Origin of the sequence: Pleurocapsa sp. FMAR1 (assembly GCF_963665995.1) — a bacterium.
GTDB lineage: Bacteria > Cyanobacteriota > Cyanobacteriia > Cyanobacteriales > Xenococcaceae > Waterburya.
In genome coordinates, this window is record NZ_OY762512.1 from 3,112,325 (window position 1) to 3,169,995 (window position 57,671).

At 39.6% G+C, this 57,671-nt stretch carries 54 protein-coding genes and 1 pseudogene (1 of these 55 cut by a window edge); 36 read left to right on the top strand and 19 right to left on the bottom strand.

Features of this window, described 5'->3' with window-relative positions; translation table 11 throughout:
* The first annotated feature begins 229 nt into the window (after window positions 1-229).
* On the top strand, window positions 230-1,597 hold the full coding sequence (locus SLP02_RS15105) for an NAD(P)/FAD-dependent oxidoreductase (protein WP_319421513.1): 1,368 nt from the start codon (window positions 230-232) through the stop codon (window positions 1,595-1,597).
* Between the two features lie 444 nt (window positions 1,598-2,041).
* On the top strand, window positions 2,042-2,497 hold the full coding sequence (locus tag SLP02_RS15110; protein ID WP_319421514.1) for a GatB/YqeY domain-containing protein: 456 nt from the start codon (window positions 2,042-2,044) through the stop codon (window positions 2,495-2,497).
* 65 nt (window positions 2,498-2,562) lie between these two features.
* Here the strand turns inward: SLP02_RS15110 and recG are convergent, their stop codons facing one another.
* On the bottom strand, window positions 2,563-5,028 hold the full coding sequence (recG, locus tag SLP02_RS15115; RefSeq protein ID WP_319421515.1) for an ATP-dependent DNA helicase RecG: 2,466 nt from the start codon (window positions 5,026-5,028) through the stop codon (window positions 2,563-2,565).
* Window positions 5,029-5,185: 157 nt separating this feature from the next.
* On the opposite strand from recG, the gene SLP02_RS15120 reads away from it, so the two are divergent.
* A complete protein-coding gene (locus SLP02_RS15120; protein WP_319421516.1) occupies window positions 5,186-6,055 on the top strand; it encodes a DMT family transporter in 870 nt (289 codons plus the stop codon).
* A gap of 110 nt (window positions 6,056-6,165) precedes the next feature.
* On the opposite strand, the gene SLP02_RS15125 is transcribed toward SLP02_RS15120, so the two are convergent.
* Window positions 6,166-6,735 (bottom strand): TetR/AcrR family transcriptional regulator, encoded by a 570-nt coding sequence (locus tag SLP02_RS15125; protein WP_319421517.1) that lies wholly within the window; start codon window positions 6,733-6,735, stop codon window positions 6,166-6,168.
* A gap of 101 nt (window positions 6,736-6,836) precedes the next feature.
* On the opposite strand from SLP02_RS15125, the gene SLP02_RS15130 reads away from it, so the two are divergent.
* The 18 genes from SLP02_RS15130 to SLP02_RS15215 all read left to right on the top strand — a co-directional run bounded on the left by SLP02_RS15130 (window position 6,837) and on the right by SLP02_RS15215 (window position 20,767).
* Entirely contained in the window at window positions 6,837-7,382 is a 546-nt protein-coding gene (locus SLP02_RS15130; RefSeq protein ID WP_319421518.1) for a carboxymuconolactone decarboxylase family protein, read from the top strand.
* 34 nt (window positions 7,383-7,416) lie between these two features.
* Complete coding sequence (locus SLP02_RS15135; RefSeq protein ID WP_319421519.1) at window positions 7,417-7,644, top strand: hypothetical protein; 228 nt, start codon at window positions 7,417-7,419, stop codon at window positions 7,642-7,644.
* Window positions 7,645-7,689: 45 nt separating this feature from the next.
* On the top strand, window positions 7,690-8,364 hold the full coding sequence (locus SLP02_RS15140; RefSeq protein WP_319421520.1) for a glutathione S-transferase: 675 nt from the start codon (window positions 7,690-7,692) through the stop codon (window positions 8,362-8,364).
* A 250-nt stretch (window positions 8,365-8,614) separates the two neighbouring features.
* Window positions 8,615-9,088, top strand: a complete 474-nt coding sequence (locus tag SLP02_RS15145; RefSeq protein WP_319421521.1) for a DUF2656 family protein — start codon at window positions 8,615-8,617, stop codon at window positions 9,086-9,088.
* Between the two features lie 98 nt (window positions 9,089-9,186).
* Window positions 9,187-9,432, top strand: a complete 246-nt coding sequence (locus SLP02_RS15150; protein WP_319421522.1) for a ribbon-helix-helix domain-containing protein — start codon at window positions 9,187-9,189, stop codon at window positions 9,430-9,432.
* A complete protein-coding gene (locus tag SLP02_RS15155; protein ID WP_319421523.1) occupies window positions 9,399-9,752 on the top strand; it encodes a type II toxin-antitoxin system PemK/MazF family toxin in 354 nt (117 codons plus the stop codon). Before SLP02_RS15150 ends, SLP02_RS15155 begins: the two co-directional genes overlap by 34 nt.
* Before the next feature lie 51 nt (window positions 9,753-9,803).
* On the top strand, window positions 9,804-10,355 hold the full coding sequence (locus tag SLP02_RS15160) for a phycobiliprotein lyase (protein WP_319421524.1): 552 nt from the start codon (window positions 9,804-9,806) through the stop codon (window positions 10,353-10,355).
* Window positions 10,356-11,143: 788 nt separating this feature from the next.
* Entirely contained in the window at window positions 11,144-12,046 is a 903-nt protein-coding gene (locus SLP02_RS15165; RefSeq protein ID WP_319421525.1) for a phycobilisome linker polypeptide, read from the top strand.
* Between the two features lie 112 nt (window positions 12,047-12,158).
* The gene (locus SLP02_RS15170) at window positions 12,159-12,926 is read left to right on the top strand and encodes a phycobilisome rod-core linker polypeptide (protein ID WP_319421526.1); all 768 of its coding nucleotides are present in this window, start codon (window positions 12,159-12,161) and stop codon (window positions 12,924-12,926) included.
* Between the two features lie 31 nt (window positions 12,927-12,957).
* Window positions 12,958-13,722: a phycobilisome rod-core linker polypeptide gene (locus SLP02_RS15175; protein WP_319421527.1), complete on the top strand. Its 765-nt coding sequence runs from the start codon at window positions 12,958-12,960 to the stop codon at window positions 13,720-13,722.
* Between the two features lie 111 nt (window positions 13,723-13,833).
* Complete coding sequence (locus SLP02_RS15180) at window positions 13,834-14,136, top strand: phycobilisome linker polypeptide (protein ID WP_319421528.1); 303 nt, start codon at window positions 13,834-13,836, stop codon at window positions 14,134-14,136.
* A gap of 186 nt (window positions 14,137-14,322) precedes the next feature.
* A complete protein-coding gene (locus tag SLP02_RS15185) occupies window positions 14,323-14,859 on the top strand; it encodes a phycobiliprotein lyase (protein ID WP_319421529.1) in 537 nt (178 codons plus the stop codon).
* Window positions 14,860-14,908: 49 nt separating this feature from the next.
* Window positions 14,909-15,523 carry a chromophore lyase CpcT/CpeT gene (locus tag SLP02_RS15190; RefSeq protein WP_319421530.1) on the top strand — a complete coding sequence of 205 codons (615 nt, stop codon included), beginning with the start codon at window positions 14,909-14,911 and terminating at the stop codon, window positions 15,521-15,523.
* A 106-nt stretch (window positions 15,524-15,629) separates the two neighbouring features.
* Window positions 15,630-15,938 carry a CpeR family transcriptional regulator gene (locus SLP02_RS15195; RefSeq protein ID WP_319421531.1) on the top strand — a complete coding sequence of 103 codons (309 nt, stop codon included), beginning with the start codon at window positions 15,630-15,632 and terminating at the stop codon, window positions 15,936-15,938.
* 527 nt (window positions 15,939-16,465) lie between these two features.
* Entirely contained in the window at window positions 16,466-18,448 is a 1,983-nt protein-coding gene (locus SLP02_RS15200) for a coiled-coil domain-containing protein (RefSeq protein ID WP_319421532.1), read from the top strand.
* Window positions 18,449-18,901, top strand: a complete 453-nt coding sequence (locus SLP02_RS15205; RefSeq protein ID WP_319421533.1) for an SRPBCC family protein — start codon at window positions 18,449-18,451, stop codon at window positions 18,899-18,901.
* 535 nt (window positions 18,902-19,436) lie between these two features.
* The gene (locus tag SLP02_RS15210) at window positions 19,437-20,207 is read left to right on the top strand and encodes a sulfite exporter TauE/SafE family protein (protein WP_319421534.1); all 771 of its coding nucleotides are present in this window, start codon (window positions 19,437-19,439) and stop codon (window positions 20,205-20,207) included.
* A 164-nt stretch (window positions 20,208-20,371) separates the two neighbouring features.
* Entirely contained in the window at window positions 20,372-20,767 is a 396-nt protein-coding gene (locus tag SLP02_RS15215) for a DUF4346 domain-containing protein (RefSeq protein ID WP_319421535.1), read from the top strand.
* A gap of 117 nt (window positions 20,768-20,884) precedes the next feature.
* On the opposite strand, the gene psb32 is transcribed toward SLP02_RS15215, so the two are convergent.
* A complete protein-coding gene (psb32, locus tag SLP02_RS15220; protein ID WP_319421536.1) occupies window positions 20,885-21,610 on the bottom strand; it encodes a photosystem II repair protein Psb32 in 726 nt (241 codons plus the stop codon).
* A 176-nt stretch (window positions 21,611-21,786) separates the two neighbouring features.
* Window positions 21,787-22,272, bottom strand: coding sequence for a photosystem I reaction center subunit XI (locus tag SLP02_RS15225; RefSeq protein WP_319421537.1), 486 nt, complete (start codon window positions 22,270-22,272; stop codon window positions 21,787-21,789).
* Window positions 22,273-22,443: 171 nt separating this feature from the next.
* Here SLP02_RS15225 and SLP02_RS15230 point away from each other — a divergent pair, with 171 nt between their 5' ends.
* Window positions 22,444-22,569, top strand: a complete 126-nt coding sequence (locus tag SLP02_RS15230) for a photosystem I reaction center subunit VIII (RefSeq protein WP_319421538.1) — start codon at window positions 22,444-22,446, stop codon at window positions 22,567-22,569.
* A 94-nt stretch (window positions 22,570-22,663) separates the two neighbouring features.
* On the opposite strand, the pseudogene SLP02_RS15235 reads toward SLP02_RS15230, so the two are convergent.
* Both SLP02_RS15235 and SLP02_RS15245 read right to left on the bottom strand, forming a co-directional pair.
* Window positions 22,664-23,840, bottom strand: a pseudogene (locus tag SLP02_RS15235) (MFS transporter).
* 46 nt (window positions 23,841-23,886) lie between these two features.
* Complete coding sequence (locus tag SLP02_RS15245) at window positions 23,887-24,705, bottom strand: EI24 domain-containing protein (RefSeq protein ID WP_319421541.1); 819 nt, start codon at window positions 24,703-24,705, stop codon at window positions 23,887-23,889.
* A 267-nt stretch (window positions 24,706-24,972) separates the two neighbouring features.
* On the opposite strand from SLP02_RS15245, the gene SLP02_RS15250 reads away from it, so the two are divergent.
* The 5 genes from SLP02_RS15250 to SLP02_RS15270 all read left to right on the top strand — a co-directional run bounded on the left by SLP02_RS15250 (window position 24,973) and on the right by SLP02_RS15270 (window position 32,175).
* A complete protein-coding gene (locus tag SLP02_RS15250; RefSeq protein ID WP_319421542.1) occupies window positions 24,973-26,196 on the top strand; it encodes a glycosyltransferase family 4 protein in 1,224 nt (407 codons plus the stop codon).
* A gap of 29 nt (window positions 26,197-26,225) precedes the next feature.
* A complete protein-coding gene (locus SLP02_RS15255; protein WP_319421543.1) occupies window positions 26,226-27,431 on the top strand; it encodes an FAD-dependent monooxygenase in 1,206 nt (401 codons plus the stop codon).
* A 485-nt stretch (window positions 27,432-27,916) separates the two neighbouring features.
* Window positions 27,917-29,395 (top strand): ammonium transporter, encoded by a 1,479-nt coding sequence (locus SLP02_RS15260; RefSeq protein WP_319421544.1) that lies wholly within the window; start codon window positions 27,917-27,919, stop codon window positions 29,393-29,395.
* Window positions 29,396-29,995: 600 nt separating this feature from the next.
* Entirely contained in the window at window positions 29,996-31,171 is a 1,176-nt protein-coding gene (locus SLP02_RS15265; protein ID WP_319421545.1) for a glycosyltransferase family 4 protein, read from the top strand.
* Between the two features lie 134 nt (window positions 31,172-31,305).
* Window positions 31,306-32,175, top strand: a complete 870-nt coding sequence (locus tag SLP02_RS15270) for a glycosyltransferase (protein WP_319423690.1) — start codon at window positions 31,306-31,308, stop codon at window positions 32,173-32,175.
* Here the strand turns inward: SLP02_RS15270 and SLP02_RS15275 are convergent.
* From SLP02_RS15275 to glp, 3 genes are all read right to left on the bottom strand, one after another.
* Complete coding sequence (locus tag SLP02_RS15275; RefSeq protein ID WP_319421546.1) at window positions 32,172-33,014, bottom strand: glycosyltransferase family 2 protein; 843 nt, start codon at window positions 33,012-33,014, stop codon at window positions 32,172-32,174. The two genes, SLP02_RS15270 and SLP02_RS15275, sit on opposite strands and share 4 nt — an antisense overlap.
* A gap of 65 nt (window positions 33,015-33,079) precedes the next feature.
* Window positions 33,080-33,712 carry a HEAT repeat domain-containing protein gene (locus tag SLP02_RS15280; RefSeq protein ID WP_319421547.1) on the bottom strand — a complete coding sequence of 211 codons (633 nt, stop codon included), beginning with the start codon at window positions 33,710-33,712 and terminating at the stop codon, window positions 33,080-33,082.
* 408 nt (window positions 33,713-34,120) lie between these two features.
* On the bottom strand, window positions 34,121-35,347 hold the full coding sequence (gene glp / locus SLP02_RS15285) for a molybdopterin molybdotransferase MoeA (RefSeq protein ID WP_319421548.1): 1,227 nt from the start codon (window positions 35,345-35,347) through the stop codon (window positions 34,121-34,123).
* A gap of 195 nt (window positions 35,348-35,542) precedes the next feature.
* Here glp and SLP02_RS15290 point away from each other — a divergent pair, with 195 nt between their 5' ends.
* From SLP02_RS15290 to SLP02_RS15315, 6 genes are all read left to right on the top strand, one after another.
* Window positions 35,543-36,088: an RDD family protein gene (locus SLP02_RS15290; protein ID WP_319421549.1), complete on the top strand. Its 546-nt coding sequence runs from the start codon at window positions 35,543-35,545 to the stop codon at window positions 36,086-36,088.
* A 102-nt stretch (window positions 36,089-36,190) separates the two neighbouring features.
* Window positions 36,191-36,385: a 50S ribosomal protein L33 gene (gene rpmG / locus SLP02_RS15295; protein WP_319421550.1), complete on the top strand. Its 195-nt coding sequence runs from the start codon at window positions 36,191-36,193 to the stop codon at window positions 36,383-36,385.
* Window positions 36,386-36,425: 40 nt separating this feature from the next.
* Entirely contained in the window at window positions 36,426-36,641 is a 216-nt protein-coding gene (gene rpsR, locus SLP02_RS15300; protein ID WP_413467209.1) for a 30S ribosomal protein S18, read from the top strand.
* Between the two features lie 100 nt (window positions 36,642-36,741).
* On the top strand, window positions 36,742-38,757 hold the full coding sequence (locus SLP02_RS15305; protein WP_319421551.1) for a ribonuclease R: 2,016 nt from the start codon (window positions 36,742-36,744) through the stop codon (window positions 38,755-38,757).
* A 20-nt stretch (window positions 38,758-38,777) separates the two neighbouring features.
* Window positions 38,778-39,995 carry an ABC transporter permease gene (locus SLP02_RS15310; RefSeq protein WP_319421552.1) on the top strand — a complete coding sequence of 406 codons (1,218 nt, stop codon included), beginning with the start codon at window positions 38,778-38,780 and terminating at the stop codon, window positions 39,993-39,995.
* A 367-nt stretch (window positions 39,996-40,362) separates the two neighbouring features.
* The gene (locus SLP02_RS15315) at window positions 40,363-41,520 is read left to right on the top strand and encodes an ATP-binding protein (protein WP_319421553.1); all 1,158 of its coding nucleotides are present in this window, start codon (window positions 40,363-40,365) and stop codon (window positions 41,518-41,520) included.
* A gap of 241 nt (window positions 41,521-41,761) precedes the next feature.
* Here the strand turns inward: SLP02_RS15315 and shc are convergent, their stop codons facing one another.
* Window positions 41,762-43,678 carry a squalene--hopene cyclase gene (gene shc, locus SLP02_RS15320; RefSeq protein WP_319421554.1) on the bottom strand — a complete coding sequence of 639 codons (1,917 nt, stop codon included), beginning with the start codon at window positions 43,676-43,678 and terminating at the stop codon, window positions 41,762-41,764.
* Between the two features lie 408 nt (window positions 43,679-44,086).
* Between shc and SLP02_RS15325 the strand changes: the two genes are divergently transcribed.
* Window positions 44,087-44,509 (top strand): DUF29 family protein, encoded by a 423-nt coding sequence (locus tag SLP02_RS15325; protein ID WP_319421555.1) that lies wholly within the window; start codon window positions 44,087-44,089, stop codon window positions 44,507-44,509.
* Window positions 44,510-44,632: 123 nt separating this feature from the next.
* On the opposite strand, the gene nblB is transcribed toward SLP02_RS15325, so the two are convergent.
* Window positions 44,633-45,289, bottom strand: coding sequence for a phycobilisome degradation protein NblB (gene nblB / locus SLP02_RS15330; protein ID WP_319421556.1), 657 nt, complete (start codon window positions 45,287-45,289; stop codon window positions 44,633-44,635).
* Window positions 45,290-45,453: 164 nt separating this feature from the next.
* A complete protein-coding gene (locus SLP02_RS15335; protein WP_319421557.1) occupies window positions 45,454-45,912 on the bottom strand; it encodes a CBS domain-containing protein in 459 nt (152 codons plus the stop codon).
* Between the two features lie 258 nt (window positions 45,913-46,170).
* On the opposite strand from SLP02_RS15335, the gene SLP02_RS15340 reads away from it, so the two are divergent.
* Window positions 46,171-46,437: a hypothetical protein gene (locus SLP02_RS15340; RefSeq protein WP_319421558.1), complete on the top strand. Its 267-nt coding sequence runs from the start codon at window positions 46,171-46,173 to the stop codon at window positions 46,435-46,437.
* An 8-nt stretch (window positions 46,438-46,445) separates the two neighbouring features.
* On the opposite strand, the gene blaOXA is transcribed toward SLP02_RS15340, so the two are convergent.
* The 3 genes from blaOXA to SLP02_RS15355 all read right to left on the bottom strand — a co-directional run bounded on the left by blaOXA (window position 46,446) and on the right by SLP02_RS15355 (window position 50,167).
* Complete coding sequence (blaOXA, locus tag SLP02_RS15345; protein ID WP_319421559.1) at window positions 46,446-47,339, bottom strand: class D beta-lactamase; 894 nt, start codon at window positions 47,337-47,339, stop codon at window positions 46,446-46,448.
* Between the two features lie 22 nt (window positions 47,340-47,361).
* The gene (locus SLP02_RS15350; RefSeq protein ID WP_319421560.1) at window positions 47,362-48,273 is read right to left on the bottom strand and encodes a branched-chain amino acid transaminase; all 912 of its coding nucleotides are present in this window, start codon (window positions 48,271-48,273) and stop codon (window positions 47,362-47,364) included.
* 121 nt (window positions 48,274-48,394) lie between these two features.
* A complete protein-coding gene (locus SLP02_RS15355) occupies window positions 48,395-50,167 on the bottom strand; it encodes a M61 family metallopeptidase (protein ID WP_319421561.1) in 1,773 nt (590 codons plus the stop codon).
* Between the two features lie 376 nt (window positions 50,168-50,543).
* Between SLP02_RS15355 and SLP02_RS15360 the strand changes: the two genes are divergently transcribed.
* Window positions 50,544-51,605: a fatty acid desaturase gene (locus SLP02_RS15360; RefSeq protein WP_319421562.1), complete on the top strand. Its 1,062-nt coding sequence runs from the start codon at window positions 50,544-50,546 to the stop codon at window positions 51,603-51,605.
* 138 nt (window positions 51,606-51,743) lie between these two features.
* On the opposite strand, the gene SLP02_RS15365 is transcribed toward SLP02_RS15360, so the two are convergent.
* From SLP02_RS15365 to trpB, 4 genes are all read right to left on the bottom strand, one after another.
* Window positions 51,744-53,183 (bottom strand): GTP-binding protein, encoded by a 1,440-nt coding sequence (locus tag SLP02_RS15365; RefSeq protein WP_319421563.1) that lies wholly within the window; start codon window positions 53,181-53,183, stop codon window positions 51,744-51,746.
* 130 nt (window positions 53,184-53,313) lie between these two features.
* The gene (locus SLP02_RS15370) at window positions 53,314-53,976 is read right to left on the bottom strand and encodes a HEAT repeat domain-containing protein (protein WP_319421564.1); all 663 of its coding nucleotides are present in this window, start codon (window positions 53,974-53,976) and stop codon (window positions 53,314-53,316) included.
* 256 nt (window positions 53,977-54,232) lie between these two features.
* Window positions 54,233-56,845 carry a CHAT domain-containing protein gene (locus SLP02_RS15375; protein WP_319421565.1) on the bottom strand — a complete coding sequence of 871 codons (2,613 nt, stop codon included), beginning with the start codon at window positions 56,843-56,845 and terminating at the stop codon, window positions 54,233-54,235.
* Window positions 56,846-57,142: 297 nt separating this feature from the next.
* On the bottom strand, window positions 57,143-57,671 hold the 3' end of the coding sequence (trpB, locus tag SLP02_RS15380; protein ID WP_319421566.1) for a tryptophan synthase subunit beta. Its footprint extends 704 nt past the window's final position; 529 of the gene's 1,233 nt are visible here — the last part of the coding sequence; its start codon lies off the right edge, out of view; it ends in the stop codon at window positions 57,143-57,145.

Consider the following 57,671-nt stretch of genomic DNA (forward strand, 5'->3'; position numbering starts at 1 on the left):
TATTAAACTCCATATATTATCGGCGTTTGTAGTCTCGCAGCAAAGTGATATTTAATTCAGACAATAAAAATAGATAAATTCTCGATTTTAGCCAAAGTTGTGTTAGATTTGGTTCATAAAAATTAATATTGGTATATAATTGCCGACAAATTAATTTTACGTTTCTCGACACCTTCAATACTCAAAATTTATTAGAAAAAATATATCCCCTATCCTCAAAGTCTTTACTATGAACAATACTCAAACTAAGCAGGCATCAATGCCCCATGTTGTTATCGTTGGCGGTGGTTTTGGCGGGCTTTATGCAGCAAAGTCTCTCAAAGATGCTCCTGTCAAAGTAACTCTAATTGACAAGCGTAATTTTCATCTATTTCAACCACTTCTATATCAAGTAGCTACTGGTACATTGTCTCCTGCTGATATCGCTTCTCCTCTGCGGGTAATTTTGAGTAAGCATAAAAATACTCAAGTATTGCTAGATAAAGTAATAGATATCGACCCAGAAGCAAAGAAAGTATTTTTAGAAGAGAGAGAAGAGTTAGACTATGATGCGCTGATTGTAGCAACGGGTGTCAGCCATCACTATTTTGGCAACGATCAGTGGCAGAATGATGCTCCTGGCTTGAAAACCGTGGAGGATGCTTTGGAAATGCGTCGTCGTATTTTTATGGCGTTTGAAGCAGCAGAAAAAGAACCAAATCCTGAAAGACGAAAAGCTTTGCTTACCTTTGTAGTTGTGGGTGGTGGTCCTACGGGAGTTGAATTAGCTGGTGCGATCGCCGAAATTGCTCATCAGTCAGTTAAAAACGATTTCCGCAATATCGATCCTACCCAAGCCCAGGTATTGTTATTTGAAGGTATGGACAGAATTTTACCTCCCTACCCCGAAAAATGTTCCGCTGACGCGCAAAAGGCTTTGGAAGAACTTGGAATAAATGTTCAAACCAAAACTTTAGTCACTCATATTGCTGATAATTCTGTAACCTTCCGTCAGGGTGAAGAAACAAAAACTATCCAAGCTCATACTATTCTTTGGGCAGCAGGAGTGAGAGCTTCATTTATGGGCAAAGTATTAGCCGATAGCACAGGAGCAGAATTAGATCGCTCAGGCAGAGTTATAGTTGAACCTGACTTGAGCTTGAAAGGCTATGGCGATATTTTTGTTATTGGCGATTTGGCTAACTTTGCTCACCAAGGCGATCGCCCTTTACCAGGAGTTGCTCCAGTAGCTATGAAGCAGGGGGAATACGTGGCAAATTTAATTACTAAGCGCACCGTCGGTAAAACCGTTGGACAATTCAAGTATCAAGACTTCGGCAGCATGGCAGTAATTGGGCAAAATAAAGCTGTGGTAGACCTTAACTTTGCCAAATTCTCTGGTTTTGTCGCCTGGATTATTTGGATCTTTGCTCACATTTATTATCTAATTGAGTTTGATAACAAACTAATTGTGATGATTCAATGGGCTTGGAACTATATTACCTTAGGCAGAGGAGCGCGTTTAATCACCGAAGGATCTTCTCTACAGTTAGAAATTGAACCTCCCAAGAAGCCAGAGAGAGCTACTTCTCAATCTAAAGAGACAGTATCAGTTTAAGAGCTTGATTTTTACTCGATCGCGATACTAAAAGCTTATTTATTTAACTTCACACTCGTTTGCCTGACTAATCATTTAGTCAGGCTTTTTTGGCTCAATTTAGTTTATTTAAAGCCTCTGTTATCCTGCCCTGATAAGACGAATAGATGTACCCTGCGGACGCAACTTTTACTTGACTCAATGATAAATACAGCATTACGCATCAAGATTAGGACATTTTATAAATATTGCTACTTGCTACTTGCTACTTGCTACTTTCGAGCCGATAACCAAATATATCCTAACGTAACTTTGTACGGCTATACTCATGACTTTTGGGCATAAAAAAGATAGCAAATCCCGATAATTCAATAATTAAAGATAATCTAAAAATGTTAGATAATTTCTTTTGTATTACGATACAATTATTTTATAATAAATGACTCAGATGTAATGGATAAAAAAATGAGTCTAAAAGATAAAATTGGAGAAGACATCAAAACGGCAATGAAAGCCAAAGATAAGATTCGCTTACAGACAGTACGCGGGATCAAAAAAGCAATCTTAGATAAAGAAGTTGAAGTTCGCCCTAAAGGTCAAGATAGTCTTACCCCAGAACAAGAAATAGAATTGCTTTCCCAGCAAGCAAAACAACGCCGTGATTCTATTGAGCAGTTTACAGATGCAGGAAGAGACGACTTAGCAGATAAAGAAAGCCAAGAATTGGCTATTATTGAAACCTATCTACCAGAACAAGTAAGCGATAGTGAATTAGAAGCTATTATCGATGCGATCGTTATTGATTCTGGAGCGACATCACTCAAAGATTTGGGCAAAGTAATGGGTCCTGCCATGCAAAAGTTGAAGGGCAAGGCGGATGGCAAAAAAATTCAGGCGTTAGTCAAAAGTAAATTGTCTTGATATTTTCATGTTCGGGGAAGGCTTTGGCTTTCCCTGTTGCTAAATATAACAAAACCGTTAGTTAATCAATTTAAAATATCTCCACCCATCATCCGACGATAGCGAATTTCCAATTCTTGTTTTAAAGATGGAGAATTCTCTAACAACTTATCGGCAGCAATAATTTTTTCTGCTGCTTCTCTGGCTAAATTAAGTACTTCCTGGTCTTCTACCAGACTAGCTAAAGCAAAATCTGGTAAGCCTGACTGACGAGTGCCTAATACTGCCCCAGGACCTCGAAAACGCATATCTGCCTCGGAGATAAAGAAACCATCTTGGGATTCTTCTAGCACTGCTAAACGCTGTCTGGCTTCGACGTTTTTAGTACTGCTCATCAAAAAGCAATAAGATTTACTATTTCCTCTGCCGACTCGTCCCCGTAACTGGTGTAGTTGCGATAAACCGAAGCGTTCGGCATTTTCAATTACCATTACCGTTGCGTTAGGTACGTCTACTCCTACCTCAATTACCGTAGTAGAGACAATAATTTGACACTTATTATCGCGAAAAGAGTTTAAAGCCGCATCCTTATCGGCTGAACTCAGGCGACCATGTAATAAAGCAATTTGGAACTCTGGAAAGATTACCTCAGATAATCTTTGATGTTCTTCGGTGGCAGCTTTGAGGTCGAGTTTTTCTGATTCTTCTACCAAAGGGAAAATAATATAAGCCTGTCTACCTTGGGCAATTTCGCGACGAATTAAATCATAGACTTTTTGGCGATCCCTACCCTTTTTTGCCATTGTGTTAATTGCCTGTCTACCTGGAGGCAATTCATCAATCTGGCTTACGTCTAAATCACCATGGAGAGTTAAAGCCAGAGTGCGAGGAATAGGAGTGGCAGTCATGGTTAAGACGTGGGGAGATTTTCCTTTACTTAATAAACGCGCTCGTTGCTGTACCCCAAAGCGATGCTGTTCGTCAATTACAGCTAAACCTAGCTTGTGAAAGTTAACTGGATCTTGAATTAAGGCATGAGTGCCGACTAAAAGTGGTAGTTCCCCATTTTCTAGCTGAGAATGAATTTCTCGTCGTTTAGCAGTTTTAGTTGAACCCGTAAGCAACTCTACAGGCAGATGCAATAGGTTAAACCAAGTAACTAATTTACGGTAGTGTTGTTCGGCTAATACTTCTGTTGGTGCCATAAGTGCAGCTTGATAACCAGACTGAATAGCTGCAAGGATGGCATACACTGCCACAATGGTTTTTCCTGAACCCACATCCCCCTGTACTAGACGATTCATGGGTGTATCAGAAGTACCTAAGTCTTTAAATATTTCATTAACTACTCTTGCTTGGGCGTTGGTAAGCTTAAAGGGTAATATCTGATTAAACTGCTCAATTAACTCACCTTTGGGGGCAAAGCTAGCACTAGATTGATTTTGTCTTAGCTGTTGACGACGTTGCAAAAAGCCTAACTGAAGATAGAAAAACTCATCAAAGACTAATCTGCGTCTGGCGTGGTCAAGTTCTTCGCGGTTTTCGGGAAAATGAATGCAGGCGATCGCATTTTTTAATTTAACTAAGCCATACTGGTTACGCAATTCGCTTGGCAAAGGATCGGGTAACTGGGCAGCAGCAGGTAAAGCAGCAATAATCGACTTTCTAACCGTATCAGCAGGAACACCTTCAGTCAAAGGATATACGGGTAACAATCGACCAATTTTGATTGATTCAATACTTGCCCCTGCGCCATCTAATACCTCAATTTCTGGCTTATCTAGGGTAACTCCATATTTATTCTGTTTAACTATCCCTGAAGCTGCCACAAGCGAACCTACAGGATAGTTTCGCTTATATCTTTCCTGTGAACCACGATTGCTAAATCTTGCACCCATTAAAAAGCGATTGAGCTTAAGTCTACCCGTGGCATCGATCAAGATTAATTCAAAGATAGTTAATTTTTTATTCTTGGGGCTGCTAAAACACTTACAGCTTTTGACCGTACCAATTACGGTTACGGTTTCTCCTGCCTCAAGATCGGCAATTTGCACCTGACGGGCATAGTCAAGATGATCGCGGGGATAATAAAACAATAAATCTCTGACTGTATAAAGCCCTAGCTTTTCTAAATAATTACTTCTGCGTCCAATGTCAATTACTCTACTCAAAGGCTGATCTAAAGTAACAGTCTGATTAAAATAAGTCTTAGCTTGGGGACTACTTAAGGATGCGGTGCGGGGAACTTTCGGCTTGGGTGGCGTATCTGGAGTTTCGGCGATCGCTTTTTGCTTATAAAGAAAGTTACGAGTACCAATAACTAACTGTTTTCTTTGGGCAGCACTTAAGTTACTGTAGCCAGCAAACTTTTGAGCAATATCATGCCACTGCATTTTTTCTCCAGGGGCAATATTCTGAGGCGGTTTGCCCAAGCTAAGACAGAGAAACTCACTAAAGCGATATTGATTACCAACGATATCTGTATAGCCTCTTTCAGCCTCTACAGACAATGCTTTTTGCAATCTTACCCAATCTAAACTTTGCTTGCTCATCCTCAATCTTTAAATCGCGATCTACACTTTCCCCAGATTGAATCTCAGTTAAATTAAATTAGGGGAGATTATCTAGTTTAGACGACTGACATCATAACTTTTGCTTTAAGTCGAAGTCAAAGTTCTAAACTAGCCTAGAAAAATTGTTATTTCTTTTATGACCAAAAGTCAAAGTATTGTACGTGGGGCATTCTTTATTGTTGCTTCAGAATTGAGTTTTGCCTTTAGTGCAGCCATAATCAAGCTAGCGTCCGCTTCCTTGCCCAATGAATCAATTGTATTTTTCCGCAATCTATTTGGACTAGTTATCCTTACACCTTTACTGATTAAAGCTGGCAGAAAAATTCTGCATACTGACTGCCTGCATCTACATTTAGTTCGTGGTGGTTTTGGCATGGCTGCCATGTATAGTTTTTTCTATGCTTTAGGAAAAATTCCTCTGGGAAATTCGATGCTAATCAAATCAACTATTCCTTTGATTATTCCCTTTGTGTCTTTAATTTGGCTCAAAGAGAGTATTACTAGGCGAATAATCATAGCTGGAGTACTAGGATTTCTCGGTGTATTCCTAATTTTAGACCCCAATGGCGATACAGATTGGGCAAGTTTAGTTGCTTTAGGCAGTAGCTTTATGGCTGCGATCGCTTTTGTAACCGTTCGCAAACTTTCTGCCACCGAACCACCTTTACGCATAGTCGCTTACTTTGCCATTTTTGGGATCTGCATTTCTGCCATTCCTTTGACTTGGGCTTGGCAGACTCCTACGCCAGAGGAATATTTGATGTTATTAGGTGTGGCATTGACTACAACTATCGGTCAACTACTATTAACTCGTGGATATCAAAATGCTCCTGCCTCCAGCGTTGGCATTTTTACCTATAGTTCTGTACCTTTTGGCACGTTTCTTGGTTGGTTATACTTTGAGGAGATATTAGATATAAATTCGTTTTTTGGAGCTATTTTAATTATCTTGGCTGGCTTTATTATCTTAAGAACAAAAGTTATTCAAGAACAACCTAATAATTAATGCTAACAAAAAATATTAACTGATGAATATTTCCTTTTAATTAAGCAAGGATTTTACCAGCTAAGTATTGTTCGGACATTTTTGTCCTGAAATTGAGAGGAAGCGAGTCGTTAGTTGATCGCACTGTTAATCAAAGTTGCCAATGCTTGTTGAGCGTAATTAGCACCTCCAGAAACTCCCTCTATAGTAGCCATTAAACTTGCCCCTCCAATTAAAAGTAAATATTGTTGAGAAAATGATTCCGAATCCTCTACTCCTGCTTGTTCTGCCAACTGCTTAATCTGCATCCGAATTGATTCCCTAACTTTTATTGAAACTTCATGTGCAGGATGGGAAGCATCTGCTATTTCTAGTACAGCATTAATAAAAGGACACCCTCGAAAATCTGGACTAGCATACCACTCTCTCAATACGTCAAATGTAGCTAGCAATCTCTCTTTAGAAGTGTTACCGCGATCTTGTACTGCTGTTTCAAACCAGCGCAACCATTCTGTAGCTCGATGTTTCATTACTGCTTCGATTAGGTCATCTTTGGAAGCAAAATGCCGATACAAAGTTCTTTTAGCCACCCCGCTAGTAGCAATAATCTCGTTAATACCTACATTTTGAATCCCCTTTTGATAAAAGAGTTGAGAAGCTGTTTCTAGAATTTGTTGATGAGAATTGTGAGAGGATTTCATGGTAATTCAAAGTAGACAAAGTTGTCTCATATAGCTATACTATCAATTAAATCTAAGGAGACAGACTTGTCTACTTAATACTCAAGCTAAAGGTTAAATCAATGGAATTTACTATTCATACTTTAGAAACAGCACCAGCCGACTCCAAATCAGCTTTAGTTCACGCCAAAGAAACTTTCGGCTTTATTCCTAATCTAGAAGGGATTGCGGCTGAAGCTCCAGCTTTATTGAAAGGTTCGATGACATTATGGGATTTATTTGAGACTACCAGTTTTACGAAGATAGAGCAGCAGATAATTTATCTAACGGTAAACTATGATAACTCTTGCGATTATTGTATGGCAGCCCATTCAGGATTAGCTAAAGCGATTGGAATGTCTCAAAAAAATATTGAAGCTTTAAGAAATGGAACACTGATGGTAGATGCTAAATTACAAGCATTACGTCACTTTACTCAACAAATGGTAAAGGCTCGCGGTTGGGTAGAAGATAGTGAAATAGAAGCATTTTTGACGGCGGGATATAGTAAGCAACAGGTGCTAGAAGTCATTTTAGGTATTGCGGTTAAAGTCATGCACAATTACACAAATCACATTGCGAAAACTCCTTTGGACAAACAATTTGAACCTAATATCTGGTCAAAATAAATCTCGGTCATATATTCCGAAAGGTATTTGGTCTATGACTAAAATTTACGAATTTTCTACTAATAAAATTGTCATACGAGACTTGGTAGCCGAACAAGATTTATCTAGGTTACGGGGACATGATGCGCCTGTTGCTTATCTTGCTTTGAGCAGCGATCGCGAATTTATTGCTAGCTACAGCATCGATCGCCAAATTAAAATCTGGGGAATACTTAACCATAGTTTAGATAAAGAATGCAATCGTAGTTCACCAGAGTTATAACAGTTACATAAGTACAAACCTGAACAAATAACTCCAAGAAATAATTTGACTATCATCGTTCATCACTTAAATAACTCGCGATCGCAGCGTATACTTTGGCTGTTAGAAGAACTCGGTTTAGAGTACGATGTCAAACGTTATGAGCGCGACCCTAAAACCCTGCTTGCACCTGAGTCATTGCGGAAGGTTCATCCACTTGGTAAATCTCCTGTTATTACCGATGGAGAGTTAACCTTAGCCGAATCTGGGGCGATTATTGAGTATTTAGTCGAACGCTATGGCGACGGACGATTAATACCTGCACCTGGAACTCCAGAACGCTTGCGCTATAATTGTTGGCTGCACTATGCAGAAGGTTCGGCAATGCCACCATTGGTAATGCAGCTTGTCTTTAATCAAATCGATCAAAAAACACCTTTCTTCTTAAGCCCGATTGCCAAAATCATTACAGGAGAAGTCAAAAAGACATTTATTAAACCTCAAATTACCCAAAACCTAGATTATTTAGAAGCAGAACTTAAAAAGAACACTTGGTTTGCTGGTGATGAGTTTACCGCAGCCGATATTCAATTAAGCTTTCCTTTAGAGGCTGCTGCTGCTTATGCTGGTTTAGATGAGAGTCGTCCGCAGCTTATGGATTTTTTAAAGCGCATCCAGGCGCTACCAACTTACCAGAAGGCTTTAGAACGAGGTGGTGCTTATGATTTGGAGGAGTTTTGAGCTAGGCGCAAAAGTAACAAGTAACAATACTAAATCCGATTAGGAAAAGTATCTTAAAGTTTTTAACTTATTAAATAGTTATCTACTACCCACTACCCACTACCTAATCCAACAGTCAAGTAACCTACTTGAACAAAATTTAGTATGATTTATCGGCTTTGATAGATTATTCGATGGTCACTTTATTTATGTCAGGGTCTACTAATATGTTTATAAATAGTCTTTTTAATATAGATATAAATTTAACGTCGTGAGCGATAAATCAACTGGGAGAATGCTACTCTCACACAACTTCAATCTACGTAACAGTGAGCTTCCTGCTTTTAGCCTGGAAGAGTTTGCTCAACTATTTATCGATGGACTAAAAGCAAAAGAGAATATTACCTGTAGCCTAATTGAAAATCCTCACTGGGTTGTAGAAATTCTTTTCCCCACGGGAGAATTTGAACCTAAAGAGATTGGGCAAATGTGCGGTGAGATTTTGACTAGTAAAAGAAAAAGCCAAACAGAATCCAAAATTGCTATCGATACTTTAATTCTCGGTGGCAAAAAAACAACTCCTGCTTTAGGTATGTCACCAACTTCTCTATATCCTGGAGAATGGGGAGTTGATGTAGTAGAAACAATCGAAGCCAAAATATTTCTACAAGAAATTTTTTGGGAAAAAATGACTGCCGATAAACCTAGCGACGGTATTTTTAAACTTGAATTTCTCAAAGATTAGAATTCTCTATCCAGTTGTCATCGAGTAATTTATGCTGCCCGATTATCTTACATTTTATGCTACCATTTTGTCAGTAATATTATCTGCGTTTTTATACTATGGCAAAAGTATCAATTTACATAGATGATGAACTACTAAAAAAGCTAGATAGTTTGGTAGAAAGCAGTGAACACATTACTAAACGTAATCGCAGCGCGTTGTGTAGTTATTTAATAGAGCAAGAAGTCGCTAAACACAAACGGAGACAAATGTTAGAGGCAGCGCAAGCAGTTGATGAATTGGGTTTGGGTTGGAGCGAGGAGGAACTCGATTGCGCGATTATAGACGGGGAAGTATTTGGTTAGCTAATTTTGATCCTGCTGTCGGTACTGAGATTAGAAAAACTAGACCAGCTTTGATTATTTCTCCTACGGACTTCAACCAAGTTAGATCTAAAGTCACCTTGCTGCCGATATCTTCTACTGTTGTAGAAGCAAAAAAGATTGCTCCAGTGGTTGTTAGGGCGATCGCCAGTTCAGAAAACGGATTAAATAATGATAGTACAATTATTGCTATCGAACCCAGTACCTTTGATAAACGTAGATTAATAAAGGTACTGGGTCAATTAGAAAATAACTTTTTTGAGGAAGTTCAATCAATACTAAAGTTTTACCTGGATCTTTAACTTAAAAAATCAAGCCAGTATATTTCTGAGTCTTTACAAAATCTTTAAATAATGAACACTTCTGTATTTGAACAATTTTTCGCCGACTGCGTTGGCAATTGGCAATCCGATCGCACTTATCATTATCTGACTCACAAGGAAATAGAGCGATCGCAAACTACTTTTGAGGTTCAGCCTCTAAATAACGAGCAAAAATCAAAGGTTTTAGCTGACAACGCCTACGACAAGCTCGATAATCTTGAGCAACTTCCTGGCTTTAATCTAGGTTTTTATACTATCTCCGAGAAAGGAGAAGAAGTGAGACAAAACCTTAATCTAATGTTTGTACCTAAATCAGAAGAGGGTGAAATACTAGAAGGGGATTATTTACGCGATCGCGCTTACGAAGAAGCTAGACCAATTATTTCTCATTTTCGTTTTGACTCTAGCACCAGGGAATTATTAATGACTACCAACTATACCCGCGTAGTTTCGGTTGATTCTATTACCCTAACTAATCCTAAAATGCGGATTCGTAAAATTCTGAATTATGCCAAACCTCTTGCAGGACAACCTTTAGAAAATGTTCTTTTAGTCGGTTTTGGGGTAGAGCAAAAAACTTAAAGCTAATTATGTGTTTGGATATCTTTATTTTTTATCTAAAGTGCGTAATATTTTTTTACATATCAATCAGCCTTGAAAAGGTACTCTGTGATTAGGTTTCATTGAACTGTAGAAAGGTTGAACTAGTTTTTTCGTCAATGTTCTTGGTTTAAAGCACGAGTATGCAACAATTGTTAATAATGTTCTCATTAAGTTTTACAAAACTTGATTAGAACGGTTCTGACAGCATTGTATAAATAGACTGTGAATGGCTGCTTTGTTCTTAAATAAGGTCAGGTTCTCATTCATTTATCTAGGTGTTACGAATCAATTTATTTTTCGTCTAGACACTAAAGCAAATACCTTTTTAACAAGCTCTGCACTTAATTAAAACAGTGCATCAATATGAGAGTCAAAATTTCTTCTTAACCAGAGGTAGTTTACTCGAAATATTTGTAATTAAATTTATGAGCTGGCAGCAACTTTAGTAACTGTAGGGCAGTAAAACATCAAAATAATAATTTTTGATATCTTGCTACTTTGCTTTTGCTACTAGTTAAATTGCTAGCTTAGAGTTTATTTTCTTTCAATCAAGAAAATAAGCAGTGACCAGTAATAAAGTAAGCAGAGGAGTATTTTTACTCAATAAAGAGCTTTACTTGTCGAGTTTTTATATTTACATAAAACTCATTCTAAAACAAACGGCTGTAGATCGATATCAGTAGTTTAGCGAGCAAATTTGACTATGCTCGACAACTCTGGTTTTACATCCCGTAAAAAATTAATTCCTAATTAGGGAGATTTATTAAATGACTTTTGGACCAGCATCCGAATTAGGTGTCGGCTTATTTGAAGATACCGCACCTTTTGAATACGTACCAGGTCGTTCAGAAGAAGAGGTAGAAAGCATTATCCGCGCTGTCTACAGACAGGTACTAGGCAATGCCTATATCATGGAGAGCGAACGAGCAACAGTTCCTGAATCTCAATTTAAACTTGGACAATTGAGCGTGCGGGAATTTGTGCGAGAAATTGGGAAATCTGAAGCTTACTTTTCTCGTTTTTTTACAACTTGTCCTCGTTATCGCTTTATTGAGCTAAACTTCAAGCACTTTCTGGGTCGCGCACCCAATGGCTATGATGAAATGAAGGCTCATAGTGCCATTCTAGATGAAGGCGGTTGGGAAGCAGAAGTTGATTCCTATCTTGATAGCGATGAATATCAATCAGCCTATGGCGAAAACTTTGTTCCTTTTTATCGAGGATACAAGAGTCGTCCTGGTCAAACTATGGTGGAATTCACCCATATGTTTGCTTTAGCACGTGGTGCTTCTTCTAGCGACTTTAAAGGCAGTTTGGCAGGGAAAAGCCCTTTACTTAACAAAAACATTATTCAAGGTACGCCTTTAGCGATAGTTCCTCCTTCTGGTGGTGCTGTTGGCGACGGTTGGTCTTTCCGCGAACCACCTTTATCTGCTCGTACTCGTCAGGGAGTTGGCGCAGGAGCAAACGGCACAGTATATCGCATTGAGGTCACTGGTTATCAGGCTGCTGGAGTTAGAAATCGAGTTGGCAGATTCCCGATTAATAGCGTTTCTAAATTCCGTCGTAGCAATAAGGTTTACTTAGTACCTTATGAGCAGCTTTCTCAAGAATATCAACGTATTCATAAGCAAGGTGGAAAAATAGCCAGTATTACTCCCGTTAACTAAAAAAAGCTGCTGTAAAAGCAAAATTAGGGGACAGGAAAGTTAGAGACTTTTCTGTTCTCAATTAGCAATTTTTTAATTAACAAAAAAATATTTATTTCAGGAGAAACAAGACATGGTCACTGTATTAGATGCACCAGTCGAAATTCGCGCAAATAGCACTGCTGATGACAAAGCGATCGCTATTCGTAACGCATATAAACAAGTTTTGGGCAATCCTCACGTCATGGAGAGTGAGCGTTTAGTTAGCGCAGAATCTCAGTTTTGCGATGGCAACATTAGCCTAAGAGAATTTGTCCGTGCTGTAGCCAAATCAGATTTTTATCGCGCTCGTTACTTTGAAAGCTGTGCGCCATATCGTTTTGTAGAACTTAACTTTAAACATCTTTTAGGACGCGCACCCGCAGATCAGGCTGAACTATCAGAACATATTCAACGTTGTGTAAATGAAGGCTATGAGGCAGAAATAGATTCTTACATCGATAGCGTTGAGTATTCAGAGAAGTTTGGGGAAAATATTGTTCCTTATTATGTAGGAGCAAAAAGCCAAGTAGGTCAAAAGCAAGTTAACTATAATCGCACTTTAACTTTACTTCAGGGTATTGCTGGGGTGGATAGTGCTAATAAAGGTTCTCGCTTAGTAAACAGCGTTGCTACTAATAGTGCTGTTACTGCTAAAACGCGGACCGTTGGTGGTCGTATTTCCCCTTACCCTGATGCTACTGCCAAACGATTCAAAATTGTGGTCACAGGTGCCAAATTCGATAGCCCTCGTCGTGTGAGCAACACCGAGTATATTGTCCCAGGCGATCGCATGACTCCCCAAATCCAGCGCATTCATCGTACTGGCGCAAAAATCGTCAGCATCACCGAACTTAACTAAACAAATAATTCAATTTAGGAAAAACTTAATTATGTCATTTTGGATAACTGATTTACGTCCAGTGGAACTGCGCGAACGCGATCCAGACCAAGATTTTAATATTATCATTCGCCAAGCTTATAAACAAGTTTTGGGCAACGCCTATCTATTAGAAGGAGAGCGTTTGGAGACGGCTGAATCTCTACTAAGAAATGGAGATTTGACCATCCGTGGTTTCGTCAGAGCGATCGGGCAATCAGAACTATACCGCTCTTTTTTCTTTGAGCAGTGTTCTCAATATCGCTTTATTGAAATGAACTGCAAGCACTTTTTGGGACGTGCGCCTTTAGATCAGGCAGAAATATCTCAGCACGTGCAGATCTACAACAACCTTGGCTATGAGGCTGAAATCGATTCTTACATCGACAGCGAAGAGTACAACAACGCTTTTGGCGAAAACATTATTCCCTGTCCTCGCACAGAAAGCAACCAGCGCACGTTGCTAAATGTAGGCTTCAACCGTACCTACGCTTTATACAATGGTTACGCCAGTAGCGACAACATTACTAATAAAGCGACCCTAATTTCTGATTTGGCAGCTAACAAACCTACTCCTATTGTCTTTCCCAAAAGAAGCTCTGGAGGAACTCCTGGTACTAACAATAAGCGTTTCCGCATCAAGGCAACAAAGGCAAGCGTTGGTTCTCTAAATCGCTTTAGCAATCAAACTTACAATGTTGACTATGCACAGCTAAATGCCAAAATTAAAAACTTGCATCGTACTGGCGCGAAAATTGTGAGTATTACAGAAATTTAATTAAGCTGTAAGCTCTAGGCTCTAGGCTTTAAGCTCTTGGAAACAATAGCATTATAAAAATATTGGGAGGAAGGTAATTTTTCTCCCAAATAATCGGAGGAATCTAAGATCATGTCAGGAATGATTACTACTGGAAACACTAACATCAGTGAATATGGTGGTCGTACTATTGCCATTGAGGTTACGGGAATGTGTCACCAAAATGTAATGCGTAACAGTAATTACACCGTTAAAGTTCCCTATAGTCGGATGTCTCAAACCATCCAAAACATTAGTCGTATGGGGGGTAAAGTAGCTAATATTTCTCTGGGAGAAACTGCTGCATCTGCACCTACACCCAGTGAAGCACAAGCTTCTGAGTCTGAACCCGAACAGCGTTCTGACGAAAAGAAAAATCGCAATCAAAACAAATAGTATCTAAAGTCAACTATTGTTACGGTTATTACTTCCTAGCAGTACATTGATTGTGGCTGCTAGGATAAAAATTAGCTTTCGGCTTAGTTACGAATAGCTAAAAACTAAAGACTAAAAACAGATTTAATACAAGTCCAAACAATTCTTTTTAAGCATCATTTTATATACATCTTTTATTGAAAATCTATGAATATCGACGAATTTGTAGAGCGTTCTTTAGGAAAATGGCGATCGCAACGTAGCGCGCACCATTTGGCTTTTCGCCATTTTGAAGAAGTAACTTCTGAGATTGAGATTAAATCTTTGGCTCATAATGACGAGAGAGTTATTGAACTTTGCAAAACTAATCAAGTCGATGCTCATCTCGTTACTAGTCCTTTTTATATGAGTTGGTCAGGACAATCTGATTGGGATGAAGATGAGGTGCTATCAGGTTCAACGGTGCTAGTGCCTGTTCCCGACTTAGAAAACCCTACCCAGGGAAAATTATTGAGAGAACAGGGGTATGCTGAAACTGTTCCAGCGATCGGTTATTATCAGCTTGTAGAAGACGGTTCGTTTATTTTAACCACCAAATACGAAAGAGCAGCAGCAGAAGAAAAAATTTGGTTTGCTACGCCCAATCTAAGACTTCGAGTGTCTTTAATTAAGACAGGTGATGGAAAAGGAGTTACTACCGCTTCTTTCTCTTCTGAGATTCGTTCTCTAAATTTAGATAACTAATTTTTTAATCTTTTTATAATTTTTTGTTTTAACTTATTTATAAAAGACAATGTTGACCGAAGATAACAATTTTACCGAGCAAGATAATGGTCTGCTGCATGAGCTAGCTTGCCTGATGGCAGGAGATTTTTGCAATCGTCAACAGTCTGATGCCGATCCTAAAAACTATGCTCATATTCGGATTTTTTTTCGCCCTTTACCCTGGGAATTTTTTTCAGGGATAGGCTTTTATTCTGAACAGGTCTACGATTACGATCTTTGGAGTCCCTATCGGCAAGGAATTCATCGCCTAGTAGATAAGGGCGATCATATTTATATTGAAAATTACAGCCTCAAGGAAGCGGAGAACTATGCTGGTTCTGGTCACAATCGTGATATTCTCCTGACAATTCCCCCAGATGGTATTGAACGACGTTACAACTGTTCAATGGTGTTTAAAAAAGAGGGAGATTTATTTCGTGGCAGCGTTGAGCCTGGAAATAAATGTTTTATTCATCGCAAAGGCGTAGATACTTATTTAATTAGTGATGTTGAACTAACTGAAACTACTTGGGTTAGCTGGGATCGAGGCATGAATTTAAATACCCACAAGCAAGTTTGGGGTTCAGCCATCGGCTCTTTAAACTTTAAAAAAAGAGCCAGTTTTGCTGCGGAATTGCCATAGTTATCCATCCGTCAAAGCCTAATTATTTTTTAAATAACTAAATCATTTAAACAGCCATATTAAATAAAAAGAAGAGATGATTATATTGGAGCTAACAGCTAGAAGTATGTTGCCACCAGTAGCTAGCAAAAAAATGCAAGCCTGGATCAGAAGCCGTCATCTGATTTGTTCAGGCAACTTTTTTATTTTTGAAACTCTGGAATATTCTACGGTTGAAAGATTTGAAAAATGCGTCAAAGGGTTAGGAGGAACATTTATCTCTGTCGAACCCGTACGTAAAGTTTGGATTGGAAATCATCGTCAGGTGATTTTGTACCAAGCTAAAGCTAGTTTACATACCCCCCACCATGAATTAAAACAATATTGGATTAAATATGGTGGTTTTTATACTAGGTTTGATGAGCGTTCTTGCTAATAACAATTATATAATATAGCAATCAATTTGATTCATATTCTGCTGCTTGCAAGTCTTACTCTGATGAAGAAAAGCAATCTGAACAATCTGCTCGGCGATCATCTTGATACTGGCTAAAGCTTGCTAATTGAAAATCAGAGGGCAAGATTTGTCACTTGGCAACTTGCTCTCGATCATTGATGGGCAAAGTTAATGCTTCAGAACAAAAAAACAGGTTAATTTTGTTCTACAATACTAACTATAAAGCTTAAATAAATTACCGTTATACTGAAAAAAATCTAGGTACAAAGCTAATATTGATGTAATTGAAGATAATAGTTAGAAAGCAAAATCTGAGGTTCGGATCTTAAACCTGAAATGTAATTTATTAGCAATCAACAATTAATAAAACGGTAGCAAGCATTACGTAAATTGTTATTAAATCTTGGCAATTTATAGATTTATCTAGAACAATAATTAAAATAAAATTTGTTTAGGACATACATAATCAAAAAAGCTTTAACTAAACATCGGAGATAAAAAATAGTATGCCACGTAAAAAAAATAAATCTGGTGGTAGAACACCAAAAAAAACTAGTTTTATAGAAAAGTCTCAGGTAGGAATTTCTTTGACTCCTCAGGCTGTTGAAAATTTAAATAAAATTGTCTTGGAGACAGGTCTATCTAAATCAAAAGTTGTGGAAAGCTTGGTTACAGGAAACTTAGCGATCGCAAGTCAAATAGCAGAACAAACTATTTCTATTGAATCAGACGGTGATGAAACTTCGGAAGCTTCATTAACTAAAATAGAAGTGGTAGAAGGCAATATAAGTAGTGAAAATATACCAAATGCTAATTCGTTTGCAGAAGAAGATGCAGATGAGTCTACTGTATTGACAGAATTAAAAGAAAAAATTAATGAGCATAAAGCTAGTTTTGAAGCTCTAAAAAAACGCTCTCAAGATCAAGAAGCTTTGATTGAAAAATTACACGAGCAAATTGCAGAACAAAAAAATATTGAGACAAAAAAACCTGAAGCCGATAGTAATTTAGACCAGCAGCGAATTGATGAAATTGAACAGTTAAAGCAGCAATTAGCAGAACAAGAAGCTGATAGTCAAACTGCCAAAGAAGCTAGTGAAGCTAGTATTAAAGAGTTAGAACAACAATTATCCGCGCAACAAGATAATGATGCCAACTTGCAAAAGCAGGTAAAAGAAAAAGAAGAAGCGATAACTCAACTACAGCAGCAGTTAAGTGAAACACAAAGTGAAGTTGAGAGTACTAAAAGCGATCGCAATAACATTCAACAACAGGTAACAGAGAAAGAAGAAGCAGTTACTCAACTACAACAACAGTTATCACAAACACAAAGTGAAGTTGAGAGTACTAAAAGCGATCGCGATCAGATTCAGCAGCAGGTAACAGAGAAAGACGAAGCGATTACTCAACTACAACAACAGTTAGGAGAAACACAAAGTGAAGTTGAGAGTACTAAAAGCGATCGCAATAACATTCAACAGCAAGTAACAGAAAAAGAAGAAGCAATTACTCAACTACAGCAGCAGCTAGAGGAAACACAAAGTGAAGCTGAGAGTACTAAAAGCGATCGCAATAACATTCAACAGCAAATAGCAGAAAAAGAAGAAGCAATTACTCAACTACAGCAGCAGCTAGAGGAAACACAAAGTGAAGCTGAGAGTACTAAAAGCGATCGCAATAACATTCAACAGCAGGTAACAGAAAAAGAAGAGGCGATAACTCAACTACAGCAGCAACTAGCAGAAACACAAAGTGAAGTTGAGAGTACTAAAAGCGATTGCGATAACATTCAACAGCAGGTAACAGAAAAAGACGAAGCAATTACTCAGCTACAGCAGCAGTTAAGTGAAACACAAAGTGAAGCGGATAGTGTCAAAAGCGATCGCGATAATATCCAGCAGCAGCTACAGGCAGAAATAGATCGCCTGAATACAGAAAGTCAAACTAATCAACAACAAATAATTAGTAAGCAAGAACAAATTGACAGTTTAGAACAGCAGGGCAAACAGCAAAAAGCTCAAATAGAATCAGGAAATAAAGCAAATCAGGATCTTGAACAAAAGCTAACTGAACAAAAGCAACAAGTAGCAGAATTGAATCAGCAAATATCTTCTAGGGAAGAAAGCCTGAGTCAGATTCAAGAGTTGTTAGAACAAGAAAAAACTACCAAAGAAAAGCAAGTTGCTAGTTTAAGCCAAGAAACAGCTAAAGGTAGCCAGTTAGCGACTGAGATTAATGAACATTTAGCTTTGATAGAACAGCTAAATCAGCAGCTTGGATCAGAAAAGGAAAGCAACGCTTTATTAGATCTTAAAGGAAATGAACAGAATAGTTTAATTGAGAGTTTGCGATCGCAACTAGAAGAACAAACATCTTTAGTAGCCGAAAAAGGTGCTTCTAGTACATATAAAACATGGACAATTATCCTTTTAGGAATTCTTTTAACTATTACCTCAATACTTTCAGCTAGGTCTTATTTATCTTTGTGAATGCTACATTTTCAATATTCTAGCTTGATTGACGCTCCTGTAGAAACAGTTTGGCAGTTTCATGAACGACCAGACATATTAAATCTTTTAACTCCTCCTTGGCAACCTGTGACTATAATTCGCCGTGAAGGAGGTTTAGAGGTTGGCGCGATTAGCGAGTTTCGCTTATCTTTAGCAGGAATTCCTATACCTTGGATTGCTACTCATACTGAATGTCAGCCACATTCCCTTTTCGTGGATAAACAAACAAAAGGTCCAATGGAGTCATGGGTACATCGTCATCAATTTAGCATGGAAAACGGCAAAACTAAATTGACAGATGCGATCGCCTACGAAATACCTGGAGGCTGGTTAGTGGAGTTGCTTTTAAGTTGGTGGGTAAATGCTCGTCTTCAAGATATGTTTCGCTATCGCCATGAGATAACTAAAGCCCAGTGTGAAAACTATCTATAAGAGGTATTTCAAAAATCGCTACTCATTACTTATTACCTGATGTTACGCACTCATCGATTTGTAAGACTTGCGGTGCGACCCCCTAAAGGGTTCGCCAGTTCCCTGCGGAGGGAAACCCGTCCGCAGGACTGGACTCACCGCGTCGCCGCTACTGCGCGTCTTGAAAAAGTTGTTCATGGGGGAAACCCCCACCGCCAGCGTGGAATAAGCTCCCTAGACGGGAGCATTTCCACTGGCAAAGACCACACTTTTCCGCAAGGGAACGCGCACCGTTGGGGACGGTTCAACTAGACTACGCACCCCGTCACCTCGTCTCCATGTCAACCAGTTGTATCAAGCAAAAAATAAAACGATATAAGCTCTTTGGTGATGATTATCGGCGAGGCTATCAAAGAAAATAAAAGAAGTATTGGAAATTAATTGATTTAGCTGTAGTGTTTCTAATTTCAGCTAAGTCGTCTCGTATCTTTGCCTCAATAATTTGCTAGCTTAATAGCCAGATTTAATAAGTTATAAAGCTGGCAAAGTGGCAAATATGGAAAGTTTATTGATTTTGGCTGGAGGTGGTGTCGTCTCTGGGATTTTAGCTGGATTATTAGGAATAGGCGGAGGATTTTTGATCGTCTCTTTACTGGTGGCGTTAAATTATCCGCCGATTCAAGCCGTTGCCACAAGTAGCTTGGTAATTATCATGAGTTCTACGGCGGGCAGTTTTGCCAACTGGCGTATGGGCTACTTAGATTTACGTCGAGTAGCATATCTTGCCATTCCAGCTATTTTATTTGCCCAATTAGGAGTAGAAGTAGCGGTAAAAATACCAAACTATATTTTATTAACAATATTTGGCATATTTTTGCTAACTAATATTTTTCTGATTAGGCTGCGCCAAAATCTGGTTGCCAAGCAAAAGAACTCCGACAAATCATTTAATCCCACCTTAGCCAAGATTTTTACGGGGAGTATTGCTGGTTTTTTAGCTGGTTTATTAGGAGTTGGTGGTGGAGCAATTATGGTACCTTTACAAATGCTGCTCTTAAATGAAAATATTAAAGTGGCAATTCGGACTAGTTTAGGTGTGATTGTCGCTGCTACAGTTTCTTCTTGTATAAGTTATGCAGCTAAAGGCAATGTTTTGTTTTATGAAGGCATAATTCTCGGCATTGGCGGGATGCTAGGTACTCAAATTGGTACTAGGGTGTTGCCAAAGCTATCGGATTCTCTTGTTAGCAAAATTTTTGTTTTGTTTCTGGCAATTACGGCTATATTTATGTTTTGGAAAGGTTGGAATGCCTATCAGAGTATTTAGTAGAGTTAAAATACTAAGACATCAAACAACAAAAACAGAGGAAATTGCCGAGATTATTTTCCAACATCCTAATTTGAATTTTATATTAGTTTAAAAGGCGGCTGTTAATCTTGAGAAGCCTTTATTATATTTGTTGATAAATTAAACAAACGTTTTATATTTTTATGCCAATTACTATTAATCAACATAATTTAAAAGTCATAGACGACGAGCTTTCTAAACGTCCTATTGCTCTCGATCCTGGTGGTTATTACGTTATTTACTTAGATCGTGAGGCGGGGTTAATTTGCGCTAAACACTACACCAATTCAATCAACGAACAAGGTTTAGCGGTAGATCCTCAAACAGGAGATGTAATTGCTTGTGGAGGCAAAAAAGTCGTTGAGCGTCCCGTAGAAAAGCTGTACACAGGTAGAACCGCTAAAGAACTCTGTGTCGAAGTAGTTGAGAAGCCCCAACCTTGTCCGATTACCATGCTAGATCATGCTGCATACTTGGGTAGGGAATTTGTTAGGGCTGAATACGCTTTGGTTAATGGTACTGAGTATATTCAAGATTAGTGAAGCAGTAGCTTATTGAGTCAAGTGGAAGATACTTTTGAGGTGTTTATTGTGTTTTAAGCTAAATATTGCCCACTTGACTCTTAATTTTGTTAACGACACCTCGTCTATTTAGAATTAATTGCCTAATCCTACATACCAGTAGTAAGTCGCCATCGGAATAACGGTAGCAACGATTAAAAAGCCAATTATCCAAATGGTTGCACTACCCTGATCTGTGTCTTCAGCTTTGGTAAATGTACCTTCGATTTGAACTTCGTCTTCAATAGCTGGAGGGCCTGGATCTTCTTGACCAGAAAGAACTGCTGTTAGGCGATCGCCTGCATCAATAAAAGCCTGATTGTATTTACTATCTTTGCGAATATTGTAGCCAATAGTATCATCAACAATACTATTAGCTATATCTGCATTAACGAATCCCTTAGCAGCTTCTCCAGTGCGAATTGCGGCTTTGTTAGTTAAAGTATCCATGACAATAAGAGTTTGATTGGCTTGTGCCTCAGGAGTAGGATACCAATCTGCAAATGTCTTTTCAGCTAAACTATCTACCGTTTCGCCATAGTCTAAGCGACGAACTGCCACCATTCTCACTTCTTGACCTGTCTTAGTCGCTAACTCTTGTAAGTCTTTGGTTAATTTGCTTTGATTGGCGTTGCTAATAGCATTAGCCGTGTCAACTACCCAAACTCGATTGGCATCAAAATCGGGTAAATCAAATAATCCTGTGGCGATCGCTGGGGCTGCCAAACAGGAAATAGCAAACATAAGCAACAAAGATGAAGCAATTAGGGTTTTTAAGCGTATACCAGCCTGTTTCACCGCTATTAGGTAGGACTTTATCATGTTTTTCTCAAATAACTACTTATTTTAAGGAATATATTTTAGCTGACAACAACATATCTGTTGAATGCCTATATAAATAATAAAGCCCAGAGTTGCCCCCAGGCTGTAATAAATTAGTGACTTACCAGCATAAAGCTTTAGTTGTCCTTAGTTTTATGCTCTCAATCTCCTGAAAATTAAAGACCAGGGATCAGATTTCTAAAGTCACCGATATAGGCTGTAGAAAGCAAGAAATAAGCAAAGAATGCTCCGCCAGCACCACCAATAAAGAAGCCACTACCAAACTCACTCCAGCCTTCTTTGCTAGCGAAAGCAGCAGGAACATTACCTGTAGTAATTGTTTCGGTTGGTTTGCCACCCATAGTACTAGCATATAGAGACAAACAAAGCGTCAAGATTGCTACTAAACCAATAGATGATAATAAAGCTCCGATATCGGCACTCTGAGTGTTTCTTAATGGCCCTAAAACTAGAAATGGACCATATAGAAAATATCCATGCGCCATACCTACTTCCAAACCACGGCGGAATGGTGCTAGCCCATCGCGGTAGGCAGGTAAATTGCGGATTAAGGTTTTACTAAAGTCGGAAGAATTAAGAGGAGTAGCTAAATTGCCGTTTTCTGGACTTCCAGCGGGCTGAATTGCATTATATTCGTTCATAAAGATTCAATTTCTCCTAAATTTTGTATTTGTACGAATCCTTTAAATAGCATCACTCTATCTTGGTTTAAGTTCGCTTTTTGTTAAGAATCTTTATAACTAAACCTATTGGGGTAAGCCTTAGCAGTAATATCCATGTTGTTAACGTTTTCTAAAATAGGAAAGTAAACTATGATTGGCGATTATGCAGCTTCCTGGTTACCTGTGGCTATGGTACCCCTCGTGGGCATTGTAAGTGCAGCAGTTTCTATGGCTCTTCTCTTCATTTATATTGAAGGCGAAACCCAAACAAAATAATTCTGCAAAACTGATATCTTAAGTAATCTTACTTTTGCTTATCAAAAGTTGATACTCTGCTTATTTTGGCGGGGTATTTTTTTGAAGTTATAGATTATCTGACTGTTATTAATAGTAAAGCGATCGCGATTAAAGCAAAGATACTCCCACAGACAAAAGTTGCTTGAGGGCTGATATTTTGCCACAAACTTCCTGCAATTAGGTTAGCTGGTAAAAGTGCAATTCCCGTAGCCAAGTTGATTCCGCCAAAAGCCGTACCCCTTAAATTGGCGGGAACTCTATCGGCTACAAAAGCCAATAAGACACCCTGACTCATGCCCTGATGAAGTCCATACAAGCCAAACAACAGCCAAACTTGCCAAGTATGATTGACAAAGGCAAAGCCAAGATAGGTTAAGGCATATAATAATATTCCGTTACTGAATAAACCAATGCGACCAATGCGATCGGATAATAAACCTACGGGATAAGCACTGAGAGAATAGGCTATATTCATAACCACCAAAGTAAGCGGTATGAGGTTAGCAGCAATACCAATTTGCTCCGCTCGTAATAATAAAAAAGCATCACTGGAGTTGCCTAAATTAAATAATAATGCCACTAGCATCAGCAACCAATAGTTTTTATCCAAGCTGCTCAATGATGCCCAGTTTAAGGGATTATTCCGCTGTTGAGTAACCGCAAATTTTGGTTCTTTGATCCCTTTTGCCAAGAGAGCTACAGCTAAAATTCCAGGTAGAACAGCCAACCAAAACACCAGTCGGAAATTTTGCCCAGATGCAGACATTAAGCCGAAAGCAGCTAAAGGACCTAAAAATGCGCCAATAGTATCAAGGGATTGACGAAAACCATAAGCAGCACCACGACTAGCTATATCAGTAGCATCTGCAACTAGAGCATCGCGAGGCGCAACCCGAATTGCTTTGCCCAGGCGATCGCTCCTAACGAGCAACTAAAACCCAAGTTGGATTAATTGCCACGGCAAACAAAGGTTTGACCAGGGTTGATAATCCATAACCTGCTATAGCCAAAGTTTTACGCTTTCCTAGATAATCACTTAAAGCACCAGAAAAGACTTTTAGAATAGAAGCAGTAGATTCGGCAATTCCTTCAATTGAACCGACAGTGACTAGATTTGCGCCTAAAGAAGAAACTAGAAACAAAGGAAGTACCGAATGAATCATCTCAGTACTTATATCTGTCAATAGACTAACGAATCCTAAAACCCAAACATTATCAGGAATGTTAGGTGAAATTTTGAATTTCAAAATATCTATTGGTTTAATAATTAGTCCATTCAGTATAAATCTAAAATCATTACCTTACGGTTGCTTTAAGGCGATCGCAAATAAATAATGTTCCTGAAGCAACACACAAAGGAATAGTAATTAAGTTCAGTAAAGGAATACTAATTAAGCCCAAACAGACTAAGCCAAAGCTACCGCTAGCAGGTAAACTTTTGAAGACAATACCTAGCTTTTGGCGAAAACTCAGTCTTCTTCTTTCTAAACAGGAATCCAAAAAATCTAGACAAACAATAGTAGTAGTTAAGGTAAGTGAACCAATACTAGAAACGACAGTACCTACTCCAGGAAAAAAGTTGATTAATAATAAAGGAATACCCACTAAAGCAATTAAAACTAGCTTTTTTAATTCATATAAAATTGCTCTAGCTAAATCACCTGCTATATTTAATTCAATCAGTTCAACCTTGCCCGTGAGTGTTTTTTCCAACTGTTCTGATAGTTGACCATACCAAGGTGCGCCCAACAATACGCCAAATTGCGTCAATAAGAAGCCTGTAGCAATTAATAAAACAACAATTATTAGTAAACGGACAATTATAATAAAACCAGCCACCAGATAAGTCAGAAACCCTAACCATTGAGGCAAATTAGTAACTAATTGATTTAGCCAAAGAGTAAGATCTGCTTGGACATCATTGACAATCTGTAGTCCAAAAAAAAGTAGACCGCTATACAAGGCGATCGCAACTATAATATTGACGACGATGGGAATAACAATATATTTAATCAGGCGGGGATTTTTAATAAAAGTTATCAGGGCTTTAAAAGGATAAGTAGCACCATTAAGAGTTCCAAATCCGCCTAATATTCTTTTTATTGTCTTGAGCATTTAAATTAACATCGACTAATATAGTAATCCTCATTTTAATAAAGTATGATTTAAAGCCTTAATTATGTTGGTTAATGAATAGAATTCTTGTACAAATCATTGTTGGCTACCCAACTAAGAGGTAAAAATAGTGAACAGTTTAGTTTATTTACGCAAAAAGTCTAGTAGGCGTGGACAGAAATTGACGAACCATATATATAACCCAAAACCTTGACGATATCTAACTTACTACTTACTACTTCCTACTCCCTAAGTGAGTAATGGTTTATGAATATTCTCATTCTCTGCTCTACTTTTCCTTATCCACCAGCTAAAGGCAGAAAACAGCTAAGAACATTTCATTTGTTGCAATATCTTTATAGTCGCCATCAAGTTACCTTAGTGACTCGTCGCAGTGCAGAAGTTACCGATCATGAGGTAGAAAGTATACAAAAACAGGTAAAAGAGCTAGTTACTTTTCCTGTAACCAAAAATGTTGAACCTTTAAAACTGCTCGATAAAGCCAAACGTTTGGGAGTATTTATCCAGCAGCGAACACCACCTGAAGTTTTAGACAATTATTCTCCTGAGATGGCAGAGTGGATCAATCAAGCTGTTGCTCAAAATCAGTTTGAAGCGATCGCCTGCGAAGACAACAGCGATGAGATTTATGTTGACCCAAAGTGGCACAAACAGCTAGGAGTAGTCTTAAATCTGCACTTTTCAGAATACGGTAAATACAAACAGCAACTAGCAACAGGAGACTCTAATAACGAAATTAAAGATCAAATTAATTTAGGATTGCAAAAACGCTATGAACAAAGCTATTTAGAAAAATTTAGCCAGATTGTGACAGTAACAAGCAAAGATAAACGTATTGTGCGTCAGTTAGAGTCAGAATGTTCAGTAACCATGATTCCTAACGGCGTTGATTTAGACAAGTTTCCCTATCGAATTACCAACCAAGGAGGACAAAAAATTGTCTTTGTGGGTATGATGGATAGCCCTGTAAATATCGATGCAGCCCGTTTTTTGGCACTAGAAGTATTTCCCGCCATTCGCCAACGCTATCCTGAAGCTGTCTTAGAATTGGTGGGGGCAAATCCCGTAGCAGAGATTCTAGAATTGAAAAACTTACCAGCAATACTTGTAACGGGTGAAGTTAGCTCTGTTGTAGAATATCTGCATTGGGCAACTGTCTGCGTAATTCCCATTCGTCAGGGATATGGCTTGAGAAACCGTACTTTAGAAGCAATGGCAGCGGGAGTTCCCGTGGTGGGGAGCGATCGCGCTTTGGCAGAGTTTAAGGTTGATGGGGCAACTGTTCCCCTAAGAGCTATGCGGGCTAATACTTTAGAAGAATATATTTATGCTATTGGTCGTTTGTTTTCTGAACCTAAGCTACGAGAAAAGCTATCGGTAAATGCGCGATCGCTAGTTAAACAGGAATACACTTGGGATAAGATAGGACAAAAATACGAACAGGTTTTAATTAATGCTAGTAATCAGTAAGGGCGAACGGCCGTTCGCCCATACAGTATATGTCACAGGTTGTAATTGTTGGGGCAGGTCCGATTGGGGCGACGATGGCACTGCTATTGAGCAAAAAGGGAATTGCAGTCAAATTGGTTGAAGCCTCTCGTGATTTTAAGCGGTTGTTTCGCGGAGAAGGCTTAATGCCGAGTGGGTTAGATGCCCTAGAACAAATGGATTTATTAGGGCTTTTAGCAGAAGTTCCCCATCGAGCGATCGATGCCTGGGAATTTTTATTATCTGGTCGAACTTTATTTCGAGTTGATGAACCAATAGAAAAAAATGGTAAACACTACACTACCGTTGTTTCTCAGCCTCATTTACTCGCTGCAATTATTGAGCAAGCAGAAACATATCCTCAGTTTGAATTTATTCAAGGCGAACCTGTTGGGGATCTTTTATTTTCTTCAGACAGGGTTTCTGGAGTTAAACTGGCTTCAGGTCAAGAAATAACCGCTGATTTAGTTATTGCGGGAGATGGGCGTAATTCTGTAATTAGGAAAAAAGCGGGCTTAAAATTAACTAAGCTGCAAAATAATTTAGATATTCTCTGGTTTAAGTTGGATTCTGGTGTTTTCGCAAAATCAGCCAATATTTTTTATTCAATCTTGCAAGGACGTGAGGGGTTTGGTTTGTTTCGGGCTTCATCAGGTCAATTTCATATAGGTTGGGGATTGCACGCTGATGATAATTATGATTGGCAACAGGTAGACTGGGGTGAAAAATTAGCAGCCACTTCACCTCCTTGGTTAGCAGAACATATCGTGAAACACCGAGAGAGTTTGACCAAGCCTATGTTATTGTCTGTTGTTGTCGGACGTTGCGATCGCTGGTCAATACCTGGCTTACTTTTATTAGGAGATGCGGTTCATCCCATGTCCCCCATCCGCGCTCAGGGTATTAATATGGCGTTTCGAGACGTGATTGTCGCTGTTAACCATTTAGTCCCTCTATTGACTCAATCATCAGCCGATTTAAGCAAAATTGATGCAGCACTACCTCAGATTCAGCTAGAAAGAGAACCTGAAATTATACGGATTCAAAAGCTACAGGCGCAAGAAATTGCCCAAGCTGAATTACTCCACAATTATGCCTTTCTGCGTTGGGGTGCGAAAACTTTTGCACCGATCATTCGTCCAGGCATCCGCGCATCTTGGCTAAGAAGACAAAAGCAACTACGTCAGGGTGTAACTAAAGTCTGTTTAGTTGTTTAGTGACAAATTCTCTCTTTTTCAATGTAATGTCCTAACCTATCATTCAGAGGATTGCTATATCAATCAATAGTCATAGAAAATATTTATCAACAAACTACAAAAGTATTTATTTAGACAGATGTAGGCACTAAGCTAAATAAAACCAAAACCGAACCTGTCTTACCAGGATTCTATTTACCGCAATTATTAGTATCGCCAGATGAGGCAAAAGATTCGATATTGACAAAGTTGAGTGAGTTTTTAGCTAAATGTACCAGTGGTGACGATCTAGGGTTGCGCTTGCGAGGGAGAAGCGAGTTAGTAGCAATTTTGACTTTTTACTCTAGCAATTATTGTCATAATTCGATCGTAAAGTTAATAGCTTTTAAAGACTTCGCAGCGCCTTTTAGCTAAGTGATTTTCTAGATTAAGCGTAATTTTGGTATTTTTTATACTTAGCAATAGCTGAATAATAGTGAAAACTAAAATCTCTTCGAGTTTCAAACATGGCAATAAAAAGCAAAAATAGAGTGTGGCAACGCTTGCTGGCACTGGCAATCGGCTCAATGTTCCTTAGTGCGATCGCCCCAACAATTGTCCAGGCGCAGGCACCACCCACCCTTGAATCATTAGCGAATACTACCTCTGGGCTTCAGGTTTCCATCGATACTGTTTGGGTTTTACTAGCAGGCTTTTTGGTCTTCTTCATGCAGACTGGCTTTGCCATGTTAGAGGCAGGCTTTATCCGCCAGCGAGGCGTAGTTAACGCCTTGACGGAGAACTTTATAGACGCTGGACTCACCGCTTTAGTGTTTTGGGCAGTCGGCTTTGGTATTGCTTTTGGCAGCAGTGCTGGTGGAATCATTGGCACAAGCCACTTCTTCCTGAGCGACGCACTTACTTTGAGCGGAACTGGTGTCAGCTACGCTACTGGAGCTGATGGCTCTGACACAAGCCTCAATACCTATACCCTGTTCTTTTTTCAGTTTGCCTTCGCTGCCACTGCCAGCACCATTACCACAGGCGCACTAGCTGAACGGACAGACTTTGTTGGCGACCTGATTTACAGCGTCGTTATTGGGGCGATCGGCTATCCAATTATCGCCCACTGGGTATGGAACAGCGGCGGCTGGCTATCTAGTCTCGGCTACCACGACTTCGCTGGCAGTTCTGTTGTTCACCTTGTTGGCGGTACATATGCCTTAATCGGTGCTTATTTGCTTGGACCGCGTCCCAATCGTTCTGCCTGGGGTCAGACTCCGCCACCACATAATCTAGGCTTGGCAACCTTGGGTACGTTAATTTTGTGGTTCGGCTGGTACGGCTTTAACCCTGGCTCGTCTCTAGGTATGGACACTCCTGGACTAGTTGCCTTGATAACAGTTAACACAACTCTGGCATCGGCAGCTGGGGCAGTGGCGGCGCTATTCTTCCAGTATTTTCGCTCGCATAAATGGGAACTGTCTTACTGTCTCAACGGTGCGCTAGGAGGACTGGTTGGGATTACGGCTGGCTGTGCATACGTTTTGCCCTGGGCTTCAGTCTTGATTGGCTTAACGGCAGGAGTGCTAGTCATCATCTCGATGAACATTATAGAGGCAGCTAGAATTGACGACGCAGTGGGGGCATTCTCTGTCCACGGTGTCTGCGGCATGATGGGGACTTTAGCAGTCGGCTTTCTAGCTCAGCGACAATTAACCTCAAATCAAACGGCGGGGCTGTTGCTAGGTGGCGGCTTTAAGCTACTTTGGGTACAGTTTCTCGGTGTTGTTTCAATTGCAGTTTTTACTGTCGCCTTTGCCTTTCTCATGTTCGGTGCGCTTAAGGCGGTGGGTCGCTTGCGCGTCCATCCCGATGCTGATGAAATTGGCATCGATGCCTACGAACACGGTGCCTCTATTTGGCCCGATGTCCACTCGATTGAAGAGCAGCTTAGCGACAAACAAGAGGATCGCGATCGCACTGCAAAAATTGCGAACAAATGATTAGAGTGAGCGAATTCAGGTCGTACTGAGATTGATGTTGCCCAATAAGCAGCGGATTTGCCAAACCACAGCGTAACCTGAAAAATCGTTTAATGTTTCGGGCGCGATCGGCTCTTAGTTCGTAAACGCTCAATTGTTAAAACTATTATTGACCAATTCAAGAAGCTCTCTCAGATTAAACACTCGCCCGTCAGTTTTGGCGTAAATATTTGGTGTAGCTTGATTGCACACTGTGAGGGCGACCCCCCAAAGGGCTATCAACCGAAGAAACCTTTCGATTTAGAGAAAGATTTGGCACAATATGCCTAACCCGAACTCAGGTTTAGCTAAAACTGCTACTTTATTAATTAAGAATACTCATAAATTCGGCAATGTCTTGATTAATTAAAATCAGCACATTAGCAAGCTATCAAAATAGTTTTAAGAATTTTTCCTACAATAGTTTGGACAAAATTGTGATGATGCAGAAGCTTTAGTCCAAACTATTGCCATGTATTAAAATACCTATTTTTTGTTTATGCCTCTTTGATGAAAATATAGCTCCCTTAGCTTATTAATTGCTCTGTAATTGTCGATTAATTTTTCGTAGCTTAAATCAAAATGAAAATAGCAGTTTTAGGGCATCGTCGATTTCCAATCAAAGAGCCGTTTGCTGGCGGTATTGAACGTTTCACCCATACCATCGTCACAGAATTAGCCAAAAAAGGCTGTCAAGTCACTTTGTTTGCTCATCCAGAAAGCGATCGCCGTCTTAATCTATCCCTGGAGCCAATTTTAGATACTTCTTTTTGTTTAAACCATGAAGAGGAATCTCATGAGGCTTATCTGAACATCATGGACTATCTCAGTACTGAAGACTTTGATTTGGTACACGATAATTCTCTAAACTACTTCCCGATAATTCTAGAAGATCGTCTATCTGCGCCTTTAGTAACCACCTTACATACTCCTCCCTTTTCCCGTCTGTTGAGTGCTATTCGTTATCGTGAAAGGAAAAAGCGGGGTCACTATATTTCTATTTCTGAGTTTAACACCAAACTGTGGGGTTTAGATAGCGATCGCCTAGAAACAATTCACAATGGCGTGGACACAAAGGTATTTGGTTATTTACCTTTCTATCATCAAAACTGTGCTGTCTGGACAGGAAGAATAATCCCCGATAAAGGTACTCATCTGGCTATCGAAGCTGCCCAAAAAGCGAAAATCCAGTTAATTATCGCTGGAAAAATTGGCGATCGAGAATATTTTGCTACCAAAATTGCACCTCACCTGGGCAAGGGAATTGAGTATGTAGGACATTTAAAAGAAGAAGAGTTAGTGCCTTTATTGCAGTCAGCAGCAATGACTTTATGTACTCCCGTATGGTCTGAACCTTTTGGCTTGGTAGTTATCGAAAGTCTTGCCTGCGGTACTCCTGTGGTGGCATTCGATCGTGGTGCCATGTCTGAGATTTTAGATTGTCAAACAGGTATTTTAGTTCCTCCTAACGATACCGATGCTATGGCAGAGGCGATGAAGCAGGTAAAACGTTTATCTCGCTACTCTTGCAGAAAGCTAGCTTTAGAACGGTTTAGCCTAGAAACCATGATTGATAAATACATTCAGGCTTTTGAGCGAATTATTAACCGACACAAAGAAAAATCATGCACATTGGGTATTACATACACCTCCACGGCAGAGGACACGCTCAACGAGCCAAAGCGATCGCTCAAAACTTCAATTTCCCCATTACCTTCATCGGCACTGGAGTTAGTCAACAAAACTGGGAGGGAGTAAGCAATTACCAGCTACTAGATTTACCTCCAGATAAGGTAGAGTATGTTCCTGACTTGCCAATTAATCAAGACTGTCAAACTTATTCTTTTCATTACGCTCCCTATTATAGTGATGCCTATCGGCAAAGGGCAGTTATGCTAAGTGAATGGGTGGGCAAAACTAATCCCACGGCGGTAATTGTCGATGTGTCGGCCGAAATAACCCAGTATTTGAGGTTTTTGGGTGTACCCGTAATTGCCGTGCGTCAACATGGCGATCGCACTGACTACCCTCATCTTGCAGGTTATGACGCAGCCTATAAATTGTTTGCTCCCTATCCTGAAGTTTTAGAATTTGAAGGTATACCTAATTGGATTCGAGCCAAAACTATATATTCTCCTGGTTTTTCTCGATATTCACAGCGAACAATCACAAAATCTGCTGCTAGAGAATCACTAAATATATCTCCCCAACAGAAGGTGGCTTTGGTGCTAAATGGCAAAGGCGGTAGCAGACATTCTCTGGCTGATATTACTGCTGCTGCGCTAGCTACACCAGCATTGCTATGGTTAATAGTGGGCAAAGTTAAACATGATTCTGATGTTTTACCTGACAACGTTTCTGTTGTGGGGTGGTGCGAGGATACCTATATTTATCTTAAAGCTGCCGATGTAGCGATCGCTTCTGGGGGTCATAATACCGTCATGGAAATTGGGACAGCGAAAATACCTTTCTTGTGTATTCCTGAAGCTAGACCTTTTAACGAACAGGTAATTAAAGCTCAACTATTAGAAAAGCTAAGTTTATGTTCGATGACAGAAGCTTTTCCCTGTAGTGATTCGATAGCCTTTACTCTAGAGAATTTAAACACAATCGATATTGATAGATGGGATCGGATCATGGCTGTTGACGGTGCAGCACAAGCAGCTAAAGCAATTAAATCTGAAGTGAAATTGTTAGCTAATTATTTAAACGTTTGTAATTTTGAAAACCACCAAGTTAACACAACTACCTATCAACTTTAGTGATTTTTTAAACAAGTCTGTATTTCTGTTTCTGTAGGATATTTAATAATTTCTATTTGATTATCTTGTAGGCTAATATATCCCATCTCAGCAAACTGATTGAGCCATTTTTTCATTGGTAATATTTGCCATTTACGATAAAAAAACTGAGCATTACTGACTATTTCCTCTAGATGATTTAATGGAGGAGTATAGGATGGATGAAACTGATGATAGGCTAAAGCACTTATTTTATATAAGGGTATATGTTGCGATCGCATTCTGAAAGCAAAGTCAGTATCTTCACCTCCATAGCCACGATATCCTGTATCAAAACCACCAAGATCAAAAAAGGTTTTCTTTTTGATGCCAAAACATAAAGACCAAAACAATTCGTAAGGATGCAATGCTTTATTCTTCTTAGTAACTTCTTTTCTCTGTAGTTTGTGTGGTGCAGACTGTTTTTCTAAAGTATTATACGTCCATTGTTCTTGTTGCCAACCTGAAGCCAAATAACGAACCGAACCTTGGTATAGTGCATCTTCTTTTTCTAAATGATGATTAAAAACCTCAATTAAATTAGGATGGCTAATACAATCTATATCAAGAAAAACCAACTTGTCCCCTTTAGCAATTTCTGCGGATTTATTTCTAGCTGCTGCTAAAGGTAGAAAATTATTATTTGTATTAATAGCTGCTGTCTTGATCGGAAAAGTTGCTAGTAATTTGGGAAGTTCGTCGTTCATGGTAACTATTACTAGTTCATTGAATAAAGCTGTAGAATTAGTTAATCCTTTGATTAAATTTTTTAAGTGTAATTTTCTGTTGGCATAAATAGTACATACAGAAATATTATTCATTTTTATAAAAGCCGTCAGCAATTAATAATTAGCTGTTAACTGTTGTTTTTTACAATATATTTATATTAGATACAATTGATTGACAGCGCATACTCGACCCTAGCGCGAATAGCTGCTTCTGGTTCACTATCAATCAATTTCTGAAAGGCGATCGCAATTTCTGAGAGCAATTCTGGTTGACTTTGGGACAAGGTATTACTTAAAGCCTCTAAACCCACTACCGCAGCGTAGCGCACTACCCACTCGCCATCTTCTGTAGCTAGAAGTAGAGTTTTAAGCACCTTTTGTTGGGCGGGGATAGCCTGACTCTCAGGCAGCTTTGACCAGAGAATGCTGCCTAAGCCTTTGGCTGCTGCACGACGCACGCTTTGAGAAAAATCTGAAATTGCAGCCTCTAGTAATAAATCTAAAGCAGCAGGATCGCCAATACCTGCAAAGACTCTAGTTGCCCAAGCCCTTGCACCATAATTATATCCATCCAGGTTTTTGAGTAAATAAGGAACTACAGGTTCGCCAATTTGAATTAAACCATCTACCGCAGCCACTGCTGCACCAGGGTTATTGAACCCTAAAACTTCTACTAAAGTGGGTATAGCAGCGTGATCGCCTACTTCGGCTAAGTTTTCGACAGTTTCTAAGAGTAAATCGGCTGAGTCGGCTTTATTTACCGCATTAATTAGTTGATGAACATCGGACATTGGCAAATTAAGGCTGATTGAAATTTTAAAATCTGAGATCTAAGGAATAATTTTACTATTTTGAGTGTACTAAGTATATCAAGGCGATTTTAGTCACAACATTAAAAACTAAAACGCATAAATATAGAACATCCAATCTATAAATATATACTGACTTTCATAATAAATTTATAAATAGCGATGTGTCCTCGCGTTAAATCCCGCCCTAAAAAGTGATTACACTAAATGCCAAAATGGTTACAAATATCAGGCATTCTCGGCATTTTTTCAAAAAAGAACTCATAAGAAACTTTTCTTTGTTATTAATTAGTACATTTTTATATTTCCCTTAATTAATTGGAGAATTAACAACCTTTGGTATTAAAATAATCCTCAAAGAAATATCTATCGAGTCCGAATATTTTTTGCTCAGTTTATTAACATAACTTTTACTTCATTCCCTTTACCAATGAACCTTTGATCGATAGGCGCGATCGCCAGACCATTAGTCTGTGCCAAATTAATTAAGTTACCTGAACTATGGCTACCACCAGCTAAAGCAAATTCATATTTACCATTTACTAAATGTAATTGTCCCCAGAGATAGGTTTCTCGTTTGCCAGCAGCTTTTAAATCGTGCCGGGTAATAGCATCAACAAACTTAGGTTGATAGTTATTTTGTCCTGATAGTTTTTTTAGTGCAGGTTGGACAAAACGCCAGCAGCTAACTAAAGCCGAGACAGGATTACCTGGAATGCCAAAATAGAGACAGTTATTATCATCAAAGGTGGCTACAGTTAGAGGCTTACCTGGTTTAACCGCTACGCTGCGGATATGTAGTGTTCCGCCTAATTCTGCCAAAATACGGTCAACATAGTCATAATCGCCAACGGATACGCCTCCAGTGGATAAAACTATATCTGCTGATTCTATAGCTTGAGCGATCGCGCTTTTCAAAGCCTCTGGCTGATCTGGCACAATACCTAACTTGATAGGAATACCACCATTACTTGCCACAAAGCTTGCTAAGGCATACTGATTAGAATCTACAATTTGTCCTGGTTGCAGAGTTTGTTCGGGGGTGACTAACTCATCTCCAGTAGATAATATTGCTACGCGGGGACGACGATAAACCGATAACTTTGTACATTGTGCAGTAGCTAATACGGCAATTTCGGCTGCGCCAATTTTAATTCCCGCTTCTAATATTGGTGTCCCAGCTTGATAAAAAGCTCCCTTGTGTCGCACAAACTCTTGAGGTTCGGGTGCAGCTAAGATAGTAACTTTATCCGCTTCTCTTTGGGTATTTTCTTGAATTACAATAGTATCAGTTCCTTGAGGCAGCATTGCGCCAGTAAAGATACGAGCAGCCTGTCCTGGCTTGATATCTACTTCAGGGCGATCGCCCGCAGCAATTTCGGTAATAACATCTAAGTGTACAGGATTCTTTTCATCACAAGTTTTCACATCTTCATAACGCACTGCATAGCCGTCCATTGCCGAATTATCCCAGTGAGGAAAATCTAATTTCCCGACAATAGGTTTAGCTATAGTTCTTCCCTGAGCATTTTCCAAAGTAACCGTTTCACTATCATGTTCAGTTAGAACCTGAACTAAATTGAGAATAATATCTTCAGCTTCTTTAACAAGCAACATAAAACAATAAAGCTTAGAGTCCCAAAGGACTTGTGTGCATGGAGTCGGCAAAACAATACAATTGAAAGAGGAATACCGACTGGACATCTGTGCAGCTTCCTCTAGTTCAAACTTAAGCAAATTATAGCAATGAGCAACATACAGATAGAATCAGACCTTAAAGAAATCCTTAATAAAAACAAACTATCTTAAATCATGTACGACGATTATCGACTTGATAAACCTGATTATAAAAAATATCCTAAAGTTCCCATAGTTAGACGAGTATGGGCATTTGCGAGCGACTTTCTGAGCATTTGGTTTATAAGCTCCTTTTTTGCCTCTAATCTGTATGTTCAGTGGCTGGTATTTTTACCCCTTTGGTTGATTATGCGAGTGCTGATCGTGGAAAAAAATAAAGGTCAAAGCTTGGGCAAATGGGCATTTGATATCAAAGTCATCGATCCGCGCTTTAATCGAGTCCCCGATTTGATGAGCTTATTAAAACGAGAGATAATGGTAGGTGTGTTTGCAGCTTTGGCGATCGCAGGATTACAAAATTTTACGAATGGTTTGTCTGTATTGCTTCTGCTTAGTCCTTTGGCGATAGATTGCTCTATATCCTTACTAGATGAAGAGGCGAACTTAGCTGGGCATGACCGAGTGGCACAGACTTTTATGGTACAAACAGAAAGAGGTTTTTCCTTAGACTTAAGACTTAAAAAAATATTTGGTCAAATTCAGCGTAGTATGCGAAAATAGTAAGCTGCGTGTCAATACCGCGATTAGAGATGCTTTCTAACCGTTGGTCAGTATATAAGTAGACATAAAAATATATAGATAGATAATCCCTGAGCAAAAATCATGGCAAGCAAGAAAGGCGTTCGGATAGTTATTACTTTAGAATGCACGGAGTGTCGCACCAATACCAATAAGCGATCGCCTGGTGTATCTAGATATACCACAACCAAAAACCGTCGCAACACTACAGGCAGAATGGAATTGAAAAAATTCTGTACTCATTGCAACACCCACACTGTTCATAAAGAAATTAAGTAATTTCTTGAACTAAATCAACTGAATAACTTATTGAATCATCATGGCATATTATCGTAAACGTCTTTCCCCCATTAAACCTAGCGATCCTATCGATTATAAGGACATAGAATTGCTGCGTAAATTTATCACTGAAAGAGGCAAAATTTTGCCCCGTCGGATCACTGGTTTGACTGCACAACAGCAAAGAGATTTAACTGTGGCGGTAAAAAGAGCCAGAGCGATCGCTTTATTACCTTTTGTAAATGCAGAAGCTTAAATAACCCTTATTTTTGCAGTTTAATGGCAATAAAAAGTCAACGAAAAGTAAACTAAAGCAAGTAAAATAGAGTTTACTGTCGTAATCAAGTACAAAGCTGGTGGAACAAGGAAAGCTGATTGAATTCAGAGTGCAAGGAGAACGTCGTCTTGCAGTTGCCGAAAGACCAGAAGGAAAAAAGGATTGGATCGTAGTTGATGCAGGGGGACAATCTCACAAGATACGTCCCCAAAGAGTTGATTACACCGTAGAAGGAGTTCTTTGTGAACCTGCGGAGATCCCCAGCTTCTTAGCAGAAGCTGAATCTTATTTAGACCCTGATAGTCTAGAAATAGCCTGGGAAGTATTAGTCGAAGATAGCAGCACCGTTACTCCACAACAAATGGCGGAACTGTTATTTTCCGATCAAAGTCCAGCACCTTGTTATGCTGCTCATTCTCTTTTGAGTCAAGACAAAATATATTTCAAGCAAAAAGCCGATCGCTACGAACCAAGACCAGAATCTCAGGTTGAAGAGATTAAGCACCAGCTAGAGGTTCAAGAACAAAAGGATCGTCAGAAAGAAGAGTTTGTTACTCATGTCAAAGAAGCTCTAGAAGGAAAAGAAATTGCATGGAGTGAAAGCGATCGCCTTCGTTTAGAATCGATTGAAAAACTTGCCCTTCAAGCTGACAATGCCCCTAAAGCTGTCCAAGAAATACTTAAAGAAGTTGGCAAAAATTATGATGCCCAGGCAGCTTTTCAATTATTAGTGGATATAGGATGGTGGAGTGAGCATGAAAATTTATTTTTGCGTCGCAGTTCTTATCCGATAAACTTCTCTAGAAAGGTGCTTGATGTGGTGCAGCCTCGTCTTCAATTAGATCCCGCCGAAGCCGACGACAATCGTTTAGATTTGACTTATCTCAAAGTTTGTACCATTGATGATGAAAGCACCACTGAAATAGATGATGGTCTGAGCATCGAATATTTAGCTAATGGTACAGCCAAAATTTGGGTTCATATTGCCGATCCGACTCGCTTAGTTGAGCCAGAAGATGAACTAGATTTAGAGGCTCGTCGTCGTAGCACTAGCCTTTATTTGCCTACAGGCATGGTTTCTATGTTCCCGACGGATTTAGCAACAGGACCAATGAGCTTGGTAGAAGGACAAGTGTGCTGCGCTCTCAGTTTTGGGGTGGTGCTAGATCAAACAGGAGGAATTCAAGAATACGAAATTCATTCAAGTTTAATTAAGCCCACTTATCGTCTTACCTACGATGATGTGGATGAGATGTTGCAGCTAGGAATACAGAATGAACCCGAAATTCCCGATTTGGCTCAAAAGTCACAGTTAAGAAGAGAATGGCGCAAATCTCAAGGCTCGATTCAAATCAAAATGCCAGAGTCAGTTATCAAAGTTAAAGATAACGAAGAAGTAACTATTGAACTGATTGATAGCTCTCTCTCGCGTCAGCTAGTTGCGGAAATGATGATCCTAGCAGGTCAGATTGGCGGGAAATATGGAACAGAACATAACTTGCCTTTGCCCTACAGAGGTCAGCCACAGCCAGAATTACCCTCAGAAGAAGAGTTGCTCCAACTTCCTCCAGGGCCTACTCGCTTTTGTGCTTTGCGTAGCTGTATGCCTCGTAGTGAGATGAGTATGTCGCCGATTCGTCACGCTAGTTTGGGTTTAGATAGCTATGTTCAGGTAACGTCGCCGATCCGCCGTTATACAGATCTTTTAGCGCATTTTCAAATCAAAGCTCATCTCCAAGGCGAAGAATTACCTTTTTCACGCGAAGAATTACAGGAAATTGTCTATAGCGTTAGCAGTTCATCCTATGAAGCAACTTTAGTAGAGCGTCAAACTAACCGCTACTGGGGACTAGAATATCTGCGACGTAACGCCGAATGCGTCTGGGATGTCTTGGTCTTGCGCTGGCTAAGGGAAGATGAAAACTTAGGTCTGGTTTTAATTGAAGATCTGGGTATGGAATTGCCCCATCGCTTCGATCGCCCTGTAGCTTTAGGCGATCGCTTAGAAATGCAGGTGACTCGTGCCGATCCTCAACGAGATGAAGTACGATTTAGAGAGATAACCGAAGCAGAAATTCAGGCAACCTCATCTTAATTTAGGGGCTGACTTAGAGAATGAACATATTTGAAAGCTTGAAGATGGCAACTTCTACTCTAGTTGCCAATAAGATGCGTAGTAGTTTGACAATGTTGGGCATCATTATCGGCAACGCTTCGGTAATTGCCATGGTGGGAGTAGGACAAGGGGCAAAAAATCTAGCTTCAGAACAGTTTGAATCCCTCGGTCCTAATGTGATGTTTGTCTCAGCAGGATCGTCAGAAGAGAGACGCACTACCTTTAGCCAACCAAAAACTCTAGTTTGGGATGATGCGATCGCCATTGCCGACCAAGTACCTAGCGTTAAAGAAGTTGCTCCCCAAATTAGTGCCAATAGCCTAATTACCTATCGTAATCGTAACAGCAGCGAACAAGTAATAGGTACTACCCCTGAATATTTGACGGTCAGAAGTTTTGAGGTGGATCGAGGCAGATTCTTTAATGATGAAGATGTCAAGCGCAATCAGCGAGTAGTGGTTTTGGGTTCAGAAATAGCCGAAAGGTTCTTTGGACAACAAAATCCTTTAGGTAAGAAGATGAAAGTCAAAAACATTAACCTGGAGGTGATTGGAGTCTTAGAAGCTAAAGGAGCTTTTTTGGGTAGCAATCAAGACCGCACCGTATATATTCCCCTGACCACGATGGCAAGTCAAATTGTCGGCGATACTTCTCCCTATGGGACTCAGGTAAGCGTTATTTCCATTGCTGCTAAAGATGAAGATAGTATTCGTGCCGCCAAGCTACAAATTGAAAATCTTTTGCGGTTGCGTCACAAAATTACTGGTCAAGATGATTTTAGCGTTGGTACCCAAAAAGACGTATTACAGATTGTGGATACTATTACCAGTGGTTTAACTGTCTTGCTGGCTGCGACTGCCGCTATTTCTTTGCTAGTCGGCGGCATTGGGGTAATGAATATTATGCTGGTAGCGGTAACAGAAAGGACAAAAGAAATTGGCTTGCGTAAAGCGATCGGTGCCAAGGAAGGAGATATCTTGTGGCAGTTTTTGATTGAAGCAACAATTCTTTCGGCAGCCGGTGGCGCGATCGGTACTGTAGTTGGTGTCACAGGAATTGTTTTAGTGGGTACATTTTCTCCCCTGGCACCAACTATTTCTCCAGTAGCCATTGTACTTGCTGTGGGGGTTTCGGGAATAATTGGTCTTTCTTTTGGAGTTTTCCCTGCTAGGGCAGCAGCCAAGCTCGATCCTATAGTTGCTTTAAGAAGTATTTGAAGAATTTCTAGCTAATAGATCAATCATCTAGTATCGCTTCGCTTTTTGTAGAAAGTAGGAAGTAGGGGCGAACGGCTGTTCGCCTGTAGGGAAGTTAAATATGGTTAGGGTTTCAAATTAAATAAATGGCGAATTCATTTACGTCCAAGTCTACTAGATTAAGCATATAAATATAAAATCATTCGCTTTTCCTGATACTTTATAGAATATGCTACTTTTCGCTTAAATTAGTATTTTTTAATTCAACATAATTTAGAATATTATTTTAAGATAAAGTTTTTTATTTAAGGTTAGGAAAGAGAATCTTTACTGCTAAAGCTGCATTTAGCTAACGAAAGAATCAATAAATTATGTTAATTGAAGTGTGATGAGCGATATTACTGAACATAAACTGACTTCACGGAGAAAACCTAGGCAGGTTACCAATCAGGATCAACCGCAAAACACAGCACAATATGTCGAAAAGCTAGAGACTTTACTGAGTCTAGTCCCCTATTACCTGTTTGTAGTAGACGTATCCACCAGAACTATTTCCTTTTCAAATAAGGCTTTAGCAAAAAGTCTGGGCTTAGTCGATCATCAAGTCGCAAAAGGGAAAGCGATCGCCGAATGTTTTTCGCCAGAATATACTCGCCAAATAATTTGGCAACAGCAACAGGTATTGACCCATAACAAGGTGTTTCATTTGCAAGAAGAAGTAAAACTTGCCGATGGAGTTCACTATTTTGATACTACCGTAACGCCGATTAAGAATGATGAGGGAGAAATATATGCACTACTTCATACCCTTAATGATGTTCAAAATATAGCTGCTACTCAAAAAGCTCTTTCACAGCGTAGTCTTCAGCTAGAGGCTGCCAATAGAGAATTAGAATCTTTCTCCTATTCTGTATCTCACGATTTACAGTCACCCCTGAGAATTATAAATGGCTTTAGCCAGGTGCTGTGGTCAACGTGCCAGCCCGATCTAAACGATCACGCCAGACACTATTTGGAAAGGATTCAAGCCAACAGTCAAAAGATGAGTAATTTGATAGACGCTTTATTGGAGTTGTCTAGGGTAACTCGCAGCGAAATGAAGTCGATTGAGGTTAATCTTAGTCAGATTGCCCAGAATATTATTGAAGAGTTGCAAACACAAAATCCCGACCGCCAGGTAGAAATAAAAATTGCTCCCGATCTTAAGGCACAAGGAGATCCTCAATTACTTAAAATTGTCTTAGATAATTTGCTCCATAATGCCTGGAAATACACCTCCAAGCGATCGCTGGCAAAAATCGAATTTGATGTTTTGACTGCCAATGGAGAACAAACCGCTTTCTACGTGCGGGATAATGGTGCGGGTTTCGATCAAGACTATGCCGATAAGCTATTTACTGCTTTTCAACGACTCCATAGTCAAGCAGAATTCCCTGGGACAGGCATCGGTTTAGCTACCGTACAGCGCATTGTATATCGTCACGGGGGTAAGGTCTGGGCAAAAGGAGAATGCGATCGCGGGACAACAATTTATTTTTGTTTGTAGTAGGGGCGATTCGCCCTTCGGGTTCGGCAGTTGCTTCAACAGCGCGATTATTCAAGCGGAACTAAATTCCGCGAATCTCGCGCTCAAGTCGGTGAAACCGATGGCGGCTTTTGGGTCAGAAGATTCTGTCCCAACCTCGACAGTTTGCTCAACGGGGGGAACCCCCGCAACGCAACTGTCTCGCAAAACGCGCCTTCCCAACGCACTGCCTCACGAATCGCCCTTACATTGCGAATCGCCTTTACATTCTTAATTTCTTGTATCTAGCTAGTGCCTGAAGAGGAAAGTATTGTTGATAAAGATGATATTTCAAATAAAAGTGGCAGGGAAAACCAGTACCTGTAAACCGATCTTCTTCCCAAGTGCCATCTGAGCGTTGTGTTTGTAGCAAATATGCTATCCCTTGAGCAATGGCTGGCTGTGCTGTAAACTGGGTTGATTCTGCTGCTGCTATCAAACCAATTAATGCCCAGGCTGTTTGCGAAGCGGTACTAATTCCGATGCCTTTTAAACTTGGATCATCATAGCTAGCACAGGTTTCGCCCCAACCACCGTCGAAATTTTGACAGCTAACTAACCAAGCTGCGCCTTTCTGAATCTGAAACTTGCAGCGTGTGGGTGCAATGAGACTCAGGGCAGATAAGACCCCGCTTGTACCGTAAATATAGTTGACCCCCCAACGTCCAAACCAGCTACCGTCGGTTTCTTGCTCTTTAACTAAATATGCGATCGCTTTTTGAACTTGCCCATCATCCATTGATAGACTGCATTCTCCTAACATTTCTAATACCCTGGCGGTAACATCAGCAGTATTAGGATCGATCATGGCTTTTAAGTCGCCATAGGGAATTGAGTTAATCCAATCTTGGTCGTTATCGAGATCGAAAGCTGCCCAGCCTCCAGGTTTACACTGCATAGTTGCTATCCAGTTAAGGCAACGGGCGATCGCTTTTTGTTTCTGTGCTTCATTAGTAAGCTTGACTTGAGATAAGCCCATGACCACCACCGCCGAGTCATCTAAATCGGGATAAAAGCGATTATCAAATTCAAAAGCCCAGCCACCAGGAGTTATATCTTTGTTTTTTACTGCCCAATCGCCATAATCTAAAATTTGCTTATCTAGTAACCATTCTCCTGCCTTGACTAAAGCTGGATGGTCGGGGGCAATTCCTGACTCTACCAAAGCGCGTAAACACCAGGCAGTGTCCCACACAGGAGAAATACAGGGCTGAAGACGATAACTGTTTTCCGTTTCTATGGCAAAATTATCAACGGCGGTTAAACCTCGCTGAATAACTGGGTCGTTGACATCGTAATCTAGAGTGCGTAAAGCTAAAAGAGAGTTAAGCATAGCAGGAATAATTCCGCCCCAGTCGCCAGTCGCCTCTTGTCTTTCTAAGATCCATTTTTGTGCAGCAGCAATTCCCTCTGACCGCCAAGGTACTAAATTTAAATTCTCAGCTAGTTTAAAAGCATTATCTAAAGTTAAGAATATGTCCGTCCAGTCGTTACTGCGGGGTAATTCGTAACGCACATTAGCAATTCCCTCCGCGTATAATTCATCTAAGTTAATCGGCGTATCCAGCTTAAATACAGGCTTGCGATCAAAGACAATTAACAAAGGTACGGTGCTACCCCTTGCCCAGCTAGACATTTCGTAGATTGTGAAGGGAGATTGTTCTGGCAGAAGCATAATCCAGGGAGGAATTGAGGGTAAACCTTGCCAGTCATAGCAACCAATCAAAGCCAGGTGCAGCTTTGTAAAGATACGGGTTTGGCTAATGCCACCCTGCTGGAGTATAAATCCCTTGGCTTTAACCAAGGCAGGATCGGCTGCCGATACGCCCAACAAACGCAGTGCCATATATGATTCTACCGAAGTAGAAAGATCGCCCCCATCAGCATAATATAGTTCCCAGCCACCATGTTTGCGCTGTTGCGATCGCAAGTATTTCTCGGCTTTAGCTAGAGGTCTAGTCTTATCTGTCTGCCAAATCTTATGCAGCAAGACAACTTCGGAGGTAATAGTAACGTTAGACTCCAATTCTCCCCACCAATAACCCTCTGAATGCTGGAGAGCAAGTAAATGCTCTTGACTACGAGCGATCGCCTGTTCTAACTTTGGCTTTGTTAGCTGATTTTCTCTCGACGCTACCATTTTATAACACCCTAAACTTTAGAAAAAATAGCACATATAGCCGTACAAAATTAGGTGAGGACACAAAAACTATTAAGTAGGAAGTAGCGCGAAGTTGCGTTGCGGGGGTTCCCCCCGTTGCGAGACAAAACCGTTGCGGGGGTTCCCCCCGTTGAGGTTATTGTCGAGGGCGAGCAAACTTCGTAAGAAGGAAGTAGGAATTTACGAAATGTCAAACAAGTTTTTAGTTGTTAGTCGTTAGTTTTTAGCACTACCAAATTAACTACTAGCCAAGGGGTACCCCCCGCAGGGACTAATTACTAATTACTAATTACTATGAGCAGTATTACTTCTGATTTGAGACATTAAATCAGCAACGCCGTAAAATACAGCTATTCACCAAGTTATAAATAACTCAATATAAGTCTAATGGAAGAACTTATACAGCTACGAGAAAGCATCGAAAAACATGACTTTGTGACGGCTTTGCAAATTGTTGATGAGTTAGACGAAATGTCTGTAGAAGCTAAATTCAACAAAATATTTAGTTACATGGTTGTATTGCTTCTCCATTTAATCAAAGAAGAGGCTGAAAAACGATTGACTAAATCTTGGAAGCTATCGATTAATAATTCAGTTAAGCAGATAAATAGAACAAACAGGCGCAGAAAATTTGGCGGATATTATGCCAAGAAAGCAGACTTAATCGAGATAATTGATGACGCGTTTGAACTTGCTCTTGAAGGTGCAGCAATAGAAGCCTTTGGAGGTGCTTATGATCAACCAGAATTATTAAACTTGATTGATGTCAACGGAATTAAAAATAAAGCTATTTCTCTGCTGGATTATTAAAAGTAGTGCGGTAGTGCGATCGCTTGACTTCATTTGCAAATAAGAGAACTTAAATAATTAATAGAGATGAAACAAAGAGCGATCGCATAGCTTTATCGCTCTACTTTGATTGCGATCGCTCTATCAAAGATTATTTTTCGCTTCTTTAGCAACCTGCTCAAATTCATCATCTGCCAACTTTGTAATTATTGACTTGGCTTCTTCTCCCCCCAATCTACCTAAAGCCTGTACAAGGCGGTAACGTATTTGCCAGTCTTCATTATCGGCAAAAGCAGCCAGTAAAGGGATAGCTCGTGTATCGCCCAATTCTCCCATTGAGCCAATGGCTGCGGTTTGCAAGAGATTATTTTCCGAGTCAAGAGCCTCTTTTAGGAGATCGAAGCCACGAGGATCGCCCAATTCGCCTAAAGCAGCAATGATACTAAACTGCACCAACCATTCCGATGTATCATGATATATATTAGCTAAATCTTCATAGGCTTCAACAAGCTTTAAACCACCAATCGCGTCTGCTGCTGCTGCTTGTACATCTGGCTCGGGATCGTTAAACAGGCGATCGCGTAAGATTTCTAAAGAAGTATCTTTATCATTTATCCCCAGAGTATCTAGCTGACTAACTGCTGCATAGCGCACGCGAGTATTATCATCGGTAATCATGGGCTGCACCATGGCAAAGGCTGTTTCTATGTCAATTTGACGTAGTTGATTTAAACCTCTAATGCGCTCGCCAAAGTCTTCGGAATTTAGCAGAGTCTTAACTGATTCTGGGGTAATAGTCATGATTAAAATTATTAGATTTAAAGTTGGTTTTAAAAAAAGTAAAAAACAATTTTAGTAAATATAGACTTTAACCAGCATACTTACTAATCTGACTTAGAACTTTGACAAGATCTAACTTATTATTCGTTACTTATTACTTGTTACTCAAGCAAAGCAAAACTAGATCATTCGGCTGCCATCATCTTAATTACGTCACCTTGAGTAATCATGCCGATTAACTTAGAATTATCATCTACCACTGGCAAACGTCGTAACTTCTTATCGTGCATAATTTTGGCTGCTTCCCGCACTAGCTGATTGCCTTTTACCGTTGTCGGGCGATCGCTCATAGCTTCACTTACAGTCTGCCCTAAAGCTTTGTGTACTTCTTGATTGTGTTTTGCAGGATTTTGCAGATAAATTACGCTATCGAGAAACATAACATAAGGCGGTGTTTCTACTCCTGTAGCCTGCCAGGTTAGATCAGTCTCGGATATGATTCCTACTAGCTCTCCCTCTTCATTTACCACAGGTAAACCACTGATTTCTTTTTCAGCTAGAATTTGAATCGCTTCTTCTAGTGATGTCTCAGGAGATACCGTAGTCGGATTGACTGTCATAATCTCAGCAACAGTTTTGCTCATCTTTTTGCTCTCAGGTTTATCGTATAATTGGCTACCACTACCTGATTTAATCTATCGCAAATTGTCACCTTCTAAGGCAAGCTGTCACTATATTTAATTTTTAGATTTTTCTCTAATCTTGTAATATGCTAAGTTTTAATGCAGTTACTCTTCTTACTTGTTGAGAGTTAGCCGTAATCTAATTTACTAATAATGATATGAATTCCAAAAAAGAATGAGAGGAATTTTTTTCACAATTCAAATTACAACATAGCAATAATGACTAATCCAGAAACCAAGGCTCAATATGAGGGTGCAATACTAAACCAGCTTGTTAAAAATATTGAGAAAGTTGCTGTTATAGAGGTTGCTGTTAAACAAAATACCCAAAAGCTAGACAACATAGACCAAAGACTAAACAACATAGATCAAAGGCTAACTAATATTGAATCATTACTCGGTTGGCTTAAAGTAATTGGTGGTGCGGTATTAGCGATCGCACTATCTTTAATAGCTAATTTTGTTTATTCGTTTTTAATCAACTAAGATCCAAATTATAATAATTCCAACTCCTCAAAACAACGGCGTGTTAAATCAATCCGTGCTGCTAAATCCTTGTCTTCACGAACATCAATATTAGTAGCAAAAAAGTAAACATCTTTTCCTTTTTCTAAGTAACCAACATACCAGCCAATCTGCGGTGGGGTTTTGTCTTCAAAACCAATTAAGCCCGTTTTAGCTCGAATGGTATAGTCTGGAGTTTGTTCAACGATCATGATATCTTTGGTAATTGCCAGCGATCGCTCTGAAAAGGGTAAATTGTTATTATATAAACGGCGCAGAAACTGAATTTGCTCTAGAGGTGAAATTCTCAGTTTGCCTTTCAACCAGAATGTGTCGATATCTTCAGGGCTACCAATATTTTGATTGCCATAATTTGATTTGCTAACATAAGCTTGCATCTTCTCGTGTCCAACTCGGCGGGCTAACACTTGGTAAAACCAAACTGCCGAAAGCCTAAACGCCTCTTTCATGTTTAAATCTCGATTCCATTCGGCAACTGTTGGTCGATAAATTCCATCCCAAGTCAGAATTGCCAATTCATTATCAATGGCTTCAGTCTCCAAAGAAATGAGAGAATTGAGAATTTTAAATGTCGATGCAGGTAAAACAGCTTTTTCGTTACGCTGTTGATTATATTGATAAGTGCGATCGCTTTGAGCATCGTAGATCGCGATCGAGCCTTCAACCCCTGATTGCTGAAAGTACTGTGCAAAGTTTATCTTTTGGGGTGTATCTAAAGCAACTGCTGAATTCAAGATTGTTTTTGGCACAGTTAAAGCTGGATCTGTGACTTGCCAGAAAGTATACACAAAGCAAGCGATGCCTACGGCTAGCTTCGCAATCGCCATACAAAATATAGCGATCTTTTTTGTTATCTTGTTCATCAATTTTGTCTAGCTATTTAATTTAACAATCTACTTTATAAACCCAATTCTGATATTTTGGTTCTTTATTTTCAGTAATTGCTGTTAGCTTGTGCTTTATTTTCTCGGTAATTGGTCTATCTGTTGTCAGGTGATAGCTTTCGATTTGTTTTACGGGAGTTACCTTGGCTGCTGTTCCGCTTAAAAACACTTCTTCAGCAATTAATAATTCAGTTTTATCGATCGCTCTTTCTTCGGTTTCTATATCTAAATCTTTAGCGATAGTTAAGATGCTATCTCTGGTAATGCCCTCTAAAATGTCTTGATTGAACCCAGGAGTGATCAATTTACCATTGCGTACCATAAATATATTCATTCCTGAAGCTTCACAAATTTTACCTTGGGAGTTCATTAAAATCGCTTCATCAAAACCCGACTCTACGGCTTCAGTTTTAGCTAAAGAAGAAGTAATATAAGCACCGCTAATTTTACCCCGTAGTGGCAAACTGCGATCTTCCTGGCGATACCAAGAACTAATACGGCAGCTAATCCCTTCAGGCGGTAAATAGTCTCCAAGTTCTAGACCATAAATAAAGAAATCTTTTTTAATTTTATGCAGTCGGGGTGCAATACCTAAATCAGAAGTATAAACAAAAGGTCGAATATAAAATGGTTTTTCAGGTTTGTTTTTTTGAACAAAATTAATAATTACGTGTTGAATTTTATCTGCGGGTAAATCATAATTTAGTAGCTTGGCACTTTCGCTCAATCTTTTACAATGGCGATCGAGTCTAAATAATAGTATTTGCTCAGGATTGTCTGGGTTAGGAATACCTCTCATGCCCCCAAAAGCTCCTGTTCCATAGTGTAGAGCATGGGTAGCAATGGAAATATTTGCTTCTTTGAAAGGAACAAACTGATTTTGAAAATAAGCGATTTCTAAAAAATTGTGCATAATTGCTTGATTATTAATTGATTATTAATTACTTGGTGGGCATTAATAAATGTATTTTTATAACGAGCAGAATTGTATTTTATGCCCACCCTATTATCGATCATTGGTCAAAGATAATCGATCATTGTTCCCCAAGCCATCCAGTTAAATTTTGCTGCTGTACTTCGGACAAGTTACTTTTAACTGCTACTTCATAACGGCTGGGTTGAGATTCACTCAAGGTAACGGGCAAGGTTTTAAGTCGATCTTGATGAAAAACTGTAATTTCGATTGTATCTTTAACCTGATGGTCTTTTAACCGTTCATTAAGAGATTCAGCAGTAACTTTAATTCCGTTGATTGCTAATAGCTCATCATCAGCATCAATTCCCGCTTTGCTTGCAGGAGATTCGGCAGCAACAAATTTAATTATTTCTCTATTATTCTCCGACTGTACTTTGATTCCTATATAGGGCGTGTCTGATTCGGTAATAGCTTTCAAGTATAAGCCAAAGGGTTCAAAGTAGTCATCCAAAGGTAATTCGACCGTAGTTTCAATATAGCGAGAGAAAAAATCATCTAAGTTTTCTTCGGCAACTTCGGCTATCACTTCTCTTAATTGAGTTTCACTAAAGCCTATTTCATCCTGTCCAAAACGCTGCCACATTAGCTGCATCACATTATCGAGCGATCGCTTATTATTATGTTTAGCTCGAATTATTAGATCTAGCAGCAGAGAGACAAATTGCCCTTTGAGGTAATAGGAAATCTGATTATTATCGCTATTGGCATCGCGACGATAGAGTTTAATCCAGGCATCATAGCTAGACTCTCCCAATGGTTGAACTTTGCGTCCTTGGGTATTAAGGTACTTAGTAAGATCTTTACTCAGGTTTTTTAGACAGGTTTGACGATTATATATTCCTGCCCGTAAAGGAATTAAAAGATCGTAATAGCTAGTTGTTCCTTCGCAAAACCACAGAGAAGTAGTGTAGTTTTCTGCATCGTAATCAAATACTTCTAAAGCCTTGGGGCGGATGCGTTTTACGTTCCACAGATGGAAAAATTCGTGTGCCACTAACTGCATAAAACGTTCGTATTTCTCGCGATCGCGAAACCCAAATCGAGGATAATTTAAAGTACAGCTATCCTTGTGTTCCAAACCTCCGTAGCCACTTCCTGAGAGGTGTAGCAGAAACAAATACTGTTCATAAGGTAAACCGCCAAACATCTCGGCTTCTACTTCAATGATCTTTTTGGTATCGGCAATTATTTGTTCAGGGTTGGCGTTACCTTCACTCCAAATAGCTAAAGAATGAGGCTTATTTAGCACCTCAAAACTATGTACCTGCTGTGTCCCTACTTCTACAGGAGTATCGACCAACGTGTCAAAATCTGGGGCAACAAAAGTATTGGTTTCTGCTTCTATTTTGGGCAAGGTTGTCGTAACCTGCCAATCCGACTGTGGAGTTATAATTTTGACTGTAATTGGCTGTTGTTCTAATCCAGGCACATAAAAGAACAAAGCTGCACCATTAAAATAGCCATGAGTAGCATCTAAATGATTGGTGCGTACCGTTAATTCATTGGCAAAGATACGATAGCTAACTGTTATTTCCGAACAGTCTTTTGTTGCTACCTGCCAATGATTTTTACTGATTTTTTGACAAGTTAAATTCTGTTTGTTGCTATCTTGCGCCACAAAATCTTGTACGTGTCTAGCATATTCTCTTACTAAATAAGAACCAGGAGTCCAAACTGGCATTTTGAGATCCAAGCTTGTTGACTGCCAATTTTTTACTTGTAAGCTGACTTCAAATAGGTGAGAAGCAGGTTGGGACATAGCAACTTGATAAAACAAGGTTGCTTTTTTTTGAGTAGGTTGTGGCTGACGAGTAGCCGTGGCTTCAGTCATTAAGCTTTCTTTGGGTAGACAAAATCAAATACAGATAGGAATGCAAGTCTATATTTTATCTATATCTTGTAGATTGCCCAAACTAAACAACCTATCAAATTCAAATGATGGAGGCTGTTGCTTTATAAGTTACGTAACTATGCTATAAATATTAAGGATTGTGAAATAAAAGCAATATTTTGTAATATTCCTGGAATAGTCCCAGATTAACTCGCTGTTGCTACCAGGAATCGCATATTTATTCTTCTTCTCACGCATTTTTTTGAGTGGGACGGTTTTCATGCACATTAAGTAAACGTTCTTAGAGACAAATTGTTCGGTCAGATCGTCTACAGGCGATTAAAAACACAATATTTAGATCATTAACACAGATTCTATGACAGCAACATTACCAGCATCGCCAAAAAGTTTAAAATCGACCCAATTAGATGACAATATCAAACTTAGAGATATTATCAACACACTACCTAAAGAAGTTTTTATTAAAAATCCTCGTAAGACATGGTCAAAGCTAGTTATTAATGTCTTGTGTGTTGCTGTAGGCTACTGGACAGTGGCAGTTTCACCCTGGTATTTACTACCTGTTGCTTGGATATTTTTAGGCACAAGCTTACAAGGCTTTTTCGTCATCGCCCATGACTGTGGTCATCGTTCCTTCTCTAACCGTATTTGGGTAAACGATTTAGTAGGACACGTTATGACTTTGCCAATTATTTATCCCTTCCATGCTTGGCGTATCTTACATAACTATCATCACAAGCATACAAATAAGCTGGATGTGGATAACGCCTGGGCTCCTTTTACTCCTGAGACGTATGATAATTGTTCTTCCACTATACAGTGGCTATATCGTCGAATGCGCGGTTGGTTTTGGGGATTTGGTTCAATTATACATTGGGCAAAACTGCACTTTATTTGGAGTAAATTTGAAGGTAAACAAAGAGAACAGGTTCGCTTATCAGTACTAGTAGTTCTAATTGGCGGTGGTATTGTATATTCCACTTTGTTTATCACTACAGGATTTGTTGGCTTAGTTAAGTTTTGGCTTATGCCTTGGTTGGTATATCATTTCTGGATGAGTACCTTCACCATGTTCCATCACACTATGCCTGAAATTCCTTTCAAGGCAGAAAATGAATGGAATGAAGCCCGCGCTCAACTATCGGGTACTGTCAACTGTAAGTATCCTTGGTGGGTAGAGTTTCTTTGTCACGATATTAACGTGCATATTCCTCATCACCTAACTACAGGGATTCCTTGGTATAACTTGCGTTTGGCTCACGATAGTTTGGTAGAAAATTGGGGTGATTATCTTTATCCTGACTGTACCTTTAACTGGGAATTAATTCAGAAGGTAACTAAAGACTGTCATCTGTATGAGGAAAAAAATAACTATCAAAGTATAGAAAAGTACTGCTCGTCTAAATCAACTATTTAATAGTTATTGAACTTGCTCACCTAATCATCCGTTGGAAATATGAACAAGCTTAAGCTGTGCTAACGATTATGGCTTGTGGGATATGGTAAATACTGTATCCTTTTTTTTACTCTTTTGGTAGGTCGAAACGATTGAAAACTAATTGGACTTTAAGCGATTAGTTAACCTTGCTTTCAATTCAGATTTAATACGATTGAGAATTGATTCTTCATCTAAAGAATCAAGAATTTTTTGGACTACTACCTTAGGACTTTGTTCTCCCCAGGATGCTCCATTGGCTAGATAGGTTTTTGTTATCTGCCCAATAGCGTAAGAAGATACACCCCCTACTCCCCCTTGAGCGATCGCCACAGATAAATAGGGAGCAAGGGACAAACCTCCCGTGGCAGGAATAGCCAAGCCTAAAATTCCTTTAAGAGAGCTTAATCCTAGAGTGGCAAGCAGTTCGCTTGCACTAATTCCCCCCATGCTCAAAGCAATACTCTTTAAAAGTTTTACTGCTCCTGATTGAGTCATGGTAATGCCGTACAGACGGGATAGAGAAATAATTATCCCCACATCAATAATTGCTCCAGAGAACAAATCGATCGCCGTGACGGGATTAAGAGCGATCGCCATCGCTTTGACCATTATTCCCTTATTAATAAGCTCATTGGCAGCCTGATCACGAATTGCCAGCTTACGCTGTAGTAGCTGCTCGTTTACTTCATCAGCAAACAGCATACTGTTAAGAGCCACCAGAGATTTTCCTTCACGGTGTAATAATTCCAGAATTTTAAGCTGCAAAGATGCTACCTGTGGTTTTCCTAGAATCCGCTGCACCTTAATTTTGCCTGCTTTATCTTTTATCCCTCTAACTTCAATCGGCGATGCAGCCACCATAATAATTTCATCGGGGGAAATTAATTCTTTAACTCTCTCTTCTTTTATTTTTTGGTAGATAGCTAGCCTGTCGGCTTGGGGATATTGATCGATTTTATTAAACACCAACAGCATTGGTTTACCTGCTTCTCTGAGCTTTGCTAAAGCACGATATTCCACCTGGGTAATATCCCCTGAAACCATAAATAAGATTAGATCGACTCGTTTAGCCAAATCACACGCCAAAGCTTCTCTGGCTTCGCCGTTAACCTCATCAATTCCTGGAGTATCGATTAGTTGAATTTGTCCTGCTTTGCCTGGGATGATCAGGCGTTGAAGATTTTCAGAAGTTTCGGCAATTTGTTCTGGGGTTAGATGCCAGTTTATCGTATCTATACTGCGAGTTACTCCGTGAAGCGCGCCTGTGGGAAAAATATTTTGCCCTACCAAGGCATTTAGGACAGAAGATTTGCCTCTACCTACCATGCCAAAAGCTGCAATCTGCACTACCGAATGCTCTAGCTTATCAAGCATAAAACTCAAGCGATCGATCTCTGATTCTAAGCCAGCTTGTTCTTCGGCAGTTAGATCGATATTACTAATTACATCCCGTAAAGAATTTTGAGCTTGACGATAATTTAACTCAGCCGTAATTTCTTCAAAGCTAAAAAGCGTTTGTTCCAACTCTGTCTTATTTTTAGCTTCCTTTTTTGACAACTCACAATCCCCCTTGTTAGTAATCAGTAATTAGTTATCAGCGATCGCTGCTTGAAGCAACCAAATTATATCGATCTACAGAATATCTAATTTGTACACTGCGTAAGTCTGAGAATAATCAAAATGAAATTTAATTTTCTTCTAAACGCTTCAAGGATATTTCTGCTGCTTCTTTTACTTGGGGGTGTATATCTTTAGCTAAAAACTTCAAGGCAGATATGCTTTTCTCTGTTTTCAAATTACCGAGTGCTTCTGCTAACCTTTGGCGAATTAACCAATCTTCTGAACCAGCAAAAGTAAGGATTTTATCTACTGCTTCGGTGGCTTTGATTTCTCCTAAGGCTGCGATCGCTGCCTGCTGAAGAATTACTTCCTCACTATCTAAAGCCTCCATTAATAATTCCTTGGCGCGAATATCCTGCAAATTACCGAGAGAAACCGCAGCACTAAATCTGACTAGCCAATTGTCATCTTCATAAAATGCTCTCACCAGATGTTCAAAGGCGCGAATATCATTTAAGTAGCCCAATGCCCCTGCTGCATCTGCCCGAATGCCATAATCTGGATCGGTTGCCAGTAAATCTATTAGCAGTGGGAAACATTCCTCGGTTGGCTTTACGCCTAAAGCAAATACCGCCATCGAACGTACAGGAAGTATTTCATCATTTAAAACTTTTTTAATTAAGGGAACAGCGTCTTCTGGTGCAACTTGTCTCAAGGAAGTTAAAGCCAATAAACGATCCTTAGAATTAGGGCTTTCTAGCTGCCTAGCAATTTTTTCTAAATCTGGCATTTGGGTGATAGTTAGTTATTAAATCAGGACTATTTTTATCTTAGAGGTTTTAAATAATAATACTTAAGAGACTTTCCCTACTTGCCAACTATAGATACCTAGTATAGAGATCGGATTGACCAACGCTCAGGCAACGCGAAAAGAGGAAAGACTCCCGCGCATGGTTCGACATCGCAAAGCATTCCGATAGCGAAACAGATGGAGAATTAAGGAGATCGCTACGCTAATCGCCATCAAAATCGATCTGGATCTACTTTTAGAGCCAATTTCCTAATAGTACATAAGGAGCCCAATAAAAGGGATGTTTGTACCAGGAGCTATGAAGTAAAGATAGTTGTGCTTGTCTGACGGCATCTGCCTTGGGAAGTTTTTTATCAGCTAATTCATGATAAAACTCGCTCATAAGTTTGGAAGTTGCACGGTCGTTGACTGACCAAAGAGTGGCTAAAGTGCTTCTTGCTCCAGCGCGCACCGCCATTCCTGCTAATCCTAGGGCTGCCCGTTTGTCTCCTGATGCTGTTTCACAGGCACTTAAAACCAAAAGTTCAATGGCATTATCTTGACTAGGATTTCTAGTCTGTAAAATACTGTCTAGCTCGTTAATATTAATACGCTTATTCCAGGTTAGAAGAAAAGTATCTTCTAAGGTCGAACTAAACTGACCATGAGTAGCAATATGGACAATCGGATAGTCGGTAAATTTAATTTCTTGCTGCAAGGCTTTAGCTGTAAAATTTTGATTCAGCAGAGTAACACCATCAACCATATTTCCTATTTCTTTTAGCTCAGATTCAACATAATTTAGCGCAGAAAAACCTTGTCTGCTTTTAGTTAATCCGGCGATAATTGTTTTTAATTTAACCTGTTCTAAAGGATGGGGAGCGAGTAACTGCAACCCAGGAGTCAAAGCAATGCTATAGTCTTCAATCAGAAATTTTTGACCATCGTATAAAGCTCCTAAAGGAATGCTACGAAAAGCTCCATCAGGAACAAAAACTAAAGTCTTAATTTGACTGTTAGCTAGATCTTCTAAAGCAGGACGAATTAGCAAATCATACAGCTTGCTGGCTGGACTGTAGAAATTACGGCGACTTCGTACTACAATATTATGACGTAATTGGGCAATAATTTTTTCTAATTCAACTTGTGAGATGTCTGCTTGATAATGCTTGAGTGGTTTATGGGGCAAACTGAGAATTACTTCTAGGCGATCGCTTAAAATAATCGGATAAATTACGGCTGCTTGAGCATCTATGCTTTCTATATTTACTGCTTGAGCATCTAAACACGCCTCTCTAAAAAAGTTATTTAATTCAGCTAACTGAAGAGACTCAATAACTTTTCTGCCTCCTTCTAGATTAGCCTGACTGACTTCTTTTCCTGGTTCGGCTTCTAGTAACAAGCTTACCAATTCTCGATAAACAGGCTCAACACTGCTACTAAATGAATATTGAATATCAGGATTAATAGCAACCAGATCTTGACTTAGAGATTGTAACATTTCTACCGCTTGAGAATAATAAGCGATCGCCTGAGAACGATTTCCTAAAGCCCGATTAATTCTACCTAATTGCCATTGCCAAAGATAAATAATTTCTGGTGCATTTAGGTCTTGAGCTAAAACTAAAGCCTGTTGCGTGTATTTCTGGGCATTCTGCCAATCTCGATCTTCTTCGATCTGTCCTTGTAACCCCAAGATATAGGATTGGGCTTTGATATAATCTAGAGCCTTTGCCTGCTGAAGCGTATTAACAAGGAATTGCTCTATTGCTGAGAAGGTAGGAACTTTGTTCGTTATAGCTTTTGATGACGATATATGCCTTAATTCAACTAGATTATAGGCAAAATTGATTTTCTGATTGATGTTTGTTCTACTATTTGGCAATTGATTAAATTCAGCTTGAATAGTAGGAATCAACTCTTGGCTGCGCTGCCAAGAGCGAGTTTTTGATAAAAGATTAATCTGAGCTAAATAAATTTGCAGAGGTAAATCAGTTCTCAAGCAATTAGGCTGCTGCCGACATATCTCTAACCCCTGTTGATACTTTTTTAAAGCTTTTTGTGATTCTGGTTGATAGCTATTACCCAATGCTAATAGGGTTTTAACCTCTTCTTCTGGAGCATTTATTTTGGCTGCAATTGCCAAACTTCGTTCTAGAATTTGTTTTGACTGGTTATTTTGACCTACAAGACGCAAAATATCACCATAGCTTCTCAGTCCTGTAGCTTTGAGCAGAGAATCTGGCTCTTGTGCCAAACGCTTCTTTACCTCAGCTAAGGTTTTTACAGCACGATAGTAAAGCCCTAATTGCTTAAAAGCACTGGCTTGATTAATAGATGCGCGAATCACCCCTAGATCATTGCCAGACTCTTCATAATTAACTTTTGCCTGTGACCAAGTTGCGATCGCCTGTTCTACTTTTCCCTGACTTAGCTGGATTATTCCTTGGTTATTAAACACCTGTGCCAAAGCGCGAATGTGTTCTGGAGAATTAATCTCAGGCTTTTGGTTTAGTAATTGCAAACTAGCGGTTATCTTGGCTGTGCTTTGCTGCCAATTATTTAATTGGCTGTAAGCTAAAGCTAGATTGCTCAAAATCCTTGCTTGACTCAAAGAGTCTTCAGAATCAGCATAAATCAACTCAGCCTGATGCCAGAGCTTGAGAGCGTGTGCAAACTGGCTAAGAGAATAAAAATATTTGCCTTCTGCCTCAAGCTTCTCTGCACTTTTAGAAGTAACAACTGTTTGCTCGTAGGTTGTAGCCAGAACAGCAGGAATTTGATAAAGGTCAAAAACTAAACTAGTTGATAATCCTACTATGGCAAAAACAAACAATAATAAATAACGCTGTCTGAGCTTGGAAGACATGATAGGAGTAATAAAAATAAAGATTATATTTACCCCTATACTTCCCAATTCTCCAGCTACATCTACCAAATAGGGGCGAACAGCCCTTCGCCCTTACATTAATTACTGACGTTACGCATTTAATCTAACTCCTGTGACGGGGTGACGGGAAGATGAAGAGACGAGGTGACGAGGCAACGGGGCGACGAGGAGAAACTACGCAGGTAGCAAGTCTATCTCCAAGTCTCCAAGTCCCCAAGTCCCCAAATCCCCAAGCCTGACAGATCGATGAGTGCGTAACATCAGTTAATCAGTTCTTTAAGAGAATTCCTGTCCTAAATACTTGGCTACGGTTTGTACGTCCTTGTCACCTCTGCCTGAACAGTTAAAGACAATTCTTTGTTTCCCCGTCAACTGAGGACAGAGTTTTTCTAAATAGGCAAAAGCATGAGCAGTTTCTAAGGCGGGAATAATGCCCTCTAATTCTGACAAAAGACGCAAGGCGGCGATCGCTTCGATATCAGTAACGGCATAATATTCCGCCCTTTTGGTATCTTTTAAATAACTATGCTCTGGCCCAACCCCAGGATAATCTAAACCAGCACTGATTGAATGTGCCTCAATTATTTGTCCTTGAGTATCTTGTAATAGATAGCTCATAGCACCGTGTAACACGCCTGGTTTTCCTTCGGTTAAAGTAGCAGCGTGTTTGCCCGAAGCCACGCTTTCTCCTGCTGCTTCGACACCAATCAAACGCACGCTCTTTTCGGGGATAAATTCATAAAAAAGTCCGATCGCATTTGAACCACCGCCGACACAGGCAATCATAATATCGGGCAGTCCGTTC

What these genes read in the sequence shown, in the direction of transcription:
- SLP02_RS15105 (WP_319421513.1), top strand. Translation starts at nt 230, where the DNA reads ATGAACAATACTCAAACTAAGCAGGCATCAATGCCCCATGTTGTTATC.
- SLP02_RS15110 (WP_319421514.1), top strand. Translation starts at nt 2,042, where the DNA reads ATGAGTCTAAAAGATAAAATTGGAGAAGACATCAAAACGGCAATGAAA.
- recG (WP_319421515.1), bottom strand. Translation starts at nt 5,028, where the DNA reads ATGAGCAAGCAAAGTTTAGATTGGGTAAGATTGCAAAAAGCATTGTCT.
- SLP02_RS15120 (WP_319421516.1), top strand. Translation starts at nt 5,186, where the DNA reads ATGACCAAAAGTCAAAGTATTGTACGTGGGGCATTCTTTATTGTTGCT.
- SLP02_RS15125 (WP_319421517.1), bottom strand. Translation starts at nt 6,735, where the DNA reads ATGAAATCCTCTCACAATTCTCATCAACAAATTCTAGAAACAGCTTCT.
- SLP02_RS15130 (WP_319421518.1), top strand. Translation starts at nt 6,837, where the DNA reads ATGGAATTTACTATTCATACTTTAGAAACAGCACCAGCCGACTCCAAA.
- SLP02_RS15135 (WP_319421519.1), top strand. Translation starts at nt 7,417, where the DNA reads ATGACTAAAATTTACGAATTTTCTACTAATAAAATTGTCATACGAGAC.
- SLP02_RS15150 (WP_319421522.1), top strand. Translation starts at nt 9,187, where the DNA reads ATGGCAAAAGTATCAATTTACATAGATGATGAACTACTAAAAAAGCTA.
- SLP02_RS15160 (WP_319421524.1), top strand. Translation starts at nt 9,804, where the DNA reads ATGAACACTTCTGTATTTGAACAATTTTTCGCCGACTGCGTTGGCAAT.
- SLP02_RS15165 (WP_319421525.1), top strand. Translation starts at nt 11,144, where the DNA reads ATGACTTTTGGACCAGCATCCGAATTAGGTGTCGGCTTATTTGAAGAT.
- SLP02_RS15170 (WP_319421526.1), top strand. Translation starts at nt 12,159, where the DNA reads ATGGTCACTGTATTAGATGCACCAGTCGAAATTCGCGCAAATAGCACT.
- SLP02_RS15175 (WP_319421527.1), top strand. Translation starts at nt 12,958, where the DNA reads ATGTCATTTTGGATAACTGATTTACGTCCAGTGGAACTGCGCGAACGC.
- SLP02_RS15180 (WP_319421528.1), top strand. Translation starts at nt 13,834, where the DNA reads ATGTCAGGAATGATTACTACTGGAAACACTAACATCAGTGAATATGGT.
- SLP02_RS15185 (WP_319421529.1), top strand. Translation starts at nt 14,323, where the DNA reads ATGAATATCGACGAATTTGTAGAGCGTTCTTTAGGAAAATGGCGATCG.
- SLP02_RS15190 (WP_319421530.1), top strand. Translation starts at nt 14,909, where the DNA reads ATGTTGACCGAAGATAACAATTTTACCGAGCAAGATAATGGTCTGCTG.
- SLP02_RS15195 (WP_319421531.1), top strand. Translation starts at nt 15,630, where the DNA reads ATGTTGCCACCAGTAGCTAGCAAAAAAATGCAAGCCTGGATCAGAAGC.
- SLP02_RS15200 (WP_319421532.1), top strand. Translation starts at nt 16,466, where the DNA reads ATGCCACGTAAAAAAAATAAATCTGGTGGTAGAACACCAAAAAAAACT.
- SLP02_RS15205 (WP_319421533.1), top strand. Translation starts at nt 18,449, where the DNA reads ATGCTACATTTTCAATATTCTAGCTTGATTGACGCTCCTGTAGAAACA.
- SLP02_RS15210 (WP_319421534.1), top strand. Translation starts at nt 19,437, where the DNA reads ATGGAAAGTTTATTGATTTTGGCTGGAGGTGGTGTCGTCTCTGGGATT.
- SLP02_RS15215 (WP_319421535.1), top strand. Translation starts at nt 20,372, where the DNA reads ATGCCAATTACTATTAATCAACATAATTTAAAAGTCATAGACGACGAG.
- psb32 (WP_319421536.1), bottom strand. Translation starts at nt 21,610, where the DNA reads ATGATAAAGTCCTACCTAATAGCGGTGAAACAGGCTGGTATACGCTTA.
- SLP02_RS15225 (WP_319421537.1), bottom strand. Translation starts at nt 22,272, where the DNA reads ATGAACGAATATAATGCAATTCAGCCCGCTGGAAGTCCAGAAAACGGC.
- SLP02_RS15230 (WP_319421538.1), top strand. Translation starts at nt 22,444, where the DNA reads ATGATTGGCGATTATGCAGCTTCCTGGTTACCTGTGGCTATGGTACCC.
- SLP02_RS15245 (WP_319421541.1), bottom strand. Translation starts at nt 24,705, where the DNA reads ATGCTCAAGACAATAAAAAGAATATTAGGCGGATTTGGAACTCTTAAT.
- SLP02_RS15250 (WP_319421542.1), top strand. Translation starts at nt 24,973, where the DNA reads ATGAATATTCTCATTCTCTGCTCTACTTTTCCTTATCCACCAGCTAAA.
- SLP02_RS15255 (WP_319421543.1), top strand. Translation starts at nt 26,226, where the DNA reads ATGTCACAGGTTGTAATTGTTGGGGCAGGTCCGATTGGGGCGACGATG.
- SLP02_RS15260 (WP_319421544.1), top strand. Translation starts at nt 27,917, where the DNA reads ATGGCAATAAAAAGCAAAAATAGAGTGTGGCAACGCTTGCTGGCACTG.
- SLP02_RS15265 (WP_319421545.1), top strand. Translation starts at nt 29,996, where the DNA reads ATGAAAATAGCAGTTTTAGGGCATCGTCGATTTCCAATCAAAGAGCCG.
- SLP02_RS15270 (WP_319423690.1), top strand. Translation starts at nt 31,306, where the DNA reads ATGCTAAGTGAATGGGTGGGCAAAACTAATCCCACGGCGGTAATTGTC.
- SLP02_RS15275 (WP_319421546.1), bottom strand. Translation starts at nt 33,014, where the DNA reads ATGAATAATATTTCTGTATGTACTATTTATGCCAACAGAAAATTACAC.
- SLP02_RS15280 (WP_319421547.1), bottom strand. Translation starts at nt 33,712, where the DNA reads ATGTCCGATGTTCATCAACTAATTAATGCGGTAAATAAAGCCGACTCA.
- glp (WP_319421548.1), bottom strand. Translation starts at nt 35,347, where the DNA reads ATGTTGCTTGTTAAAGAAGCTGAAGATATTATTCTCAATTTAGTTCAG.
- SLP02_RS15290 (WP_319421549.1), top strand. Translation starts at nt 35,543, where the DNA reads ATGTACGACGATTATCGACTTGATAAACCTGATTATAAAAAATATCCT.
- rpmG (WP_319421550.1), top strand. Translation starts at nt 36,191, where the DNA reads ATGGCAAGCAAGAAAGGCGTTCGGATAGTTATTACTTTAGAATGCACG.
- rpsR (WP_413467209.1), top strand. Translation starts at nt 36,426, where the DNA reads ATGGCATATTATCGTAAACGTCTTTCCCCCATTAAACCTAGCGATCCT.
- SLP02_RS15310 (WP_319421552.1), top strand. Translation starts at nt 38,778, where the DNA reads ATGAACATATTTGAAAGCTTGAAGATGGCAACTTCTACTCTAGTTGCC.
- SLP02_RS15315 (WP_319421553.1), top strand. Translation starts at nt 40,363, where the DNA reads ATGAGCGATATTACTGAACATAAACTGACTTCACGGAGAAAACCTAGG.
- shc (WP_319421554.1), bottom strand. Translation starts at nt 43,678, where the DNA reads ATGGTAGCGTCGAGAGAAAATCAGCTAACAAAGCCAAAGTTAGAACAG.
- SLP02_RS15325 (WP_319421555.1), top strand. Translation starts at nt 44,087, where the DNA reads ATGGAAGAACTTATACAGCTACGAGAAAGCATCGAAAAACATGACTTT.
- nblB (WP_319421556.1), bottom strand. Translation starts at nt 45,289, where the DNA reads ATGACTATTACCCCAGAATCAGTTAAGACTCTGCTAAATTCCGAAGAC.
- SLP02_RS15335 (WP_319421557.1), bottom strand. Translation starts at nt 45,912, where the DNA reads ATGAGCAAAACTGTTGCTGAGATTATGACAGTCAATCCGACTACGGTA.
- SLP02_RS15340 (WP_319421558.1), top strand. Translation starts at nt 46,171, where the DNA reads ATGACTAATCCAGAAACCAAGGCTCAATATGAGGGTGCAATACTAAAC.
- blaOXA (WP_319421559.1), bottom strand. Translation starts at nt 47,339, where the DNA reads ATGAACAAGATAACAAAAAAGATCGCTATATTTTGTATGGCGATTGCG.
- SLP02_RS15350 (WP_319421560.1), bottom strand. Translation starts at nt 48,273, where the DNA reads ATGCACAATTTTTTAGAAATCGCTTATTTTCAAAATCAGTTTGTTCCT.
- SLP02_RS15355 (WP_319421561.1), bottom strand. Translation starts at nt 50,167, where the DNA reads ATGACTGAAGCCACGGCTACTCGTCAGCCACAACCTACTCAAAAAAAA.
- SLP02_RS15360 (WP_319421562.1), top strand. Translation starts at nt 50,544, where the DNA reads ATGACAGCAACATTACCAGCATCGCCAAAAAGTTTAAAATCGACCCAA.
- SLP02_RS15370 (WP_319421564.1), bottom strand. Translation starts at nt 53,976, where the DNA reads ATGCCAGATTTAGAAAAAATTGCTAGGCAGCTAGAAAGCCCTAATTCT.
- SLP02_RS15375 (WP_319421565.1), bottom strand. Translation starts at nt 56,845, where the DNA reads ATGTCTTCCAAGCTCAGACAGCGTTATTTATTATTGTTTGTTTTTGCC.